The following is a 57671-nucleotide window of genomic DNA, read 5'->3' as shown; positions in this document are numbered from 1 at the left end:
GCCGGATAATCCTAAAAAATTGAAGGTTCAAGGGAACGAGCAATTATTACATCTTGCGGTTACAAATATTATTCAGAATGGGTGTAAATATTCTAATTTTCAGCAGGTAAAAGTTTCACTAGGAGCTTCTGATACAGATGTTTATATCATCATAAAAGACAATGGAATCGGAATCCCTCAAGAAGAAATGAATAAGATCTATGATCCGTTTTTCAGAGCTTCAAATACAAAAAACTACGAAGGTTACGGAATTGGACTTCCTTTAGCCCGAAACATTGTGAGAATGCATAGCGGCGAGTTAATTGTCAGTTCTCATGAAAACCAGGGAACGACTGTTCAAATTCGTTTTCCAAATTTCTACAGTACTCAGCAGGATATTATTTAATATTCCAAACGTTGGTTAAACGCAAAGGCGCAAAGTTTATTAAACTAATGTTTATTAAGGCGCTAGAAAATAAAAGATTTTCAGCAAGATTTATGGGATCAATTTTTTCGGAGAAAAAATCCTTGCGCCTTAAAAACGGTTTTACGAATTCATTTTGCGCCTTTGCGTTTAACCAATTTCGCTTATGTTAACGCGCCTTAACAATTTTCTAATCTCATTCTAATCTCTTTAATCACATTTTAATTCCGTTCCAAAGAGCTTCTAATTTGGTCAGTATAGTTTTGTAGTATCAAAAAAGATAAACACGAAACTAAATCTTAAAGATATGACCAAAACAATTTTAATTGCCACAGATTACTCTCTTGAGTCTTTGAATATATTGAAAAAAGTACTGAAAGAGAAAGATGCCAGAGAAGAAGAAATTCAATACAATATTTTGTTGGTGTCAGGTTATGAGATGGGAGATTCTATCAGAGATCTTCTGTTCACGACCAAGAGTACAATCTTTAATAAAATAAGGCCGCAGGAATTTGTTGACGCTTTCGGGATCATCAAAAACAAATATCCTCATCTCATTAATAAAATTGTCTGTGACATTTTCACGGGAAGTTTTCAAAGGACTTTCAATAATTATGTGAATGCAGAAAATATTGAGGAAGCTTATTATTCTCCGGCTATAAAAAGCAAAGGAAAAGGGAAATTCGACATCGCTCCTTACATCAAAAAATGCAAAGATCTGCAGACTCAGGAAATAAGAATTGAGACTGCTGAAAGACTTCCGGAAAGAGGAAGACTTGCTGAGATCTTTGTGGAGGTCTAAAAAAACAATACAACACTCTAAAATTTAAATCATGTTAAGAAATTATAGTAACAGCAGGACATTGGGAGACAACATCAGGTTGGGGACGCTGACTGCCTTCACGGCGGGGACTATAAATATAGCATCTCTATTAATATTTCTCTCTTTCACCTCAAACGTAACAGGACATTACGCCATTTTAGCGGCAGAAATAAGCAAAGGAAACTGGGCGCAGGTTGCCGTCGTAGGAGGCTGGATCTTCCTGTTCTTCTTCGGTGGATTTGTATCCAATTTTATTGTCATTAATTTCAATAAAAAAAGTAAATATTTTGCGCATTCAATGCCGATTGTATTAGAAATACTGTGTCTATTGTTTGTGGGAATTTACGGTCAGTTTTTCTATCGAAGAACATTAGAAGAAACGGAATTTTTGGTGTCATTAATGCTTTTTGCAACCGGTTTGCAGAATGGTTTAACGGCCAGTATATCAAACTTTTCCGTAAAAACAACCCACCTTACCGGAACAACAACCGATTTGGGAATACTTTTCTCGATGTTTACCCAGAAAAAGTTTAGGAAAAACGGAGAATTGATCGCAAGAGCAAAGTTATTAACGAGCATTATGTTTGCTTATGTCTTGGGAGCGGTTTTCTCGGGATTAACCTATTATTATCTTGAATTTAGGGTATTTTATGTGATCAGCGTGTGTCTTTTGGTGGTGATTGGATATGATATGTATAAAATTCATATCAGACACTTTAAAACACAATATCGATATAGTAAAATCTTTAAAAAACCGAACCTTGTGGCTTATTTATATGACAAGATCCACGGAATTCCGGAAATAAAAGAAAAAAGACAGGAAAAAAGAAAATTGGTATTTGAGGATTAAATTCAACAAATATCAAGTATATCAGTATTAATTTTGTGTAAACTAGCTGTGAATCAATCCTCTATTTGTGTAATGCAATTAGAGGATTGTATTTTAAGAAAACCTTTATTAATCGCGGATGTTGCTCTGGTGGATTTACGGCAAGATTGTTGATTTGTTGATAATTAAATTGTAATTCACGGTTTTAATGTTTTTATTACCGTTTTCATTGACTATTTTTGTAAGTCGATTTAACGTTTTATGTCAGATATTATTCAACTTTTACCGGATCATGTAGCCAACCAAATTGCGGCAGGGGAAGTGGTGCAGAGACCTGCGTCCATAGTGAAAGAACTTTTGGAGAATGCTATAGATGCAGATGCTAGCAAAATTGAGCTTATCATCAGAGATGCCGGAAAAAATCTGATACAGGTTGTAGACGATGGAAAAGGAATGTCTGAGACCGATGCAAGAATGGCTTTCGAAAGACATGCCACCTCGAAGATCAAAGGAACCGAAGATATATTTAAAATTGCAACAAAAGGTTTTCGTGGTGAAGCGTTGGCTTCCATCGCGGCGGTTTCTCAGGTTGAGTTAAAGACTAAACAGAGAGAAGCGGGAATCGGAACTAATATTTACATTGAAGGCGGAGTTTTCCAATTTCAGGATCCTGCGCAAACTGCTGAAGGTTCTAATTTTTTAGTTAAAAATCTTTTCTACAACGTTCCTGCAAGAAGAAAATTTCTTAAAAATAATAATATTGAATTTCGCCATGTGATCGATGAATTCCAGCGTGTGGCTTTGGCTCATGAAAACCTGGAGTTTTCTTTATTTCATGATGATGATCCTGTTTTTAGATTAAGAAAAGGAAGTCAGATGCAGCGTATTGTTGATATTTTTGGACGAAAACTTCAACCGCAGCTTATTCCAATCAAAGAAGATATTATTTGGTGTAAACTTCACGGATTTGTTGCAAAACCTGAAGGTGCCAAAAAAACAAGAGGTGAGCAGTTTCTTTTTGTGAACGGAAGATATTTTAAAAGTCCATATTTCAATAAAGCGGTTCAGGAAGCGTTCGAAGGATTGCTTTTACCGGGATATATTCCTACGTTTTTTCTTTTCTTAGATCTTGATCCTGAAAAAATCGATGTTAATATTCATCCGCAGAAAACAGAAGTTAAATTCGAGGACGAGCATCTTATTTTTGCTTTGCTTCGATCAACCATAAAAAGATCTTTAGGGATTTATAACGTTGCTCCGAGTCTGGATTTTGAAAAAGATCCACAGCTGGATCAGATGATGCAAAAAGCATTTCCAAGCAAGGCAAACAGTATCAATGTTAAAATGCCGGAGATTGTTGTAGATAAGGATTACAATCCGTTTTTGGAGGAAAGAGTAGTAAAACAGGCCGAAATTCAGAATTTGGCGGAAATGTATCACCAAAATATTGCGGCAGAACCTTCAAAAATTAATTTGTTTGAAGATGAAGATTTTGATGAAGATCTAATGAGACTTCCGAATGGATATTGGCTCTTCAACAAGGGCGACAGAACGCTGATGCTGGACATGGGAAGAATGCACAGATTATTGGTTTCAGAAGGCAATAAGCCTGTAAGAAAGGGAACTACAAACGGTCATGCTCTTCTTTTCTCTCTGGAATATCATATGAATGAGACGGAGAAGAATAAATATAAATCAATTAAAAAATTCCTTCCCGAACTTGGCTTTGATACCAAGGTTGCTCACGAAAATGTATTGAGAATTGATGCCGTTCCTGAAGGATTGAAAGAAACACAGGTCATGAAATTCCTTGAAGATCTGTTTGATATTTTAGAATACAAAACGGAAGACGAATTTTTACATTTCTATAATAATCAATGGAATAAAATGCAGTCTAAATCCAGATTTGATTTTATATATAAAAAAGATGCGGAACAATTAATAAAAGACTTCACAGCACTTGGTTTCCCTGAGTTTTTACCCAATGGGAAAAGATGTTTTTATGAAGTTCCGTTCAACGATTTTAAGAATAAATTTTAAAGAACATGTTTAATAATATACCTCCAATTACACGAAATATTATCATTATAAATATTATAGTATTTATTATTTCATATTTCATGCCTCAGTTAGATTATTTTCTTTCAGCATTTTACCCTTTTTCTCCAAATTTTAAAACATGGCAAATTATTACGCATATGTTTATGCATGGAAGTATTATGCATATTTTATTTAATATGTTAACCTTATATAGTTTTGGGCCCATATTAGAACAAAGTCTAGGTGAAAAAAAATATTTGATTCTTTATTTTGTAAGTGGAATAGGTGCTTTTGTTTTATTTAATCTTTGGAACTTTTATGAAGTACAACAAATTAGTACTGAGCTAGCTAATGCTAATATAAATATATCAGAAATTTATGCAAAATCTAATTTGAGTCAATTTAATTTTAATCCTGCTCCATACTTAAATAATGAAGAAGCTTTAAATTTATATTATACATTAACTAGCCCTATGGTTGGTGCATCTGGAGCAATTTTCGGAGTGATAGCCGCTTTTGCAACACTATATCCGGATTCAAAAATCATGATCATGTTTATTCCGGTTCCGGTTAAAGTAAAGTATATTTTACCAGTAATCCTTGTCGTTTCAGTCTTTTTAGGTATTTCCGGAAACGTAGGAGGCATTGCTCACTTTGCACACGTCGGAGGAGCTTTGGTAGGATTTTTGTTAGCATGGATCTGGAAAAAACATTTATACAGATTCAATTAAATTTCTTTTGTGAAAATTCTTCGTCTCATATTTTTAATACTGCATGTCGGGATATTCCTTCTTTTATTGGGAATGTTGCTGAATGCATATGTTCCGCCAAAGATATTTCCTTGGTTTAATTTGTTGTCATTAGGATTCCCAATTTTAATGATTGCTTATGTTTTGTTGATCTTTTTCTGGATTTTCAGTTGGAAGAAAAGAGCTTTCGTTTTTATGTTATTAGGATTGATTTTCACAAATCCGGTAAAAAGATGGGTGAATTTTTCTTCCGATAAAAAAGAAATTGCTAATCTCAAAATCCTTACTTTCAATGCAAAAGGAGGGTTGAATGGAATGAAAAATATTGATGATTATGTAAATTCTTCCAACGCAGATTTAGTTTTTTTACAAGAAAAGGGAGGAAAAGAATATCATTTTAATGGTTTAAAAAACACAAGCGGAAATTATATTGTTTCCGTGTTTACAAAATATAAAGTTATTGATCAGAAGGAACTTATTAAAAGTGATTATTTTGATAACAATGCCTACGCAACGCAAACAGATATTGAAATAAAGGGGAAAGTATATCGGTTTATCAATGTTTATCTTCAACCATTTAAGTTTGAGAAAGCAATGATAAAACTTAATGGAGACAGTGATGAAGATGAAGAAAAACTGAAAAATGTTGTAAAAAGATTAATTCCGACCTTTAAAATGCACCAGAATCAGGTTGCAGATATTAAAAAAGGAATCGAAAATTCTCCTTATCCTGTAATTCTGTTGGGAGATCTTAATTCTGTTCCCAATTCTTACGAATATTATCATCTTTCAGAAGGCTTACAAGATGCTTTTATGGAGGTTGGAAAGGGAAGCGGAACAAGCTTTCACGATTATAAATTTCCATTAAGAATTGATTATATTTTCACCTCAAAATCAATACAGCCAATTACTTACAAAGTTGACCGTTCGGTAAAAATTTCAGACCATTATCCGGTCGTGGCAACATTTAAATTAGACTAGTTTTATCATAAAATAAGTTAAAAAAGTTAACGTGGTAGGGTTTTTGCTTAAAAAAAGTGTACCCAAGACCGTTATTCCATGAAGCCGAGCCAGATCCTGTTGTTTTTACATATCGTTGTCATTGTTTTACTGCTTTCCACACTAGGAAATGCATGGATTCCGCCCAACCTGTTTGGTAACCTTAATCTGCTTTCTTTGGGTTTTCCTTATTTAATATTTATACATATTTTATTGACGCTGGTTTGGGTTATTAAAAGAAAAAAAATCGCTATTGCTTTTGTTTTAAGCACATTTATTTTTTACAATCCAATCAGAAGATGGGTGAATTTTACCCCTAAAAATGAAAATTCAAAATCAATCAGAGATATTAAAGTATTGACTTTCAATGTAAAATATGGTGATTTTGGTTGGGATAAAGTGAAAAAATATATTTCAGATCAGGATGCAGATATAATTTTGGTTCAGGAAAGAGATACGAAGACAGCTTTGAGAGATGATTTAATCAAATATCCTTCTGTAATTTTAAAAACCAAACACAAAATCGTAAGACAGGAAAATCTTGTTGAAGAAAAAGACCGCGGAAATTCTTTCTACGCAGATATTGACATTAACGGAAAGATTATCAGAGTTGTAAATGTTTATTTGGAACCTTTCAGACTACACAAATCGATGCTTTCATTTGATGGATTTGGTAAAGAAGGCGGAAAGATAAGTACTCTTCTTTCTCACATGATTCCTACTTTTAAAGCACACGAAGATCAAATCAGAAGAATCAGAAAAGCGGTAGATTTATCACCTTATCCTGTGATTTTAGCGGGAGATTTTAACTCTGTCCCCAATTCTTATGAATATTATAATCTAGGAAAAGATCTTCAAGATGCATTTTTATCTGCCGGAAGTGGGAGTTCTTCAAGTTTTTATGATTATAAAGTGCCTTTGAGAATTGATTATATTTTCAGTTCAAAATCAATTATTCCTTTAAGCTATAAAGTGGATAATTCTGTGAAATTATCGGATCACTATCCTGTAATTGCAGAATTTCTGCTAAATTAGTTCCATGAAAAATTTAGTTTTTGCAATCCTTACTTTTCTTGTTTTTTTGAGTTCCTGTTCTAAGCAGGAACCGGCTAATTTTGATACTAATCAGGAAGTAAAAGTGCATTATGATACGGTTGCTGTAGATTCTTTTTCTGCGGGAGCAACTTCTGTAGATATTGTCCGCCAGATAAGAATGTCTTCTCAAAAGTATCAGGATTCTGTGAAAGAAGCGATAAAACTTCAGGCTGAAGAAAAGAGAATTAAGGACGAATTAGACAAAGAAAATAAAAAGAAGCAGTACGAAGAAAAGAAGAAAACCGATGAAGAGAAGAAAAAAAATGCTGCAGAAACTCCTTCAACTCCAAAAAAAACTGAATAAAAATAGTTAAATTTTAAAACTCATTAAAAAATATAAAGCAATGAAAAAACAAATTTTAGCAGCATTAATGATTTCAACTCTTGTTGTATCATGTACAAAATCAACTACAAAATCAGAAACAACTGAAAATCCTGATGGATCTGTAACAACAACTACAACAACTGTAAGCCAAAATGGAGTTGATGTGATTGATACTGCAAAAATCGCCGAAGCTAAAGATAACGCGAAAGCTAAAGTAGATGAAGCTGGAGATAAGATAGATGATGCCGCTCAAAAAGCAAAAGAGAAAATTGATGCTACTGCGGATAAAGCTAAAAGTGATCTTCACAAGGCTGGACAGGACATTAAAACTGAAGCCAATAAAGTAGGTAAAGATGCAAAAGAAGCCGCTGCAAAAGGAGCTTCGAAAGTGGAAGATGCCGCCAAGAAATTAAAAGAAGACTTAAACAAATAATAAAATTAAAACCGCAGATTGTTCTGCGGTTTTTTTATTTATTCAACTCCAATAAAGGATCGATGTATTCTCTGTCGTTGCTTAATCTTGGGACTTTATTTTGTCCCCCCAATTTTCCTTTGGATTCCAGCCAACAATAAAATAGGTTTGGTTTGGCAATATGTACGATTGGTCTTTTCAGTGTTAAATTATTATACCTTTTGGCTTCATAATCTGAATTGACGGTTTTCAAATGCTGATCAAAACAGTCGATGAAATGGTCTAAATTGCTCGGTTTTTCACTGAACTCAAAGATCCACTCATGAGCGCCACCTTCATTTTCTTTCATGAAAACTGGGGCTCCTGTGAAGTCGGTGATACTTGCACCTGTAGTTTGGCAGGCTTTAGAAATTGCCGATTCTACATTGGTGATCATTAATTCTTCCCCAAAAGCATTAATATAATGTTTCGTTCTTCCCGTAATTTTAATTCTGAAAGGATTAATTGAAGTGAAAACAACCGTATCTCCAATTAAATATCTCCATAAACCGCCGTTGGTCGTAATCACCATAGCATAGTTTTTACCAACTTCAACATCTTCTAAGCTTACAACCTTTGGGTTCGAAAAATGAAACTCATCCATCGGGATAAACTCATAGAAAATTCCATAATCTAACATTAGCAGCATTTCGTCACTGTCAGGTCTGTCCTGAATTCCGAAGAAGCCCTCAGAGGCGTTGTAAATTTCGTAGTAATTGATTTTCTTTCCAATGATCTGCTGGAACTGCTCTTTGTAAGGTTTAAAGCTAATTCCGCCGTGGAAAAATACTTCCAGATTCGGCCATAATTCTGAAATATTCTTAACCTCAGTTTCATTTAAAACTCTCTGCAAAAGAACCATCATCCAACTTGGAACACCCAAAATACTTCCTACATCTTCATTTTTAACCTCAGAAGTGATCGCTTTAAGCTTGCTTTCCCATTCGCCCATCAATGAAACCTTTTTACTTGGAGTCGTGGTAATTTCTACCCAAAAAGGAAGATTATCAATTAAAATAGCTGATAAATCGCCGAATTTTGTATTAAAATCAGCGTATAATTCTGAACTTCCGCCTAAACGCAAATTTTTATTGGTAAAAAGTTGATTTTCAGGATGATTGTTGGCGTAAATAGAAACCATATCTTTTCCTGCTTTCATGTGGCAGTATTCTAAACTCTCGGCAGAAATAGGAATATATTTGCTTTTCGCGTTTGTTGTACCCGAAGATTTCGCAAAATGTTTGATGTAGCCCGGCCAACTTACATCTTTATGACCTTGCCTTGCTCTTTCAATATAAGGTTCAAAATCTTCATAGGTAACGATCGGAACTTTATTTTTAAAGTCCTGATAACTCGAAATGGAATTGAAGCCATATTTTTTACCGTACTCAGTGTCCTCAGAATGAAACAATTGAGAGAATAAAATCCCTTTCTGTGTTTCAATAGGATGATCCATAAAATTCTGTATCTGGTCTATCCTTTGGCGGATGAACCAGTTGACCACAGTATTGAAGAGTGCTTTCGTTGCCATTTCCAAATATAACGATATTTGACTTTTCTAAGAATATTTTAACGCGATAAATAAAAAAACCGCTACAAATTTTGTAACGGTTTAGTATTTAGATTTATTGTTTCTTAGCAATACTCGTCATAAGCAGCCTGAAGGTTCGCTGCAATAGCTCCTGCAGGATTTCCTTCAATATGATGTCTTTCTAGCATGTGAACCAATTCTCCGTCCTTGAAAAGAGCTACGCATGGTGAGCTTGGAGGGAATGGTGCCAAATGCTTTCTAGCTTCTGATACAGCTTCAGTATCGAAACCTGCGAAAACAGTCGTTAAATGATCAGGTTTTTTATCTCCTGTTAAAGAATATACAACTCCCGGTCTTGCTGCTCCTGCTGCACATCCGCAAACAGAATTGATCACCAATAGAGTAGTTCCTGATTGTTTTAATGCTTCTTCAACCTGTGTAGGTGTTGCTAAGTCTTGGAAACCTTTATCTGTAAGTTCTGCCTTCATAGGCATTACTAAATCTGTTGGATACATATTTTTGTTTTTTAATCTATGCAAAGTTAAACAATTCTTTACTTTTCTTCAATATATAAAAACTATCAAGATGTTTGTAAAATAGAATTAACAATCTATTAATAATTTAATAATATTCGTAAATTAATGAAATAAAATTATGAATAATCAGAAATAAGTGTTAAATTTGAAATGATTCTGAAAACAATAACCATGAAAAGAAACATTTACATTTTTCCCTCAATTTAATGAAATATTCAATTTTCTTTTAGAATCATAAAAATATTGAATATCTCAAGATAAAAATGAAGCCCGAAACTGGAAATGTTTCGGGCTTCTTAATCAAATCGATATGCAAAGGTTGAATATCCTTATAAAATGGGTTGATGGTTTTTAGTTGTTTGTTGATCGTAAAAAAAACTAACAACTAACAGCAATCAACCGACAACTATGAAAGTAACTTTTTTGCCATCTCGGAAATACTCTTTCCATCAGATCTTCCGGCAAATGTTTTTGAAGCAACTCCCATTACTTTTCCTAAATCTTTGATAGATTCGGCTCCGGCTTCTGAGATAATTTTCTTCATTTCAGCTTCCAGTTCTTCTGCAGAAAGCTGTTGAGGTAAGAATTTCTCAATAACTTTCATCTGAGCATCTTCTACTTCAGCTAAGTCATTCCTGCCCTGCGCAGAAAACTGTTCGTAAGAATCCTTACGTTGTTTGATCATTCTCTGTAAAATAGCAATTTCCTGGTCTTCTGAAACTTCAGCACCTCTAGCTTCTGTTTTTAGAAGTAGGATCTGAGATTTCACAGCACGAAGAGAATCCAGAGCTACTCTGTCTTTTGCTCTCATTGCTGTTTTTATTGCTTCGCTAATTATAATTTCTAAACTCATGGTTTTGGCTTTAAGCTCTAGGCAATAAGCAGTAAGCATTGATGCTCGAATTGATAAGCCTATAGCTTACTGCTTATCGCTTACAGCAATTAATCTACATCTTTATTTAAAAATCTGTTTTCTCTTACTTGCATAGAACCGTTGTTTTCAGATAAATACGTGTTGATATTTTGATCTGAAGCATTGGTTCCGTCAATAGAAATATTTTTTCTCTTGAAAGCAGGAACAGATTCGAATTCACTTGCGCTATCAAAGCTTTGGTAACGAGAATTGAATTCTTTTAATTTATTTCTTCTTTCTACAACTCTTTCCTGATCTGCAGTTTTGTTCACGAATGTGAATTCACTTTCAGCAGGTTTTGGAGTTTCGATCTCTATTTTATTTTCATAAGAAGGTCTTTCTTCGGTTTTAATTTCTTCCTTTGGCTGGTAGAAACTTTCCACTTTTGGAGCTTCTTCTGTGATTTGAGTTATCGTATTCGTTGGAGTGCTAAACTCTGCTTTTGGCTGTCCGAAATCAGTTTTAGGCTCATTGATAGGCTCGTTTACGAAGAAACTGAACTCAACAGGTTTTTCTTCAGAATAGGAATTCGTAGAAATATTTGTTCTAGGGTCTTCTTTTTTTTCTTCTGTTTCGAATGAGAAAGACTGAATCTCCAGGTCATTAGGATCATTATCTTCATCAAAAGCGAACAGACTGTAGCCATCCTGCTCTTCATCATCATTTCTCCAAGTTTGAATCGGGCTGTCTAATGTATCTTCCTCTCTATCAGAGAATTTTATTTCAGTTTTAACCTCTTCATCCTCGATAATCATTTTTTTTTCAGTAGAGACCGACTTGAACTGTGGAGTATCATGGTCTTCGTCATCCAATCTGAAAAGATTTTTTCCTCCAAAATCATATCCATGCTCAGGAGCAACCTCTCTTTCTTCTCTTGTTTTGAAAGGAGAAGTTTTATTTGAATCTAATTTATCGTTTAGACTAATTCTGATTTTTTCAGTTGGTCCAGCGAATTTTTTATCGTCATTAGAAAAACCTGTAGCGATAACAAGAACGCTTACTGCATCTCCTAATTCTTCATCAGCACCCACCCCGAAAATGATATCAGCAGTATGTCCTGCTTCTTTCTGGATATGATCCATGATGATTCCGATTTCGTCCATTGTAACCTCTTCTTTACCGCTTCTGATCAACAATAGTACATTTTTAGCACCTGTAATTTTATTGTCATTCAATAATGGAGAATCCAATGCTTTTCTTACTGCTTCGTCAGCTTTATTTTCACCTGAAGCTGTACCTGTAGACATCAAAGCCGTACCAGAGTTTTGAAGCACAGATTTAGCATCTCTAAAGTCAATGTTTACATCAAAGTAACCTGTAATAACCTCTGCCATACCTTTTGCTGCATTGGTTAAAACTTCATCGGCTTTGGAGAATCCTTGTTTGAATCCAAGGTTACCAAACTGCTGTCTTAGTTTATCGTTATTGATTACAATTAATGAATCAACATTGTTTCTTAGTTTATCAAGACCTAATTCAGCCTGCTCCAGTCTTCTTTTACCTTCAAAACTGAAAGGAACGGTAACGATACCGACAGTTAAGATTCCCATATCTTTAGCAACCTTAGCAATAACAGGAGCTGCACCAGTTCCGGTTCCACCGCCCATTCCGGCAGTAATGAAAACCATTTTGGTGTTTTGTCCCATGGCAGCTTTAATCTCTTCAATGCTTTCAATTGCTGATTTCTCACCAACTTCAGGATCGGCACCTGCGCCAAGCCCTTCTGTGATGGTAGTTCCCAACTGAACTTTGTTTGAAACCGGGTTATTATCTAAAGTCTGAGCATCTGTATTACAAATCACGAAATCGACCCCGTGAATTCCTTTCTCGTACATGTGTTTCAGTGCGTTGTTTCCACCGCCACCAACACCAATTACCTTTATGATTGATGAATTTCCTTTTGGCAAATCAAATGAAAATCCTTGTGTACCTATATTTTCCATAATATCTGTATTTACTATTCTACTTCTTCAAAGAATTTTTTTACTTTTTCCATAAGCGACTGCCCGAAAGTTAATCTTGCCGCTCTTTTATTTTCCTGTTGTTGAGTCATAACTTCTTGTTCCTGAACCGGAGCCGTCTGCTGAGTAACTGCATTATTTTCAGCTACTGTTGCTGCAGTTTCCTGCTGAGGCTTTTCCTGAACGAGTTCTTCTTCTATTATGACAGGTTTTTTATCCCTAATTTTTAAACTTTCCATTAATAAACCAATAGAAGTTGCAAATTCAGGACCTTTTAAATATTGATTTTTATCATTAGCAATATACTCATTTGCAAAACCAATTCTACTATCAAAACCTGTTGTATAATTAGCTAATTGACGAAGATGTTTCAAATTTGATCCACCACCTGTCAAAACAATCCCTGCAATCAGTTTTTTCTTCTGTTCAAATGCTCCGTAAGCCTTTAATTCAGTATTTACCATTTCAAGAATTTCTTCAACTCTTGCATTGATAATCTGAGCTAAAGTCTTCAGTGAAATTTCTTTATCGGGTCTTCCATGAAGTCCTGGAATAGTAACAAACGTGCTGTCTTTCTCCAATTCGGGAACTGCAGAACCGAATTTTACCTTCAGTTGCTCTGCATGTTTCTCGATGATTGAACAGCCTTCTTTAATATCTTCCGTAATAATCCCGCCACCGTAAGGAATTACGCATGTATGACGGATGATATTATCTTTAAATATTGCTATATCTGTAGTACCACCACCAATATCAACGATGGCAACACCTGCTTCTTTCTCTTCTTTTGTAAGTACGGCTTCTGAAGATGCTAAAGGCTCTAATGTAAGAGCTTCCATTTCCAGACCTGCTTCTCTTACGCATCTTGCGATGTTTCGGATGCTGCCCATTTGTCCCACTACAACGTGGAAATTGGCTTCAAGACGCTTTCCGTGCATCCCGACAGGTTCCTGAATTTCACCTTCTGAATCTACTTTATATTCTTGGGGAAGAACATGGATAATTTCTTCTCCGGGAAGCATGACCAGTTTCTTGACCTGATCTTTTAACGCTTCTATGTCGTCATCTGTAATAAATTTGTCGGGATGCTCACGCATAATGTAATCGGAGTGCTGAAGAGAGCGTATATGCTTTCCTGCAATACCTACCGTAACTTTACGGATAGGAACTCCTGCGCTGGATTGTGCTTCTGCCACAGCAGCCTTGATTGAGTTGATGGTTTGCGAAATATTATTCACAATACCTTTATGAACTCCAAGACTTTTGGCCTTACCAACACCGAGAACTTCGATTTTCCCGTGTGCATTCCTCCTTCCGACAATCGCGACTATCTTTGTTGTCCCGATGTCCAGACCTACTGAATACTCTTGATTTTCCATTGTTTTATATCGATTTGATTTTTTTATTCTATTTTAACTTTTGCCTTTGTTTTCGGCTTTGTTGCCGTAGTTTTCTTTTCTGTTTTTTTTGTTTCTTTTGCCTTGGGTTTGGTTACTGCCTTTGGCTTTGTGCTTTCCTTCAGTTTTTTTGAAGTTGAGCTTGGTTTTTTTGTCTCTTTTTTTACTTCTGCTATTTTAAGTTTAGCTTCTGTATTTTTTCCTGCCGTAGTTGCCGGAACTTTTGCCAGTTCTAATTTCCCAACTTTTAGAATACTGTCATTATCTTTAAAATAAGGATTCAAAGTGGTAACAATCTGATTCTGATATTTAATAGAGATCATATTGTACTTTAAAGGATCCTGATAAACAAGATATTTTTCTACAAAAGCCTTAAAACCTTTTACTTTTAGGTCTATATTATCTAAATCTCCTATTTCTACTTTATAATTTCCTTCGCTTGTCAGAAGATTGTAATCTCCGTTATTGTCTTTTGAGATTCCGATGAAATATTTTTTGCTGAAATCATCTTTGTCGATCTTTCCGACTAATTCGGCTAATTTTTCGTATTCGTCTTTTTTCACATTTCCTGTCACCAACATGCAAGGATGTGAATAGGTTCTGGAAATAGGAAATTCAATTCCTCTTTCGTCTACATAAAAGTTTTTTCCATCTTTATTTAATCTGAAAACAGGAACTCTTTGTTTAATATCTAAATTAAGCTTTCCATTGAGGTTTAAGTAGACATTGGCACTATCGACCGCAGGAAGTGAATTGATCTTTTTCTCCAAAGCCGGAATATTAAGATCTCCCACTTTTCTTGATGGATTTTCCTTGTTTACAATTGCTCTAATGTCTTTTTCATCAATGAAATAAACCGGAGTTTTTTCATTCATTTTTACAGAAATCTTATTATCCGTAATCTTCTGACCCCCGAATTTCTTCAACGAGAAACTCAGCAGGAAACCTAGAAGGATCACTGTGATAGCAATTTTTAATATTCTGTATTTATTTTTCATTTTTGTTTTCTGCTTTAGCTTTTAACGCTATGGTCGCAAGGTTTTTTTTATTCTTACTTTTTATTTTTTCGTTCGCAAAGGCGTTTCACTCAGCAAATGATAACTGAAAACACTTTTACTATTTTAGTTTTATACTTGTATATTGCATTTAAACCAAGCTTTTGTTTTTATAATTTGTTTACTGCTCTTTTTACTCCGTCTTTAAATAAGGTAGAATGAAAATTTAAAATCATTCCCAATTTCATTTCTGTAACTCTTAAATAATTAAGAAGCTGAAAAAAATGATATTTATTAATTTCCGGAACTGCTTTTATTTCTATAATTACCTTGTTTTCAATTAATAAATCAGCTCTAAATGCTTTCTCAACTATCAAACCTTCATAATTGATGCTAATATCTTTTTGGCTCTCAATACTAAGCCCACTATTTTTCAATTCGTGAATTAAGCATTGCTCATAAACATTTTCATAGAGCCCAATTCCAAGTTTACGATGCACTTTCATCCCTGCATCAAAAACTATATTTGATATTTCATTTTCTGTCATTTGTGTGTTTTTATTTACTCTAAATGATATTTTCAGTTATCATTTGCTGAGTGAAACGCCTTTGCGAACGAAATTAATATGCTTTCCAAAAAATTTCATTGCGCTCGTTGCGTTAAATTTATTTTAACTAATTTTTTTCCATCCATTCACAAATAGGATCGTACAGCGTATCGATATTTCCTGCGCCTACTGTGAGAAGGATATCAAAATCTTTTTCTTTTATTTTATTGAAAGCATCAGATAAATTTGATACTTCTTTTTTATCTAAAGTCACTTTTTCCAATAACCAGTCTGAAGTTATTCCTTCAAAATTTTCCTGAAGCTCTCTTGCCGGGTAAATATCCAATAAGATTAATTCTTCAGAATCACTTAAGCTTTCTGCAAAACCGTCTGCAAAATCTCTCGTTCTGCTGAATAAATGCGGTTGGAAAACAACCAATAATTTTTTCTCAGGATAAAAAGTTCTGATCGATCCCACCACAGCATTAATTTCTGTTGGATGGTGTGCATAATCATCGATGTAAATTTTACCGTTTTTATAGATATGTTTAGTATATCTTCTTTTAATTCCTTTAAAATTAGCAATTGCTTTCTTTAAAGTGTCGAAATCAATGCCTAAATTATTTAAAATAGCTAATGCAACCGTCGCATTTTCTACATTATGAATCCCCGGAATTTCCCAAACAAAATCTTTTATTGTTTCTGTCGGAGTATGAAAATCAAAAGAGATTTTATCATGATCCATTCGCAGGTTATCTGAGTAATAATCAGCAACTTCGTTCACTGCATAGGTAAGATGAGGTCTTCCTATTTCAATTCCTTTTCTTACAAAAAGCTGTTTGTCATTCGGAACTAAAGCTGCAAATTGTTTAAAACCTTCTTCAATCGTATTTTTATCACCATAAATATCCAAATGATCTGCATCTGTGGAAGTTATCACTGCCCAATCCGGAGAAAGGTTAAGGAAACTTCTGTCATATTCATCTGCTTCAACCACAGAATATTGATTACCGTTGAACAGAAAATTTGATTTAAAATTCTCTGCAATTCCGCCCAGAAAGCAAGAAAAAGGTAAATCCGCTTCTTTACACAAATGCGCAACTAAGCTGGAGGTTGTTGTTTTTCCGTGAGTTCCTGCAACGGCGATGCAATCTGTGTTTTCAGTGATTAAACCTAAAACTTTTGCACGTTTTAAAACTTCAAAACTATTTTGATTAAAATAATCTAAGATCCCCAACGTCTTGATTGCCGGAGTGTAAATTATTAATGTATTTTCTTTTTCAAGAGAATTTATTCTTTCGTCAACAAGATCTTCAAAAACAATATCAATTCCCTCATTCATCAGATTCTGAGTGAGTTTGGTGTTGGTCTTATCATAGCCCAAAACTTTTTTACCTGAAGCATTGAAATAACGTGCCAAAGCACTCATCCCGATACCTCCGATTCCAACGAAGTAAAAATTTTGATATGTTTCTAAATTTTTCATTTTATATTAAAAATTAAAAGATTAAAAAATTAAGGTATTTAGGAATTCGAAATGTTTTAATCTCTGAATTTCTAAATTTTTTAATCTTATCTATTTTATCACTTTAAAGATCTCGTCTACAATCTCTTTTGCTGCATTTGGCTTGGCAAAATATTTCAGATTTTCAGACATTTCTTTTCTTACATTTTCATTTTCGCAGATTTCTGATAATGTCTTCCAGAACTTTTCCTGCATTTCAGAATCTTTTACCATTTTCGCAGCGTTTTTTTCAACCAAATTCAATGCATTTTTTGTTTGATGATCCTCCGCCGCAAATGGGAAAGGAACCAACAAAACAGGTTTCTGTGCTACTGCCAATTCTGAAATGGCAATTGCTCCTGCTCTTGATACAATCACATCTGCTGCAGAATAGGCTGTTTCCATGTCTTTGATGAATTCCTTCAATTGAATGGAAGCTGGAAGTTGGAGGCTGGAAGTTAATTCGCTATAATCCAATTTTCCCGTTTGCCAGATCAATTGATAGCCTTTTTCTTTAAGGCTTTCAAGGTTTTCTTTCCAACCGTTATTTAATGTTCTTGAGCCTAAAGAACCGCCTACAGATAAAATTGTAAGCTTATCTTTATCTAATCCCATTTTTTCTTTTGCCTGAGTTGTTTCCTGCATTCCTGAAATAATATTCTCACGAATCGGATTTCCTAAGAATTTTATTTTTTCTGCGGGAAAACCTTCTACTTTTGGATATGCTGTAAAAACTGCTCTCGCTTTTTTACTTAAAATCTTATTCGTTACGCCTGCATGGGCATTCTGCTCTTGGATAAAGATTGGAATTCCCAATTTACTAGCTTCATACAAAGCTGGTCCGCTTGCAAAACCGCCTGTCCCAACCGCAAAATCTGGAGCAAAGTTTTTAATGATTCTTTTAGATTTAGATAAACTTTTCAAAATTTTGAAAGGCAGACCTAAATTGGATAACATGTTTCCTCTGTCGATTCCGGCGATATCAATTCCTTCAATTTTATAACCAGCTTGAGGAACTTTTTCCATTTCCATTTTTCCGTTGGCTCCAATGAACAAAAATTCTGCATCAGGAAATCTTTTCTTGATCTCATCTGCAATAGCGATGGCCGGGAAGATGTGTCCTCCTGTTCCGCCGCCTGATAATAATATTTTTAACTTTTTGTTCATTTTTAATTTATCGTTTTAATCGAATCAATTAATTTTATTTTAATGTTGATAGGATTTCATCCTACCCTTTGTTAAATCGTCCCGTTGGGACTCTTTAAGCGATATCGTTTATTTCTGCGATGCTTTGTTTTTTGCCCATTCCTTCTTCATCGTAAATCTGAATTCTTGAGCTTATATTTAAAATAATTCCTAACTGCAAATAGGTGACCAACATTGATGTTCCCCCGTAACTGATTAATGGTAAAGGTTGTCCCGTTACCGGAATCAAATTAATTGCAACTGCAATATTTACAGAGAGTTGTATGAAAATCATCACCCCGAGACTGAGGACGAGTAAGGAGCCGAAAAAGGCCGGCATCTTACTGGCTATCATTACAATACGGATCATCATAATTAAATACAAACAAATCAGAAAAGCAGCTCCGATAACTCCATATTCTTCAACAATTACAGCAAAAATAAAGTCGGATGCAGACTGTGGAAGCATTTGCTTTAGTGCACTTTTTCCTGGTCCCATTCCGGTAACTCCACCGTGAACAATGGCTGCTTTTGCCATCATTACCTGATAATTTTTTGCCTTTAAGCTTTCATCATCTACATCTGCTGATTTCGCTTTGCTTGATGTAAATGTTTCAATACGGCTCATCCATGTGTGTACACGGTTTCCGCCAATTAAATTTGTATTTAAAGCAATCAGTAAAAAGAAAACAATGGCTACAAATGATGAGGAAATGAATCCTGCAATGTATTTCCAGTGCAATTGCCCTATAACCAAAACAACTACGGAAACCATTAAGATCATTAATGCCGTAGAACCGTTATCTTTCGCAACCAACACGAAAACCAATAAAATAGGCCCAAAAATGTACATAATGTTCTCAATCGGAAGCCTTTCTCGTGTAATTTTCTTGGTTAAATATCTACACAAATAAATAATCAACATTAAAAAAGCAAACGAAGACGGTTGGAATGAGATTGGTGTTCCCGGAATTTTTAACCATCTGGAAGCACTCGCTCCGTCGATTGTTTGTCCAGTAAACATCGTGACAACCAATAAGATAATCATTAAACCGAGTAAAATACTGCTGAGTTTTCCGATGTATTCATATTTAATTGTTCCTACAACTCTCATAATTGCCAGACCAAGAAGTACGAAGAACATATGTTTCATAACGTGACCTGTTGTGGTTCCATTATTAACTATATATTCCAGATTCGAACTTGCAGAATATACAGGGAAAATAGAGAAAATGGAGATCACAAGAATGACCATCCAAAGTACTTTATCGCCCTTCAGGAATTCAAATCTGCTATCTTCTGTGTCTTGTTCGTTCATAATGGTTGCTTTTAGCTGTTGGCTATTAGCTGTTTGCTTTTAAAACCTGCTCTTTAAACTGACGACCTCTGTCTTCATAGCTTTTGAATAAATCAAAACTTGCGCAACATGGAGACAGTAAAACCGTATCGCCATTTTTAGCTAAAGATTTTGAAATTTTCACGGCATCTTCCATACTTGAAGTGTCATAAATATATTCTTTCTTGTCTTTAAAGAAATCTATAATTTTTTGATTATCAATTCCTAAGCAGACAATTGCTTTTACTTTTCTTTTAACTAATTCCTCAATTTCTGAGTAATCATTTCCTTTATCTTGTCCACCAACGATCCAAATAGTTGGGTTTTTCATGCTTTCCAACGCGTAATATGTTGCGTTGACGTTAGTTGCCTTGCTGTCGTTGATGAATTTTACGCCATCAATTTCAGTTACTAACTCTAATCTGTGTTCAACTGCCTGGAAAGTCATTAGTGAATTTCTAATACTTTCATTATTGATTTCCAGTATTTTACCAGCAATTGAAGCGGCTAAGCTGTTGGCTACGTTGTGGTTCCCCAACAAATACAATTCATCAAGTTTCATTGAGAAATTATCTTTCAATTTTACTTTTATCTGATCATTGTCTACAAAACCTCCTTCAGACAAGCTTTCTTTTGTTGAAAAAGGGATCATTTTCGCTTTTATCTCTAATTTTTCAAGAATGTTTTTGCTCATTTCGTCATCTTTGTTGTAGATGAAAAAATTATCATTCTCCTGATTTTCAGCTATTCTGAACTTTGCCAATGCATATTCTTCATAGTTGTAGTTGTATTGATCCAAATGATCTTTAGATAAATTCAACAATAAAGAAATATAAGGTCTAAAGTTTTGAATATCATCTAATTGGAAAGAACTAACCTCCAACACATAATATTCATGATTTTCATCGGCAACCTGCTTTGCAAAGCTGTATCCAATGTTTCCTCCTAAACCTACATTTAATCCGTCATTTTTCAGGATATAATAGATTAGAGAAGTTGTTGTTGTTTTTCCGTTGCTTCCTGTGATCGCGATGATTTTAGCATTGGTAAACTCCGCAGCAAATTCAATTTCAGAAGAAAGTCTGATTCCTTTCAAATGAATTTTATTGATGATCTCTGCTTTTTTCGGAATTCCCGGGCTTTTTACGATCCAGTCTGCATTTAATATTCTTTCTTCGTCGTGGTCTCCTTCTTCAAACTCGATTTCATTCTCTGTTAGAAACTGTTTGTAGTTGTCCTTAATGACTCCTTTGTCTGAAAGAAACACTTCCAAACCCTTCTTTTTAGCCAAATAAGCAGCTCCACATCCGCTTTCTCCTCCTCCTAAAACAACTATTTTCATTCTTTTTTGCTTTATGCAGTAGGCCGGAAGCTTTAAGTTTACTACTTATTGCTTACAGCTTACAGCTGATTTTATCTCATTTTCAATGTGATAAGACATACAATTGCCAACATAACACCGATGATTATCATTCTGTTCACGATTTTACTTTCGTGAAAACCTTCTTTCTGATAATGGTGATGTAACGGTGACATCTTAAATAATCTATTGTTTTGAGCATATTCCAGCCCGTATTTTCTTTTTCTAAATTTGAAAACAACTACCTGTAGCATCACAGATATGTTTTCTATTAAAAAGATCCCGCACAACACAGGAATCATTAATTCTTTTCTTAAAATGATCGCTAAAACAGCAATAGCTCCACCCAGCATCAAACTTCCTGTATCACCCATAAAAACCTGAGCGGGATAGGTATTGTACCAGAAAAATCCGATCACGGCTCCTACCATGGCGACCACAAAAATGGTGGTTTCACCCATGTTGGGGAGGAACATGATGTTGAGGTAATCCGCAAAAATAATGTTCCCGGAAACGTAGGTAAAAAACGCTAATGCGAGTAGTATGACTGTACTTGTGCCCGCTGCGAGACCATCAATTCCATCCGTAATATTGGCTCCGTTTGAAACGGCGGTTACAATGAAAATTACGATTGGGATGAAAACGATCCATGCCCATTCGTGAGCGTCTTTGTCATTCATCCAAAATAGCATTCCGCTGTAGTCGAACTCATTATTTTTAGCAAAAGGAACTGTAGAAACAGTGATTTTTTCTGTAGGCATAAAATTCTGCTCTACATTATTTCTGTTCACGACTTTTGCATCTGCATATTTTCTTTTAACGGTAATATCAGGATGGAAATACATTGTAACTCCGACAATTAACCCTAATCCGACCTGTCCTACAATCTTGAATTTCCCACTTAAACCATCTTTATTTTTCTTAACCTTTTTTAAATAATCATCTAAGAAACCAATTGCGCCCATCCAAACCACAGAAACAATTAAAAGGACAATATAGACATTGGTAATTCTTGTGAATAATAACACAGGAATCAACGTTGCCAAAATGATGATAAGACCTCCCATTGTAGGAGTTCCTTCTTTTTGTTTCTGTCCGTCTAATCCCAAATCACGAACCAATTCGCCCATCTGTTTTGCTCTCAGATAGTTGATGATTCTTTTTCCGTAAACAAGAGCTATCGTTAAGGACAATAGAACGGCCATTCCGGCACGGAAAGAAATGTATTTTAACATTCCAAGTCCCGGGATGTGAATTCCATGGTTGGTAAGATATTCGTATAGATAGTATAACATTTTCTATTTAATTTAAATATTAAGAAATTAAGGTATTTAGAAATTCGTAATGTCTTAATCTCTAAATTTTTTAATTTAATTTTTACTTACTCATTAACTTCCAGAGCTCAATAATTACTTCTTTGTCATCAAAATGATGTCTTACACCATTTATCTCTTGATATGTTTCGTGACCTTTTCCGGCTACTAAAACAATATCTTTAGGTTCTGAGAACTTAATTGCCATCTTTATAGCTTCTCTTCTATCTGGAATTGAAGTGTATTTGCTGAAGTTTTGAGGTTCAACGCCTGCTTCAATTTCTTTTATAATTGCTGTCGGATCTTCTGTTCTCGGGTTGTCTGAAGTGATGATCGCCAACGTTGATTTTTTGCTGGCAATGTTTCCCATTTCAGGTCTTTTGGAATGATCTCTGTCGCCTCCGCAACCGAAAACTGTGATCAGTCTTTCATTTTTAGTTCTGATATCATTAATGCTGTCCAGAATGTTTTCTAAAGCATCCGGAGTGTGCGCATAATCTACGATGAAGAAAATTCCGCCGTCTGATTTGAAGGTTTCAAATCTTCCAGACACTCTTTTTAATTTACTAATTGCTTGAAGAATTTCGTCTTGCTCAAAACCGAGCTCAGAAGCAATTCCGAAAACCAACAGTAAATTGTAAACATTGAATCTTCCTGTTAATGTTGTCCAGAATTCTTTTCCATTAAAATTCAACAGCATTCCGTTGAAATCAATTTCCAATGATTTTCCGTGGAAATCTGCCATTGTTTTTAAAGCATAAGACTTTTTCGTAGCCTTTGTGTTTTGAAGCATAACCATTCCGTTTTTATCATCAACATTGGTGATCGCAATGGCTGTATCCTGAAGTTCATCAAAAAATCTTTTCTTTGTTTTTAAATACTCATCAAAAGTTTTGTGATAATCTAAATGATCGTGGGTAAGGTTTGTAAATCCTGCCACTTTAAAATGCAGACCTTCAATTCTGTTTTGAGAAATTCCGTGAGAACTTACTTCCATGAAAGCAAATTCGCAACCTTCTTCAACTGCCTGAGCCAAGATTTTATTAATGGTAATAACATCAGGAGTTGTATGTGTTGCCGGAATTATTTTATCTCCAATTCTAATTTCAACTGTTGAAAGTAAAGCTGAATCGTAGCCTAAATTTTTAAATACATCAAAAAGTAGAGTAGAAACAGACGTTTTTCCGTTGGTTCCTGTAACACCAATTAATTTTAATTTTTCAGAAGGATTTCCGTAGAAATTGGAAGCCAAATGACCTAAAGCTTTAGAAGAATCCTTTACTTTAACGTAAGTGATATTTTCATTCAAACTTTCAGGAAACTCTTCGCAAACGATTGTTTTTGCTCCTTTTTCAATTGAAGATGCAATAAATGAATGTCCATCCACAACCGTTCCTCTCATTGCAATGTACAATGAGTTTTCCGTAACCTTTCTGCTGTCGAAAACCAATTCCGAAACCTCACGAGTGTTTTCACCGTGAATTTCTAGGACTGGGATTCTATTTAATAATTCAATTAATTGCATTTTTTTGATGCTTTATATTTTAATTCTTTATGAATAACATTTTCATTGTTGATAGGATTATCATCCTATCCTTTTTTAAATCCCTTTGGGACTCTTTTTTAATTTTGCAGAGACAAATAAATTCTCTGGTTTTTACTAATTGTTGTGCCTTCTAATGGGAACTGTTCTTTAATTCGTCCAACTCCTTTATAATCGACACGATATCCTAAATTTTCCAATTGTGGGATGATGTTTTTACCGATCAATCCGACTACGCTTGGCATTTGTTTATTGTTAACTGCTATTTTCACATTAGGTTCAACCATTTTATTAAGGTTTACCTTTTTGTCTACAAGCATTTCTTTTTCAACGTTTTGAGGTGTTTTTAAGAAGGTTTTTCCTGCAATTTCTTTAAACACTGGTGCGGAAACCGTTCCTCCATAAAATCCTTTTGCTGTATTTGGCTCACTGATCATCACATAACAGGTATATTTCGGATTATCAGCCGGATAGAAGCCTGCGAATGATGCTCGGTACTTCATTGGGCCGGGCAACCAATATTCAAATCTTGCGGTTCCTGTTTTTCCTGCCATTTTTAAGTTTGGAGTAAAGATGCTTCGTCCTGTTCCTTTTTCTACAGCTTTGGTCAATGCACTTGTCATCATTTTAATAGCCTTTTCTGAGGCCATTTTATTCACCATTACTTCAGGTTTTGCATTGTACATTACCTTTCCGTCTTTCATGATTTTGTCAATGAATAGAGGTTTTAGCATTTTACCTCCGTTAGCGACTCCGTTATAAAAAGTTGTCAATTGTAATAAATTGATGTTTGATGAATATCCATAAGCGATTGATGCTAATGTTGCCGCATTCCATCTTTTATTTTCAGGAGTTACGATTTTCGGTTTTGTGATCCCCGGAAGCTCGATGTCCATTTTGTCGAATAATTTCCAACGTTTTAGATGATCCAAGAAAATCTGAGGTTTCTCAGCGTAATATTTCGTGATCAATTTTGCTGTTCCAACGTTGCTTGATTTTGCTAAAACATCACTGATGTCGTAAGTTCCACCACCGTGACCGTCTGAAATTCTTTGTTTTGCATAAACCCAAACTCCATTTCCTACATTTACAGTTGTATTTTCATCAATAAAACCGTCATCCATCGCTGCTAACAATGAAATTGTTTTAAATGTAGACCCCGGTTCAATGTTATCTTTTAGAGCATAATTGTAAGAATCTTCGTAATCTCCATCCTCGGTTCTTCTTAAATTAACCAAAGCGCGAACTTTACCAGTCTGCACTTCCATTACAATTACGGTTCCGTGTTTTGCTTCGAAATTAACAAGTTGTTTCTCCAAAGCAGAGTGCGCAATGTCTTGAATTCTAAGGTCTAAAGTTGTGTAAACATCTTCTCCGTCAACAGGTTCCTGAACTTTCCAGAAGTCAATTGGTTTCCATTGAGAAGAGTTGATCCTTTGCTCTAATCTTTTCCCGTCACTTCCTGTCAGGTATTTTGAAAAAGCGCCTTCAAGACCTGCTTTAAGCTCACCATTATCAATTCCGATAGTTCCGGCACCGATTTCGGAGGTTGCTAATTCTCTTTTATAGTTTCTGTCAACGATGAAACCGCCTTTGTTTTTTCCTTTTTTGAAAATCGGGAAGTTTCTGATTCTATCGTACTCGTCAAAATCAAGACCTTTAACTAAAGCGTAATATTGATTTTTCTTTTTCTTCTGTTCGTCGAATTTTTGTCTGAAATCACCTCTCGATTTTCCAAACATTTTGCTTAAAGAATCCGTTAAAGCTCCAATGTTGTTGCTGTAAATCGTGTCTTTCATCGTTTTGAAATCCAGATAGATATCGTAACGCATTACGGTTGTGGCAAGAATAGACCCGTCGGAGGCAAATAAATTTCCACGGGCAGCTTTTAGAGTTGCTTCGCGGTAATTTTTGTTAATGTAATCGTCTTTAATTTCCTGAACATTGGTATTTTGAAGAATGATGATCCTTGCAATGAACATTACAAATACGCACAAAGCCACCACTGCGAAGAGGTAGCCCCACCTTAAGGTTCTTTTACGTTTGTTGTCGTATTCATTTTGCTTTTGCATCTGTACTATCCAATTTTATTAATAATTTGTGAGGATGGTTTTCCAGTGTCATCAAGGAATCCCGGGCAACTTCTTTCCCTAACTGAGATTCCATTTTTACTTTAATAAGCTTACTTTGTGCGTAAGCGTTTCGAGATTTATATTCTTCTGTTTCTTCTTTTAAGGCGTTGACAATTTTAATCTTCTTATTGACGAGATGATTACTGTAAATCATTGCCATCATTAAGATAAACAACAAGAGAAAATACTTGTAATGTATTTTGATCTCATCACGATTCAGGAAATTACCTTTTATAATATCTATAAAAGTTAATCTCTTCTGAGGGCGATTTGTTGTTGTTCTTTTTGCCACTTTATTTATTAGTAATAGGTAATTAGTAATGTGTAATATTTAAAAATTGCTTATTACCCATTGCTCATTATTTATATTTTTATTCCTGTTCTCATTTTAGCACTTCTTGCTCTTGAGTTTTCTTCAATTTCCTTGTCATCAGGAATAATTGCTTTGCTCTTAACCAATTCGAATGCTTTTTTATAATTTCCGTAAATGTCTCTCTGAGGTTCACCCTCAAACATTCCGTTTTTCAAAAATCTTTTTACCAAACGATCTTCCAGAGAGTGGTAAGAAATTACTACCAATCTTCCATCGGGTCTTAAAACATTGTAAGCCTGAACAAGCATTTCTTTTAAAACTTCCAGTTCTTGGTTTACTTCAATCCTTATCGCTTGGAAAAGCTGTGCATAAAATTTATTGATCTTATGCGGCGGAAGAAAATTGAAAAGCTTTTTCAAATCTTCCGTTGTGTTGATGGTTTTAATTTTTCTATGGTGAACAATGTCTCTAGCTAATTTTCTAGATTCTCTTAATTCGCCATAATAATAAAAAATATTAGCCAACTGCTCTTCTTCGTAATCATTGATTACTCTTTTGGCGTCAAGACCCTGCATTACATTCATCCTCATATCCAAAGGAGCATTGCTTCTTGTGGAAAATCCTCTTTCGGCTTCGTCGAACTGATGAGAAGATACTCCAAGGTCAGCAAGAACCCCATCAACCTGAGACACTCCATACATTAATAAGGAGTTTTCTAAGAATCTGAAATTCTGATTGATCAAAGTAAATCTCGGATCATCAATTGTATTTTTAAGTGCGTCTAAATCTTGGTCAAAACCGTACAGTTTTCCTTTATCGGAAAGTCTGCTCAGTATTTCTTTTGAGTGACCACCGCCACCAAAAGTACAGTCCACGTATGTTCCGTCTGGATTCGTCACCAAATCATCAACACTTTGCTTCAACAAAACGGGGTTATGATACATGTTTAAGTTGTGTTTTTTGTCGCTTTTTTTATTTAGCGGTTATTCTTCATCTAAAGAGCCCATCACGTCTTCGGCAAGGCTGGCAAAATCTTCTTCGTTGGTTGAGATCACTTTTTCGTAAGCGTCTTTGTCCCAAATTTCAAATAATTCTCCGGCGCTGGTAATCACAATATCTTTTTGAAGATTTGCGAAATGCGTCAGGTCTTTTGAAATCTGTAATCTACCGGCATTATCCAATTCTACAGTTTTTACTCCTGCCGTAAACATTCTAATGAAATCAGCATTCTTTTTAATGAATCTGTTTAATTTATTAATCTTGCCCATCAATTTATCCCAAGCATTCATAGGGTAAACTTCCAGGCAAGTTTGGAACACGGATCTTTTGACTACAAACGCCTTGTCATCAAAGTCTTCCATCTGTTTGATCAGAGATGAAGGAACTTTTAAACGGCCTTTGTCGTCAATTTTACACTCATATGTTCCAATGAAATTTTTCATTTGGGACAAATTTATATAATAATTTCCAATATTTCCCACTTTTTCCCACTTTTTGACTTAATGTTAATAAGTTTTATTAAAGATTTAATAATATAGGTTTAAGTTGTTGATATGTCGGGTCTTGAGAATTGTATTATTCAGGCCATAGCAAAGAGATTTTCAAAAAAAGAGTTAAAAAGAGCTTTATTATATTATTTTTATTTTAAATTAGGCATATCAAAATATTTTTGAGGTTTAATTTGTATTTTTGCAAGGCTTTATTAAGGCGTTTTATGATATTTAGTACAAAAAAAGAAAAGAAATATACCTTTGTAGAGGCGGGAGAAGGACATCCATTAGTGCTATTGCACGGTTTAATGGGTGGTTTGAGCAATTTCGATAAGATGGTGAATTTTTTTTCAGAGAGAGGATTTAAGGTCTACGTACCTCAATTGCCGATCTACGATTTACCAGTGCTCAATACTAATCTTACCACATTAGCAAAATATATTATAAAGTTTATAGAGAGCCATATCGAAGGGCCTGTAACTATTGTTGGAAACTCAATGGGAGGTCACATCGGGCTTATATTAACTTTGGCAAGACCGGATTTAGTTAATAATTTGGTTTTAACAGGAAGTTCCGGATTATATGAAAGAACATTCGGAGACAGTTTTCCGAGAAAAAATGACAAATCATATATAAGGAAGAAAACTGAAGAGGTTTTTTATGACCCTGCGGTAGCAACTGAAGATCTTGTAGACGAGGTTTTTGGGGTGGTGAATGATAGAATGAAGGGAATAAAAACCGTAATGCTGGCCAGAAGTGCCATCAAACATAATATGTTGCACGATCTTCCTAAGATTTTGACGCCAACGTGTCTGATTTGGGGGAAACAGGATAATGTAACACCTCCTGAAGTTGCGATCGATATGCATAAATTTATTCCAAATTCAGATCTGTTCTGGATTGATAAATGCGGTCACGCAGCAATGATGGAAAAACCGGATGAGTTCAATGAAATTCTCTACAGCTGGTTAAAAGATAAAGTTTAAAAAAAATAAATTGAACCATTAAGAGCTTTTCTTAATGGTTTATTTTTCTAAAAATATTCGAAATGGTTATTAAGACTGCAGAATTTGTAAAAAGTAGCGGAAAATGGCAGGAATGTCCGGAACCGACAATCCCTGAATATGCTTTTATAGGAAGATCAAATGTTGGGAAATCTTCATTGATCAACGCGATGATGAACAGGAAAGATTTGGCTAAAACTTCCGGAACTCCAGGGAAAACTCAGCTTATTAATCATTTTATCGTCAATGAGAACTGGTATCTTACCGATTTACCGGGGTATGGTTATGCGAAAGTTTCAAAGGTTTTGAGAAGGGATTTTGAGAAGCTGATCAACAATTATATTCTAAACAGAAAAAATCTTGTGAATCTTTTTGTTTTGATAGATTCAAGACACAGCCCACAGAAAATAGATCTTGAGTTTATTGAATGGTGCGGAGAAAGCGGAGTTCCGTTTTCAATTGTTTTCACGAAAGTTGACAAACTGAAACCGAATATTGCCATAAAAAATGTAGAAGATTATAAGGCTGAGCTTTATAAAACGTGGGAAGATCTTCCCGAATTATACGTGACTTCTGCTGAAAAGAAAGAAGGATGTGATGAAATCCTTGATTTTATACAAACAACCAACGACTTTTTAAATAATAATAACGTTAATTTCGATGAGTAATATTATCTGGAAAATTAAAACATTTGAGGAATTTACGGTTCCTGAATTATATGCAGTTTTGAAAGCTAGGATCGATGTTTTTGTCATTGAACAGAATTGTCCTTATGAAGATTTGGATAATTATGATCAAAAAGCAATTCACATTTGGGCAGAAGAAGATGGTGAAGTTTTAGCAAATTGCAGGATTTTCAATAAGGGAATTAAATATGATGAGGCTTCGATCGGCAGAGTTTTAACCACAGAAAAAGCAAGAGGTAAAAGCTTGGGAAAACTGCTGATAAAATATGCCGTTGAAACCATAGAAAACCGTTTTCATACTTCTGAAATCAGGATTTCTGCACAGGATTATCTATTGAAATTCTATGGAGATTTTGGCTTTGAAGATACCGGGAAAAAATATTTGGAAGATGACATTCCACACACGGAAATGTTGAGAAAATAAAGAAAAGCGAAGAAATTAATCTTCGCTTTTTTTGATAATTAAATATATGGAGTGTTTTTAGTTTTTACCCGAAATTGCCTTTAAAATAATAGGTTCAAGATTAGACGGCAGATCTGCTGATTTTATCTGATAATTTTTGATCTTCATTTCTTTGAACCAGTTTTCCCAGTATTCTTTGATGACGTCTGCTTCGAAGGGATTTCCTTTTACGGGATTAATTCCCAGAACAACTACTTCAAGATTTTCAAGATCATCATTTGCTTTTATGAAACCTAAACCTTTATCCTGAATTTTATTTTTAAAATCCGAGGAATTCAGTTTTAATGATTTCACCAATTCAGGGGTCAGATACGATGTTTTTTGACCTTCGGAGAACTTGGAATCTTTGTGATAAATGTATCCATCAGTTAAAATGAAAAGCACATTCCTATGATCATCCTTAATACAGTAATCCTTCACTTTATTTTTGAAAAACTCCCAAATATCGGACCCTACATATTGCTTGTCCTTGATGGCAGACTGATAGATCTGTAAAGGAAGCGAGGAATATCTGGTTTCAACAAGATTAATATTATCCTTGGTGGTATTTTTATCAAACGAAACCTTCAATTGTTTTGTAAGGTCATTCATTTTGGGATCAGACGGTTCAGGATTAAAGAAAACCTGCATCTGATCATTAAGCTGAATTACTTTTTTACCTTTAATATGGTCTAAAAATCCCTTGTCGATCGCTTTGATGTATTCGACATCTCTCTGGAAGTATTCCATTGTTGGATTTGGATTTTTATCGGGATCAATTCTGTCTGAAAGATCAATTAAAATACTGATGTTTATATTCTTTGAATTTGAAGAATTATTTGCTGTCGTCAAGTTTTCAGAAACCTTTTCTTTTGGCTTTCCACACTGAATAAAAAATGCAGAAACAATCAATAAGTATAATATTTTTTTCATAACAGTTTTATAAGATTGACATATAAACAGTGTTCTGGCTATCGGCATTGGCTCCAACTTTCTTGAGGTTTGCATTGTACTTTTCAATACATTCTTCCACCAGCTTTTGAGAATGAATTCTTTCATTGATATTGGTAATCCAGCCCTGCATGTATTCTGAGGCGTACAGTTTGTAATCCTTTGTAGGAATAATTACCCCATCAATGATGTTCTGAAGCTCTTCAATTCTACCTTTTGCTTTGGCTATCAGTTCTTTAATGCTGCCAATGTTGGTTCGGATCTCCTCTTTTTGTTTCTCGAAATCTTCAATTCTTTCCTGATGAACGATAATATCCTTCTGCCTTCTTGTTTGTTCGTGCTTTATCTTGTCTTTTTCTTTATTTTCTTTCATTACAAAGTCGAAAACAAGTCCCCAAATAATGTAAACAATAAATCCCGCGAAAATAATTCCCCAAAACTGATTCTTTGTAAAAGCTATCGAAAGATCGAAAGGCGGGGAGGTAAAGGTTCTGTTGAGTTCATACAGTTTAGATTCAATTTCATATGCTAAAATGGCATCAAAAACGAATGTTATAATGAATAACAGGGCGACTTTAGAATAATTAACAATGCTTTTATTTTCCCCAAACATATGGATCAAGTATCCTAATCCTAAAAATACGAACGGAATTAATGTTACAAAAGCTCCTTCAAGCGGACCTTCATCCCAAGCTTTGTTGAAGGCCTGCGCATCCAAGACACTTTGAATAATATTTCCGTTGGCGTCAAAACTTTTAAAAAAAGCCGAATATGAAGTCGAAATATAAAAAGTAAAGAGATATAAACTTATCGGAATCAAAATAATTAATCCGATCCAGAACTTTGTAGAAGCTCCTTTTGTTGCCTTTACGCTGTAGGCTTCAGGATTTCTTGGAAGATCATTGATTTCAAATTTCAGTTTTTCAATCTTGTCCTGAACGTTTTGAATGTCTGTTCCTACATTGTTCAGCTGATCTTCCTTATTGTCTAAAGAAACGGTAAGTCCTTTGATCTCTGTTTCTTTATTTTTCTGCTCGTTGAGGTAAGGTTCCTTTAATTTTTTCTGTTTTTCAACCAGTTCTTTTTCTTCATTTTGAAATTTAGAATAAATTGCATCAAGACAAATTGACAAAGCGGTATGATTTCCGTTGTTTCTTGAACTGTCTCTATAACCGGATTCGTGATAGGTTCTTTTTCTGTTTTCCTCGGTAGATTCGCTTCCTAACGATTCTGTTTTTGAAAGCTGATCCTGATTTTCCTCGATGGGAACTGGCTTTAAACGAAAAAGATTCTTGAGATTGGATGTCATGGTATTCATGGTTATTAGTGTTTAAGGTCGTTGAGAATATCACTTTTAGTTTTTCCTTCCTTTACGGCTTCGATGAGGTAATCGGCAATGTCTTTTACATTTTCCTCCATAAATCCGAACATTGAAACATACTTTTTTAATGTTGAATATTCATTGGGAGAAACAACACCATCTGCCCAAATCATCACGGTGAGATCGTAGAGATATTCTACCTTTTCTTCAATGGTTTCAGGAATTAATGACTTTGAATTGATGGGATTTAAAAGAATTTCATCAAGATTTTTAGCTGAAATTCCTCTTTCTTCGGCCGATTTGTAAAGCATTTTCAGTTCCAGGGCACTGAAATCATCATCACAGATTGCCATTTGATACAATCTTAAAAAGTGAGCTTTTAGATTTTCTGGTATTTGTACTGTTTCCATAGTGTTTTATTTGATTATTCTGTCTCGTGTTCGTGGAATTTCTTCGTGTTTTGTGTTGATGATTTCAGGCTCTTTTGTTTTCTTTCTCGGAATTAATGTCGAAAAATAATACAAGAACAAAAGCCCGACAATGATGTCAATGATAATCCAAAAAGGCTTTAGATAAAAGTAAATCGGGATAATCGGATTGAAAAGAATGAAAATGAGCGCAAATGCAATAAACCAAAATCTTCTGCTCCTGAATTCATTGAAAATAATGATCAAGGCCATCACAGACACGATTCCCCTTAGGAACGTATAGTACCCGAAAGGCAGATCTATAATGCCGATAAAACAGCAGATAGCGGCTATAATGATGAGGTATTTCATGGTTTTTAGTTTTTTAGTCGGGCTTTTTTAGAGAAATTAATTACAACCTGAGCAGTATGATCTGTCTACATATTCTTTACTGTTTCCAGCCATGTAGTAGCATCCTCCTCTTTCTCCAACATACAATGAATGTCCGTTGTAAGTACAGCCTTTGCTTTGAGAATAAGAAGACCTAGAGCTTCTCGTTTTGCTTTTTCTGCTCTTTTTTCTTGAGCTTTTGCTTTTCTTCGGTTTTTTTGCCGAAAATTCAGTTGTTGTGGTTGTTCCGCTTGTTGATGCTGAAAAGCTTGCAGGTAATAATAGAGCTAAACCTAAAAGGCTTGTAAGTAGTAGTTTTTTCATAGTGATTGTGCTTTAGTTTTTACATCCGTTCTTATCGCAAGTTATTTTGTCATTGGTATTCGTCCAATGATCAGAATGAACAGTTGTGTCGGTACCGCAACCTGTTGTACCTCCTTTTTGTCCTTTATGGACGATTGCTGTTGGTGTGTGTTTTACATTCATAATAAATTTTTTAATTATTTAACACTCCAAAAGTATAACGCTTTAAAAACCAATCCTTACGGGAACCCGTAAAATGAAAAAACCTTTCAAAAAAATTGAAAGGTTTATATAAAAATGATTGAGGAAATAATTAAATAACCCCCAAATCTTTACAAAAAGCAACCAACTGCTCATTGCTCGTGACTTCAAGATCTTCTTTTAGGCTGTTTAATTTTTTCTCGACACTGCTTAAACTGTTAGGTCTCATATTATTATTTTGAAGATAAACAGGTATGTTTTTTTGCAGAACACCTTGTGAAAGGAGGGAAACTAAGGTAAGATCATAAGTTGAAAACTCATAATTATTAAGCTTTTTTACATCCTGTTTAAGGTCTAGGGATAAATAATTTTCGTTAACATAAACGGATGCAATTGCTTTTTTCAGGTCTCTTGAGTCATTTCTTGCTTTACGAACGTACCCGTTGATTTTAGACTCTGTAAAAAGCGAATCAATAATTCCTGATTTGTGTTCTCCTGAAAATACAATTATTTTTAAAGAGGGTTGTATTTCTCTTATTTTCTCAATTAATTCTTTTCCGTCCTTAATGGTTTGTTCACGATGATCTTCCTCGAAAGAAAGATCGGTGATCAGCAAATCGTAAGGAGCATTTTCTCGGATAGATTTTTGAGCTTTTGCTATTGCATCATCACAATAGTAAACATGATCAATATTGGGAATATTAAGATCTTCTAATGTTTTTTGGATAGACAGGCTGCCCATTTCGTGGTCTTCGGCGATTAAAATTTTTTTGAACATTCTTTTCTCTTTTTTTAGGATACAGGAAATGAAATATTAATTTTCAATCCTTTTTCGGTTTTGGTGTCAAAAGTAATTTCTCCGCCGATAGAATCTATACGGGAACCCGTACTCGTGAGCCCATTTTTATAAATTAATTTTCCAGAAACGCCTAAACCATTGTCTGTGTAATGAATTGTGATAAAATTATTTATTCTTTCAAATTTTAAAACAACTCTGTCTGCCTGACTGTGTTTTTTCATATTGACCAAAAGCTCTCTAATAATCTGATAAACCTCTTCCTGAGTTGATGATTTCACATCTTTCCAAATGGTCTCATCATTTCCGGCAACGTAGGTATTTACTGTTTCATTTTTAAAGGTGGCGATAAGCTTTGATATTTTCTTGCTGAAATCTTCCTCACCTTCCTTTGAATCTATTTTTTCATAAGAGATGTCTCTTGATTTTTCATAGACGAATTCCAGCTCATCCAGCATTTCATTTTTATCAATATTTTCCTGATTTTCAATTTTGGTTATTACTTGATAGATACCGTTAGCAACAACGTCGTGTACTTTTTTGGAGAGTTTGAGTTGATTGTTTTTTATTTTTAATTCGTTTTCTTGTTTTAATCTTTTTTGTCTTCTTTTGTACAGGAAAGTACCTCCGATTAATATTAGTACTAAAGAGGAAATACCAATATCTTGTTTGAAACTTTTTGATTTTAATCTTTGATTATCAGCGTTTTTTGCTTCCAAATCATACCTTACGACAGCAAATTGATTTTTATCTCTACTTCTTGCTGTCTGAATGCTGTCGCTAATAAAATCAAATCTTTGAAAATTTTCCAGATAATTTTCAGGATCTAGCCTTATAATTTTTTGTAAAGCAATTATTTGGTCATCAATACTTTTATTTTTGATAGCAGACTGAAGCATTTTTTTTGCAAAATTCAGGGATAGATTTTTATCTCTATTTAAATAATATTCAGATAGGGTTTCAAAACTGGAATTCTTACCCCATTCGTCATTTGTCTTTTCCCGAATTTCCAATGCCTGGAAAAATTCAGGTAAGGGATTATAGTTTTTATCGTCAAGATATTTAGCCTTTGCATAATTGTTTATTGCTCTTGAATAGTTATAATTTCTATCAGTTAAAATTGCTTTTTTTAAATATTCTTTAGCAAGTTTTAAATTTCCTTCACTTATCAAAGCATCACCGATATTATTATAACAGATATATTTATCTTCATCATTATTGGCATATCTTAAGGCTTTTTTATAATAAATATATGCACTGTCAAAAACCTTAAGGTTATTAGATGCAATAGCCATATTATTATAATTTGAAGTTAATGTTTTTGTAACAATAACATCTTTTTCGTCTTTAAGTAATTTATTTGACTCTAATGAAGTCTTGATTGATCCAAAAAAATCACCTTTACTTGTTTGAATTTGTGCCATGTTAGCTAAAGCTCTTGCAGCACCAATTGAGTCTTTATTATCTAAAAAAGAATTCTTTGCTAAATTAAAATTATAAAAAGCCGAATCCGCAATATTTTTTTTATTATACTCTTTCGCTTTTTCAAAAAAGGAGTTGGTGGAAAGTTCTAATTCTTTTGCTTTATTATCTTCTTTACAGGAAAATAAGACCATCAATAAAATAATCAATAGCGTGTATTTCATGAAGTTAGTTTTGGTACAATATAAGAAAAAAGACAGATTATACAATCTGCCTTTTTTAATATTAAGGATTAGTTGGAGTAAATGGAGGAGGTATTTGTCCTGTATTTCCTCCTACTGGCCCTCCGTCTTCTCCGGTTCCTGTAATTGGATCAGTTGGTCCGTTTTGCACTGTTACAGGGTTTCCGTTATTATCGTTACACGTTGTTGTATTTGCGTTGTTATGTGAGAATGCTAAGCCTAATAGCATTAATATAAACTGGATCATGTTTTCAAAAAATTTATTGTTAAAGCATTCGTGTTCTTCCCTGCGAAACAGATCGCAGATAGTTTTACACGGTTAAAATTTCGAAGCGCTTCTTAAATTTTTTGGGAAGTGAACCTTCAAAAACGGAGGAGAAACATCTGCTTCCCAACCCGGAGTTTTCCTCCGTTTTATCTGGTGATTTTGAAATAAGGTTTTTGATTTTCTTTATTTTCTGTCCCTGATTTCTTTTACAAATATCTGATAGAAATATTCGAATCTACAGACAGACGATAGACAGGTAGATAGAGTGTAAATGTTTGATTTTTATGGTAAACCGTAAATTAGTTGTCCGATTTTTGTCTAATTTGGACAGCAAATAACTAATACCTGAAAATTTATGTATGAGAAGAAAAGATTTTTAGTGAAAACCGTGTTTGAAAAAGCCAAAAATGAAATTCCTCGCGGGAATAAAAGTTCTATTGCATCATATCTAAGTTCACTTTTTGAGGAACAATATGGCTTTGAAAGAGAAGAGAGAGCATATGTAAGATATTATAAAAATTTAGTCGAAGAAAATAGAGACTATAACATTGATGACCTTGCTCTGGATTATTTAAGTAAATATATTGGATATGATAACTTTAAAAATTTCTGCATTAGAGTGAACATAGAAAATGATGATTTAAAAACTTTCACATTAAGCTTTAATGATATATCTGAAAAGATTCATCAAATATTTATTACTGTAACTCCAACAGTTTTATTACCTGATTTTGTCAAGAAAAATGGATTGGGTATTTTAGAAATAACTTTTGTTTTACTTCTCGTATCGGGAGGTGTTGTGTTTTCTAATAATAAAAATTCTAAACCTTTAAATTTAATTTCGTGTTGGGGTTCTCCTGCAATTGAGAAACCTTTTATGTATTGGGATGGAGATAGATACTTGGCGACCGACAGTAGTTATCTTGGACCCCAAATTGAAGTTATTCCAATGAATCCAAATATGTTTATATATTTAAAAAAGAATACAAGGCCAGATACGCTTACAATTGATAATTCTAAGGGAAAAGTTTGGTATGATAAAAGTGATAACCATGTCGAATTTTTTACAAGTTTTGGCAAACATCCTGAAAATGGAAAGACTTTAAAAGAAGCAACTGACCACATTATTGCGACTTATGGTGAGCAATAATAATTTCCTTCACAATTATTTAAAATTCAATTAAAGCAATTCACAAAAGAATCTATTACTTTCGTCTTATTTTAAGATGAACAAAGGAATATTTTCACTTTTACTTTTTACGTTTACTCTATTTTCGGCACAGCAAAAATCTGTACAAATTGCATTTCTTTCCGATGTGCATTTTCAGGATTTGTATGGAAGCTTTTCGGATAATAATTTTAAAGGAATTATCAATCCTAAAACAGCAAAACCCACCATTCTAAGAACGATGGATTCGCAATTGCATTCCACGAGAATTTTTAATGAAAACTATTTTGCCTTTCTAAAAGCGTTGGAAGATATTGCAACAAAAGGAATTAAAATAGTCGCCATGCCCGGAGATTTTTCGGATGACGGGCAAGCCTACAACCTGCGTGGTCTTCATAGAATATTAGATCAGTATCATAAAAAGTATGGAATTGATTTTTACCTAACCACAGGAAATCACGATCCTGTTGGCCCGTTTCGGCAGGATGCGGGAAAAGATGATTTTCTCGGTGAAGATGGAACCCCATTAGGAATTTACAGCAAAGAAAATCTTGGAAAAACAAAGAATAGAATCATTACAAAAGACATCGCAGAATCTGGATATTTAGAAATTTTGGATGAATTAAAAGCTTTCGGTTTTTATCCCAAAAAAGAAAATCTGTATTGGAGCACTCCTTTTGATCTGGATACTTATAAAAATTATTCATTCGAAAAAGCTTTACAAAATGCGGATTATTCCCGAAGAATGTATAACGTTGCGAAGGGTTTTTCTGTTCCCGATTTGAGTTATGTTGTTGAACCGGTGAAAGGAATTTGGATGATGGCAATTGATGGAAATACCTATATTCCTAAAAACCTCAACGGAAATCCAAATGATCCTTCTAACTATAATGGAGCAAGCATTGGATATAATAACGTCTTGACCAATAAAAAACATTTGATCAAGTGGGTGAAAAAGATTGCAGATAAAGCAAAATTAAATGGTAAAACCCTGATTGCATTTACGCATTATCCGATGGTTGATTTTAATGACGGAGCAACTCATGAGATTAAAAATTTGCTGGGAGAAAAAAAATGGCAATTAGAAAGAGTTCCGGATGAAGATGTTGCCAAAGCCTTTGCAGAAGCCGGTTTGCGAATACATTTTGCCGGACATATGCACATCAACGATACTGGAATTCGAAAAATCGGAGATAAAATGTTGGTCAATGTTCAGGTTCCGTCATTGGCGGCGTATTTGCCGAGCTATAAAATTCTGACAATTCATTCTCATGAAAAAATGGAAGTACAAACGGAAGTTTTAAATGATGTTCTTCGTTTTGATGAATTATTTCCGTTGTATGAAAAGGAATATGATGCATTAAGTCAAAACAAGAATGCTATACTTTGGAATAAAAACATTTTAAAAACAAAATCCTATCACGACTTCATGCTGTTTCACTTAAAAGAATTAGTGCGTTTGAGAATGATTCCGAATGATTGGCCAAAAAAGTTTATAGAAAAAGCGAAATCTTTAAATGGTGAAGACCTACTTTTATTAGCGCAAAATTCAGGTTCAGAAACAAAGCAAACAGGACTTGATTCAAAATCATTCAAAAAATGGAGTTTTGAAGATTTGTTATTTGATTTATATAAATTTCAATCTGCGGATGAACTGGCTAAAAAAGACATTCCTAAAGAAAGATTGCAACAATATCAAAAGTTGGAAAAGTTATTTGAAACTAATCAATCCCAAGATCCTTTCATCATACAATTAAAATCGGTCTTCAAAATACTTTCTTTATTGTCAAACGGAGATCCTGCAGATCATTTCGAGATAGATTTGCAAAAACAGGAAATAAGGAGGTTGTAGTTTTTTATTTCTCACGGATTTCACGGATTTTTGCGTTTATCTTTGTGTTATTCGTGAAAAAAATTAGTGTTATTTGTGTTTAAAATATTTACTAGAAACAAAAAAGACTGCCCAAAAATCAGACAGTCTCTCCTTTAATATCATTTTAATTATTTTCCGGTCACAGGATTTTTCCTTTCATACGTATTGTTATCAAAGCTGATTTTATAGGTTGACTTAAAAAGCTTACTCGGCTGATAATAATCTGTGGTAATCACCTGCGCGCCACTTTCCTTTGCTTTTTCAAATCTCGAATAATCTTCTTTTCTCGCTTCCATCGTATCGGCGTCGGCTCTTGTTCGAATGATATAGCCTTGTTTTACAAGATCATTAATCTTAGGACTTGGATCATTCATAATTAAAACAGCAGACTCAGGCGTTCCAGGAGAGGAATTGGTGAAAACCATTCTTCCTTTCAAAGAAGGATGTTCTTTCATATAAATATCCCTGTTTTCACTATTGTTATCAAGTACAAAAAGGAATTTTCCTTTGGCATCTTTCACTGTTGGCCAGTTTTTATGTAAAATGGCTTCGTTCAAGGTTTTATAAGAACCGCGAATATCGTCCGGAGTTATAATTTTATTTTTACCTAAATATTTTTTCAATTCATTATCCAGATCATCGAAAAGTTTTGAAGTGTAATGTTCAGGTTCCGTGCCAAATCTGTTGGTTTCTCCATCTTTAGGTTCTAGTGTAATGAATACAGGATCATGATCCGGATGGGCATCTGACCATTTTTTAAGATCTTTCAAGCAATCTTCTAATGTGTAATACCAAGTCTGATAATCAATATCTGTAATGTGGATCATCTTATAGCCTGGTTTTTTCATTTTTCCTTCAGGATCGAAAGGCTGTGTTGTTTTTACAAGGTCTAAAATCTTCGGATGAGCATATTTTCCTCCTTTGCTGTCTGCATACACATCAATTTCTAAATTTCTTAATCCTAAATCTAATTGTTGAGGTATAGGAATGTGTTCATATTGAATTCTGGGAAGAAAATTCATAGAATCTTTCTTAGATAAATAGCTGTAAACCTCTGGAAGAATAGCTTTCTTATAACTATTGTGAGAGCCAATTACCTGAATTTCATTAATTTTTAAATCATTAAGATTCTGAGATTGCGACCAAAATAGATTTAAAGTAGATAGGTACAAGACTATAAAAGCGGTCTTTTTCATTTCGTCAATTTTTGTAATGGCGAAATTAATGACTCTTCTTATCAGACGATTTATATATTATGTTAAGTGTTTTTTAAGATTGTGTGAATGATAAAAAACACAGCTTCGTAAACTACTGATAATGAATATGTTTTTATTTTCTCTTTTTGAGATATTTAAGTTTAATTGATTTTAAGATAACATTATGTTAAAATGATTTCGTGGTATATCATTTTACTTTGTATGCCGAAAATGAAACGAAGATCAAGTTAAAGAAAACCACTGTTGCGGGAACAACAGCGGCTTTTTTACTAAGCAAAGCATCGTTTAATTACAACTTACTTTACTTAATGATATGTACCACAAAATTAATTTTTTTAAATTTAAAAAGCTAATTCCGATCGCATTGATCTTTTTGGTGGCAAACCAAGCTCATGCTGAAGGATTTACAAAAACTCATTCTGTTTCCTTTCGGGTGGATGAAACAATTGCCGGAAATGTCACAGATCAGGATGGTTCAGCGATGGAAGGGGCGAAAGTCACCGTCGTTGAAACAGGAGCTACGGCAACTACCGATGCTTCAGGAAATTTTTCTATTTCCGCTTCTGTAGGACAAACGTTATCTATTTCTTATGATGGATACGAAGTACAAAAAATGAAGATCACTTCTTCATCAGTTTCAATTAAACTTCAATCTAAAAAAGCGGCTACTTCTATTGAGGAGGTTACTTTGGTAGGTTATGGATCTCAGAAAAAATCAGATTTAACGGGAGCTGTAAGTCAATTGAAGGCAGAAAACTTCAAAGAAGGAATGAATATTTCTGTTGATAATTTGATGCAGGGAAAAATTGCCGGTGTTCGTATCGTTCAGTCGAGCGGTGAACCTGGAGCAGGAGTGAATGTTTCGATAAGAGGAATTGGTTCTATCAGAAGTGGTAGTACGCCTTTATTCGTTGTAGACGGTGTTCCTTTGAGTAATGATGCGGTAAGCGCACAAAGTCCGAACGTTGGGTTAGGAAATGCTCAGGCTAAAAACCCGTTGAACTTTTTGAATACTTCAGATATTGAATCAATCACTGTTTTAAAAGATGCCTCTGCAGCGGCTATTTATGGAGCAAGAGGTTCAAACGGTGTTGTTTTGGTAACGACAAAAAGAGGTAAAAAAGGAGAGCCGATGTTTACGTATGATACGTATTTAGGTTTCTCTTCTGTGATTAAAAAATTAGACTTATTAACGGCAGATCAATATAGAGCTGCAGGAGTTGATAAATTGTATGACCACGGTGGAAACACAGACTGGCAGGATGAAATCTACAGAAGTGCAGTTTCTCAGAATCATTCGGTGTCATTCTCAAAATCTACGGAAACAGGGAATTATTTTGCATCACTTTCCCACATGGATCAGGATGGTATCGTGCTGAACAGTGGTTTTAAAAGAACAACCGCTCGTTTGAATGCCGAAGAATCTTTCTTTGACAATAAAAGATTAAAAGTTAAACTAAATCTTACGGCGAGTGACATTCAAGAAACCGGAATTCCGAACGGAGCCAATGCAGGTTCTGATGGTCAGGTAATTATCCACGCTTTGATGGCGAATCCTACACGTTCTGTTTACGATCAAAACGGAAATTACACCAATTTCAACATGAATGCTCACTACAATCCATTGTATTTATTGAGTGTTTATACTGATAAAACAAATACTTTCAGAGTATTAGGAAATACGGAAGCAACGTTGAGAATCTTACCGGGGTTGAATTATAAATTCAATTTAGGTATCGACAAAACGATGTCGGAAAGGAACACAACAATGTATCCGAACATCACCGACAGAACTCCAAAAGGAATGTATGTTCAGGCAAATCTAGACTCTTATAATGTGCTTTTGGAACATTATTTAACGTACGATCTTAGCTTAAATAAACATAATTTCAGCTTATTAGGAGGTTTCTCTTATCAAAAATTTAAGTCATCAGGAACTTATTTCGGGGTTAGAAATATTGCTAATCAGGGAGCAGGAGTTGCCCCGGAAATTAATCCTGGATATTCTGGAGAGACATTCATTCCGGGAGCGGGATATAATCAGTCAAACGAATTACAGTCTTATTTTGGAAGGGTAAATTACAATTTTGATAAAAAATACTTATTAACGGTTTCCTTAAGAGCCGATGGTTCTACACGCTTCGGAAGTAACAATAAATATGGCTACTTCCCTTCAGCTGCAGTTGGTTGGACGATCTCAAATGAAAATTTCCTGAAAGATTCTCAAATTGTTAATGAATTAAAATTAAGAGGAAGCTGGGGACAGACAGGTAATCAGGAAGTTCCGAACAAAATTACTCAGGATAGTTATTCGTTAGCTCAGGATGGAGGATATTATTTATATGATAATTTAAATCTAATCAATGGAGTTAAGATCGCAAGAACATTAAACCCGGATCTGAAATGGGAAGTGGTGGAACAAATAAATATCGGAACAGATTTCAGCTTATGGAAAAACAAATTGTACGGATCTTTAGAGTATTACAACAAAACGACAAAAGATCCAATTCTTAATATTCCTTCAAGAGTATTGAGTCCAACAACTTTGGTTTGGAAAAATGTTGATGCACAGATTGTTAATAAGGGTTTTGAGTTTACTTTAGGTTCAGAAATTATTAAAAATGAGAATTTCACATGGAATCTTGATGTAAACGGAGCAACGGTAAATAATGAAGTTAAAAACCTTCCGGTTACGGCAATTTATTCAGGTGAAGTTTCAGGGCCCGGACTTTCAGGAGTTACGGCAAATATCTATAAAAACGGATATGAAGCAGGATCTTTCTTTATGTTGAATTATCAGGGTGTTGATGCCAGCGGAAAATACATCTATGAAGATATTAACGGAGACGGGAGGATCGATCAGAAAGACAGAAAAATTTTCGAAGGAGCTATTCCGAATTTCACTTTCGGGATCAATTCTTACATGAAATATAAAAAGTTTGATTTTGCATTTTCATTCATCGGTCAGACGGGTGGTTACTTATTGAACAATACAGCATTGGATTTAAATATCAACAACTTAGCATCAGACAGAAACGTTTTGAAAGAATTTTATGATTCAGGCGCGAGCTTCACAAATCAGCCGCAATTATCGTCATTATATCTTGAAAAATCAGACTTTATTCGTTTGAATAACGTAAGACTGGGATATACTTTCGATATGCATCAACTGAAGTTTTTGAAAAGCATTAATCTTTACGTAAGTGCGCAGAATTTATTAACGATTACCAACTATTCAGGTTACGATCCTCTTGTTGACACCAACAAACAGGTTGGAGGAAACCAATCTCTGGGAATTGACTACACTACGTATCCATCTGCGAAAACTTTCATTTTGGGAGCAACTGTTAAATTTTAATTTAAGCTAAAAAGAATTATGAAATCTAATTTTTTACATATTAATAAAATCGTTTTATCTGTTTTTGTATTGGCCTTAATGGGATGTACAAATCTTGACGAGCAAGTGGTAGATGAGGTATTGGGCTCTGAAAATCTTGCAGACCCCGAAAGTGCAATTGCTGCAGCTTACGGACAGCTTGGTGACGGAACTTTTGTAGACCATGGAAGTGTTTTTGCATTACAGGAATATTCTACCGATGAAGCCTTATTGGCAACAAGAGGAAGCGACTGGGGAGACGGCGGAAAGTGGAGAGCCATGCACGAATTTACATGGGATGCCAGCAATGATGTCGTAAAAACGACTTGGGATCAATTAACTTCCGGGATTACAAAATCTTTAACGGCAATTAAAAGTATCAACAAAAGTAGCGTAAGCAATAAGACCTTATTTTTAGCAGAAGCAAAAGGATTGTTGGCTTATTATACTTACAACACTTTAGATTTATTCGGACAAGCTCCGTACAGAGATCCAAGCGATTTAAATGCACCGATTGAGATCAGAAAAGCAGATACTTATATCGATGCTTTAATTACAGAAGTAGAAGGTCTTATTCCTAATTTGGCTGATATTAAAACTCAGAATACACACGCTGGAAGATTCACAAAACAGGCGGCTTATGCTTTATTGGCAGATATGTATCTGAACAGAGCAGTTCTTAAAAATAAAACAGCAGGTAGTTTTAATTTTATAGAACAGGCTGTGAATGGTGGAGGAACAGATATGGATAAAGTAATTCAGTATTCTAATTTATTGATCAATGGAGGTCAATTCAGCTTAGAATCTAATTATTTCCACAATTTTGATATTAATAATGATACAAGTAAAGAAATGATCTTCACGATTGTTCAGAAGAAAAACTCGAACAGAAATGCGGATAATGACTTGGCTTATATGTCAATGGAAAGAATCCAGAAACCTTCTCCTGATAACAGAGGAACCAATGCATCTTGTATCACACCAGAATTCTATTATTCTTGGAACGGAAATCATGATGATCCCCGTTTTCAAAGAAGCTACCAGTATGAAGATGGAACTTGGTTCAGAAATGATGGAACTGATGTAAGCGTACCTTCAACAAGTAAAGTAGAAGGAACAGGGAAACCTTGGTTCCATTTCAACAGAGGATTGCAGGTTGGGCAGCAATATGGTCCAAAACTTCTTGCCAACGGAAGCTTTGATATGACAGCAGATGGAAGAATTAAAGTTTATAAATTATTCACAGAAAAAAACACGACACTTGCTGCAGATTTTACACCTGAACTAAATTTTGACAATCCTTCAGAAGCTGTCTTTACTCAGTCTCAGATCAACAGAGGGGTAAGGAATTTCAAGTTTGAATTTGATCCGGGTTATGGAAATAATGGGACAAGTGGAATGGATGTACCTTTGTATAGACTAGGAACAATTTATATGATGAGAGCAGAAGCCTATTTCAGAGGTGGAAATATTGCAAGTGCTTTAGCTGATGTTAATATTTTAAGAACAGGCAGAACCCGTGATGCCTTAAACGGTAATGCTCCCGGAGTTGCGCTTACTTCATTAGATGCTAATACGCTGTTTAAAGAATCCGGATACGAACTATACTGGGAAATGTACAGAAGAAAAGCGATGATAAGATTCGGGAAGTTTGATCTTCCGGGAACTGCAAAACCAGCTTCTCAACCTTACAGAAGGGTTTTCCCGATTCCTCAGGCAACGCTTGACGCATCGAATGACCTTTCACAAAATCCTGGATATTAATAGTCTTCAATAAAAAAAAATTGTACAAAAAAAGCGAAGGGAATCAATCTCTTCGCTTTTTTTATTCTCATCTTTATCAATAGGAACGGGCTTTAGCCCGTTTAACAGAAAAGGCAAATCATCTGGCTTTAGCCAAAACTTAAAATTACTCTGCATTCAACATTCCCAATTCTCCGAAATGTTTTTTGAATTTCTGGATTTTAGGACCTACAACCGCACTGCAATATGGTTGAGTCGGATTTTCATTATAATATCCTTGGTGATATTGTTCTGCTGACCAGAATTTTTCGAATTTTGTTACTTCTGTAACATAAGTTCCTGACCATCTTCCTGAGGCTTCAGAAGCTTTGATGGCTTCTTCGGCTTTTGCTTTTTCAGCATCGTCTTTATAATAAATTACAGAGCGGTATTGCGTTCCGATGTCATTTCCTTGTCTGTTTAATTGAGTAGGATCATGAAGAAAGAAAAATACATCCATTAATTGCTCGTAAGAAATGATTTTAGGATCATAAGTGATTTGTACCACTTCTGCATGACCAGTTTCTCCTGTGCAAACTTCTTCATAGGTCGGATTATCTTTATGACCTCCGGAATATCCTGAAAGTGCAGATTCAACGCCTTTAAGCATGTTGAAACAGCTTTCTACGCACCAGAAACATCCGCCTCCGAAAGTAATTGTATCTAAATTATTGTTATCCATTTTAGGTTGATTATTGTATTAAAAAAACTAATCAAAAGTAAGAAAAAGTTTTTCATTTTAGGTTGAAAAGAGGGGTTTAAACACAAATTACACTAATAGATTTCACAAATAACCACAAGAAAAATATAAAGTAAACATCTGTGTAAATCCGTGAGATCTGTGGCAGGTTTTTTAAACGCAAAGTTTAATTTTTATAATGTTTTACTTTAGGGAGCGAAGAAGAATCAACAAGTTGATTGGATTAAGCGCAAGTCCAAGCTTCGCGAAGCAAATTTATTTGCCTTTGCTAACTAAATCGAAAGTTTAAATAATTAAATCTTTGCGTTAAAACTTTAAACACAAATAATAAAGTGCAAACATTTTTGAAAATCCGTATAATCTGTGGGAGGTTTTTAAACACTAATAACACTAATTTTTTCACAAATAAACACAATGATAAAACATAATCATCTGTGTAAATCTGTGAAATCCGTGGTATAAAAAACAAATAAAAACAAAAAAAGCATCCAAAAAGGATGCTCAATTATATTTAAAATGTTTTTTAATTACTTTTCCCAAACCAAAGCACTTGCTCCTAAAATAGCAGCATCAGCTTCGTCTAGCTCACTGAAAACCAATTTCACTTTATTTCTAAAAATAGGAAGAAGATTTCTTTCCATATGAAGTTTAGCAGGCTTTAAGATAAAATCTCCAGCTTTAATAACTCCTCCAAATAAAAGGATAGCTTCCGGTGAAGAGAACATGACAAAATTTGCCAATGCTTCTCCTAATTTCTGTCCTGTATATCTGAAAACCTCAATAGAAATTGGGTCACCTTTCAAAGCACATTCGTGTACCGTTTTTGAGTTGATCGATTCTTCAGGAAACTGACTTAGCATAGATTCCGGGAATTCTGCTCTCATCTTTTTTGCTGTGATTGCGATTCCTGTTGCAGAAGCGTATGCTTCTAAGCTTCCTTCAGATCCGGTGCTCCAGTGTTTTCTTCCGCCTGGTTTTACGATCGTGTGTCCAAGTTCACCTGCGAATCCATCATGCCCGTAAATCAATTTACCACTTGAAACGATTCCGCTTCCTACGCCTGTTCCCAATGTGATCATGATAAAGTCTTTCATTCCGCGAGCCGCTCCGAAAAGCATTTCACCAAAAGCTGCAGCATTAGCATCATTAGTTATTGTTGTTGGCAAACCGAACTTAGCTGTCATCATTTCACCAAATGGGATCACGCCTTTCCAGGGTAAATTGGGAGCCTGTTCTATTGTTCCGGTATAGTAATTTCCGTTGGGAGCGCCTACGCCAATTCCGTCAAAGTTTTTCTCTTTTCCGTAGCTATTGATCAGCGGATGCACTTTTTCGTACAAAGCATCTATGAATTCTTCAACCGTCGCATATGCGTCAGTGCTTAGATTGCCTTTTTCAAGAACTTCACCTCTGTGGTTTACAACACCGAATTTGGTAGTTGTACCTCCAATATCAATTCCTAGGGCAACGTGTTTTGATAAATCTATTAATGACATTTCTATTCTTATAAATTCTAAAGGGTTAAAATTATAAAAAAGATTGTATTAATGAATTATTAACGAAACATTTATTGAAAAAAGTTTTTAAGCAGTTTTTACCGTTTTCTTTTTTCTTCTTCCCCACCAAACAAGGAAGCCAGTAACTGGTAATGAGGCACATATCAAGCTTACAATGAATGCAATAATCTTTGTAGGAAGTCCTAAAATAGACCCAACATGAATATCATAATTGGCTCCAACGGTTTTTTCACCAAAATTTTTGTCTTTCATGTCGTGAGTATGAAGCAGTTCACCTGAATTTTCATCAAAAATTAGACTGCTGCTTTTATGATAAGAATAAGACAAATGTTTTACATAAACCTCGAAATTCGGATGTTCGTGATCATCCATGTGCGGATGTCCAAGATCGAGTGCGAATCCGTAAGAATCGGGATATTTTGCTCTAACTGTGTTGCTGATCTTGTCTAATGTACCCTCTGTTCTTAATTCAACCGGAGCTTTTGTTTTGATATGAGAGAAATCCGGATATTTTGTTTCACCTCCTGAGAAGATCACATAAATCGTCGCCTGAACGACAAAAAAAGCATAAAATAATCCTGTAATTGAGAAAATTAAGGCAAAAATTGAGGCGTAAAAGCCTAAGATATTATGAAGATCGTAGTTTTTTCTTTTCCAGCTTTTGATATTCTTCCATTTGAATGAGAAGCGTTGCTTTCTCGCTGCTTTGTTTTTAGGCCACCATAAAATGATTCCTGATATAAGCATAATCACGAAGATGATGACAGGAATTCCCACAACATACGTTCCCCAATCCTGCTTCAACAAATAACTCCAGTGAATCATTTTTACAATCTGGAAAAAACCGTTTTTCTCGTCGTAGGTTCTTAGAACTTTTCCGTCGTAAGGATTGACGTAAGCGACTTTATAGATAGGGAATTCATCAAAATAATTCCACGCATCGGTATTGTGTTCGTACCAATAGAATTGATAAGACATTTTTTTGTCGATAGGAATATTTACCCAGTGAATGGGATATTTTTCTTTTACCTGAGCATCCACAGATTTTTCCAACACTCGGATCGGAAGAATTTGTTTTTGATCGATATTTTTTTCATTATGATAGATGACATCTTTTCTGGTAATGTTCTCAACCTCATCTTTAAAAACGTACAAAGCGCCGGTAATGGAAATGATGAAGATCAAAAATCCAATACCTAAACCAAACCACAAATGTAGTTTTCCTGTCCATTTTTTGAATATGCTTGACTTCTTTTTGTGATGTTTCTTCTTCATAATTTCTTAAAGTTCGACAAAGATAAGTTTTTAATTTTTATTTAGAATGTTTATAATTAACAAGCTTTTAATGGAAAATATTTTTCTTTAAAGGCAAGGTTATACAAAGTTTTCTTCTAAATTTATTTCCATAAAGTTTGTCATTCTGTAAGAATCTACGCACGAATCTTTACAGACTATTTTCTAATACTATGCTTAGATCCTTACAGGATGACAAATATTGTGAATATTCCAAATGTTTAAATTAATGACTGCATACTAGCCCCGATTGCAACGACATCCTTTTTCTGAAATGGCTTTGAAAAAAAAGCGCTGGCGAAAAAGATATAGTGGAAAGCGGGAAAAAGCTTCAATTAAAATTTATACTCCACCATAAAGGTTCCTCTTAATCCTAGCGAATTAGTAAAGTCTGCGTCTCTTGCTGCCCACCAGGCAATTGCAGGCTGATAGGTTTTGTTGAAAAGGTTTTCAATACCTAAAGAAACTTTCCAATTTTGGTTAACTTCATAGCTTGATTTTAGGTTAAAAACGGTGTATTCAGGAACTTTTCCTTCTCCGTAGGCGTATAAGCCTTTGGCATTAGGCTCGAATCTGTTTTGCGCAAAAGCATGTAACATATCCAATCCGACAGATAAAGACTGAATCGGTCTTACCTGAACATACGCTAAAACTTTCGGCGCAGAAATTCTGCTGTTGTTGATTTTGGCTGAATAATCCCCGTCATCTTTTATAGAGGTAATTCCTTCCATCCAACTGTAGCTTCCTCCGAAATTGATCCATTTTGTAGGAGTGAAATGTAAAAATCCTTCTACACCATACACAACTTCCGGTGATCTTTGTATCGTTAAAGCTCTGTCTGGACTTTGAATAAACGTAGCTCCTAATTTTGAAGTACTTACATATGAAGTGATCTCATAATTGACCCATTTTGCAATCTGTCCAGTCGCTCCAAATTCATAGTTGTTGACAATGATTGGCTTTGTTTCAAGGTTTTGGATGGTTCCTTCAGTTGAGGTTCTTAAAATTCTTCCTAATTCATTGATAGAGTAGGCCTGAGAAAAGCTTCCAAAAAGATTAACCATCGGATTGATGTTGTAACGAACTCCAATATTTCCAACTAAGGCGTTGTATTTTAGGTCTCCACCTGTTACAAAAATACTTTTTGTGAAAGTTCCGTCACTTTTAACAGTAGAAAGCGTGTTGAAATCACCAACTTTTACGGCAATGTTTTCATATCGTAAACCTCCTTTTATGGTTAATTTTTTCATTAAATCAACTTTAACCAAAAGGAAAGGAGCGATGTTGGTCATATTCATATCTGGAGTCCAATAACGGCCGTCTTCCAATTTTTGAACGGTTTGATCATTCAAGACATCTAAACCGTAGATAATTTCACCCTGAGAATTTTTACCACTCCATAATTGAGTATCGAAATTGGCTCTGGCACCTGTCTTTTTTGAAATAACATTCGATTGTCCGCCATTCAGGAAAGTATCGCTGTATCCGTAAACGGTTCTGAAATCCTGTAAATAAAGGTTTACATTTAATGAAGTTCCTTTCCACAGGTTTTTGTTATCATAACTTAATTTGAAATTATGATTTCTTGGTGTTCCTTGTGGAGTTGTTTCCAGATTCTTTCCTTCTCCTTCTCCGATGGTTGGGGTAACGCCGTATTTTCCTGTTTTTAAGCCTAGATTTAAATCAGATTTGGCAGCATAGCCGATGTAGGAAGCTTCAACTCTTTGATTATCATTAATAGCGTAACCTAACTTCAACATTCCGTTGTAGTTGTTCATTTTGGCTGTGCTGTACGTCGGACTCAGATTTACTCCATCTGCGTCTTTCATATAACCTGTTTTTTCATAAGCCAATGAAACCACATAATCAAACTTGCTGATCTTTCCCGATAAAAGCTGACTTGCTCTGTAGCCTAATGTCCCACCATATTGCTGGCCGGTAATTCCAAACTGTGAAATTCCGGATATTTTTTTGTCTGATTTGCTTCTTCTTGTAATATAATTGATAATTCCCCCGTCTGCACCGTTTCCGTAGATGGACGAAGCGCCTTTAATCACCTCAATTCTTTCGATAACTGAAGGGTCGATTGATCTTAAATCTCTCGCCCCATTTCGAAGTGGAGTAGACTGTGGGATACCGTCAATTAAAACCAAAACTTGGCGCCCGCGAAGTGTTTGTCCTGTATTGGAGGTCTGTCCTGAACTTGTTGCCAAACTCGGAACCGTATATTGTAGAATGCTTGTAATATCTGAATTAACAGTCAATTGCGATTGAACCTGTTTTTCACCGACAACAGTTATAGAACTTGGTATTTCTTTAATATTTTCTCTCTTTCTGGATGCCGTTAACACAACTTCATCTACATCTTTTGTATTGATGCTGTCTTTTACTTGTCCAAATGCTGAAATAGTAGCCAAACAAGCTACAGATAGAGTTAATTTTTTCATTATAGTGTCTTAATTCCTTTTTTCTTTTGTTTCCCGAGCCATACTAAAAACCCTGTGACAGGCAATGATGTACAGATAAGTCCTGTGATAAACCAAATAATTTTTCCGAATAATCCAAAGTATAATCCTGTATGGATATCATAGTTGGCATTGGCGTATTTTTCTGCGTTGTTTAATTGTTGATGAGGTTTATTGGTCAATAATTTTCCTGAATATTTATCAAAAACCAATTGATTTCTGATGGCAAATTTTCCGTCTTCACCATATACCGAAACCGGAATGTTTTTTAAATCTTTTCCTTTTTTATTTTTTCCGTTTAATGGAATTCTGAAACTTGATGAGGATGAATATAATTTTCTTGTTTCCTCTGCAGTAAGGTCAAAAACAGCATTATTTTTTGCTAAAAGTGAGTCGGGAGATTTGATTTCTTTTTCTTTGGGAAGATCAATTGAGCCTGATAATGTAATATTAAAAACATTTTTTACCCAAGGATAAGCGAAATAAATTCCTGATAAGCTTAGTATTAAAGCAATAAACGAAGCATAAAATCCTAAGATATTATGAAGGTCGTAGTTTTTGCGTTTCCATGTTTTTACGTTTTTCCAATCGAAAGAGAAACGTCCTTTTCTCATTTTTTTATTCTGCGGCCACCAAAGGATGATTCCTGTGATGAGCATAATGATGAATAGAACGACAGGAATTCCAATTACATATTTCCCCCAATCTGAATTTAACAGCAAACTCCAATGAATTGCCTTTAAAATAGGGAAGAGGTCATATTTTTCATTATAAATTCCAAGAATCTCGCCTGTGTATTGATTAACGTAAATTAATTTGTTGATTTTTACTTCATCAAAATAATTCCACGCTTTTTTATCCTTTTCATAATACAAAAATTCATAAGATTTGTTTTTATCTAAAGGAATTTCAACGGAACTGATAGGATACTTTTCATTAAGTTCTAAAGCAACTTTTTTACGAAGAATTTCAATTGACAAAGGTTGCTGAGAAATTGTTTCAGCTTTTACAAAAATGGCATCTTTTCTAAGCTGATTTTGAATTTCATCCTTGAAAATATACATCGTTCCCGTCAAAGAAACAATGAACACAATGAGACCAACGGACAAACCAAACCACAAATGCAGTTTGGCAGACCATTTTTTTGTTGAAGAAACCTTCTTCTTATGATGATGTTTTTTCTTCATATCAAAAAGTTAACCTTTTGAGGGGTTAACTTTTGTTTATTTAAAATTTGTATCCTATTGAAAGTCTGAAGTTTCTAGGTGCTTCTGCTTGATAGTAGTAATAATTTGCGTAAGGTGAACCTGAGTATAAGTATCTGTTGAATACATTAAATACATTTAAACCAACTCTGAATTTAGAATTTTCCCAAGATGCACCAGCGTCAAATTTCACATAGTCATTCATCTGTTGAGTGTTTGTTCCTCCCCAGTCCCAGCTACTTCTGTCGCCAAGATAAGTTCCTCCGAAACTTAATCCGAATCCTTCTAATATTCCATCAGTGAACGTATAATTTAACCAAGCATTTGCTGTATGTTTAGCGTATCCTGGAACTCTTTTTCCTTCAGGGTTGTTTTGTGGGTCATTAGATTCTATAATCTTATTTTCTGTAAATGCGTAGTTGAAGATAGCATTAAATCCTTTTGTAATTTCACCTTTTAAATCAAATTCTACTCCTTGAACTCTTGTTTTTCCAAGTAAAATTGAAAATTGTTCAAGTGGGCTATTTGCAGGGTCATTTACCGTAGAATTGTTCTTGATGATGTTATATGCAGATAAAGTTGTATTCCATTTTCCACCAAACCAGTCTTTCTTTACCCCAACTTCCATGTTATTTCCTGTAATTGGTTTCACTGTACTTCCATCTCTGAATATTGCAGCTTGTGGTACAAATGCTTGATCATATAAACCATATACTGACATGCTTTCATCAATAGAATAGCTAATACCAATACGAGGAGTTATTTTATCAGCTTCAGATTTGGTCCCGTAATTATTTTCTTTTACGGTTGTGTAACGTGCTGCAAGAGTAAGTCTTAATTTATCATCTAAAAAGCCTATTTCATCTTGTAAATACAATCCAGTATAGTTCTGCTCGATAGTACTTCCTGCTCCAGCTCTAACTGAAAGAGGTTTGGTTGTTCCATCAAAAGGAAGGTAGTTTTTTGTATTATTGGGACCGTAATAATTTCCTGTACCATTAATATCGTAGTTATTAGTATTTAGATTATACCAATAGTTATGATCAGCAGCTTGAGTATAATCATCATTCTCATTATATTTATCAAGGTTATATCCTTGAGACCAGTCTGCCATGTACTTTTTGCTTCCCAAATCTAGTCCTGCTAAGATTTTATGAGAAACTGAACCTGTTTTTACAAAACCATTTAAGAAAACTTGTCCGAATTTCATCGTGTTATCCGCTTCCCAATATCCAAGGCGGCGAATCATATAGTTTCCTTCAAAACTGCTTGGCCAAAGATTGCTTCCCATCGTATATTCATTCACATACGTTAATTGAGAAGTTAATTTCCAGTTTTGGTTAAAGTTATGTTGTAGATTTATATTTACCGTGTTGTTATCTACTTTTGTAGGATCAATACCTGGATCTGTAGCTGTATATCCAACAGGTTTTGTTGCATATCCATCAAAACTGAATACATAGGCAGAACCTACTTCAGACATTTTTGCCTTTTGGTAGATGTATTCTGCAGTTAAAGTTGTTTTATCAGAAAGTTTAACTTTTAATGAAGGATTGATAATATATCTGTCATTGAATTCATAGTCTCTAAAACTATTTTTGTTTTGAGCCATTAAATTCAATCTGAAAGCTACTTTATCAGTAATTTTAGTATCGATGTCAGCTTCTCCTCTGTACATATTGAAACTTCCAAGAGTTACTCTTGCAGATCCGTTTAAAGATTGTCCCGTTGGCTTTTTAGTTACGATATTATAAATACCGCTTGGCTCTCCGTTTGACATTAAGAATCCTGATGGTCCTTTAATGAATTCTATATGATCAACAAACGACATATCTTCACTTAGAGGTCCCCAGTTTGAAGTTACATTTACTCCGTTCATGAAAGCTGCTGCTCTGGATCCTCTCATGTTTACTCTTGTATACATGTCTCCCCAGTGCTCTAATCTTTGTGCTCCGGCAACATTACGAAGAACACCATCGCTCAAAGTTGTTACCTGCTGGTCTTCTAGCGCTCTGTTTGTAATGATTGAAATATTTTGTGGAATTTTTATCAACGCTTCATCTAAACGCATTGAAGATGAACCTTCTTTTTCTACATATTTCTTGTAATATTTCCCATTTACAATTACTTCTTCAATATCATTAGACTTGATAGAATCTTTTTCCTGCGCAAAAGTCAACATAGACCCCAACAGTGAGGCACAGATCAGTACATTTTTCATGAAAGTCAAATTTTCTGCAAATATATTGTTTTTAATTATTCTAAATAAATTATCAAGTTGATATTTATCATACGAATGTTATCCACTGAATAACAAAAAACCGCTCCAAGCAGTGCTGGAGCGGTTTCTATTCTATAATTAATTATTTCTTAAGCAGGAATTTCTCCTTTGTATAAGAATGAAATAATTTCTTTGTTTAATTTATCAATCATTTCGCTGAATAAGTGGAAAGATTCCTGTTTGTAAATTACAAGTGGATCTTTTTGCTCATAAACAGCTCCCTGAGAAGATTTTCTTAGATCATCCATCTCACGAAGGTGAAGCTTCCAGTTTTCATCGATAATTGATAAAGTGATATTCTTTTCAAAATCGTTGATCAAACTTTCACATTGAGTATCGTGAGCTTCTTTAAGATCAGCTACAATAGTCATTGTTTTGTGTCCGTCTGTGAAAGGAACCTGAATCATTTTAAACATTGAACCTTGATTTTGATACACATTCTCAATAATAGGGAATGATTTCTCTTTCAATAAGTTCAGCTTCATTGCATAATCTTCCTGAGCAGCTTTGAATAAAATATTCGTTAATTCCGGAACTTGTTTGTTACCAAAATCACTTTCAGAAACAGGAGAAGCCATTGTGAAATGTTTGATTACTTCAAATTCAAAATCTTTATAGCTTCCGTTTGCTTTTCCTTTTGCAACGATAGAGTTAGAAACATCGAAAATCATGTTAGTGATATCGTATTTCAAGTGATCTCCGAACAAAGCATTCTTTCTTCTCTTGTAGATTACGTCACGTTGTTTGTTCATAACGTCATCATATTCAAGAAGTCTCTTTCTTGTTCCGAAGTTATTTTCCTCTACTTTTTTCTGCGCTCTTTCGATAGATTTGCTGATCATTGAATGTTGAATAACTTCACCATCTTTATGACCCATTCTGTCCATCATTTTAGCGATTCTTTCAGAACCGAATAAACGCATCAAGTTATCTTCAAGAGATACATAAAACTGAGAACTTCCCGGATCTCCCTGACGTCCCGCTCTACCTCTTAACTGTCTGTCAACACGTCTAGAATCGTGTCTTTCAGTACCGATAATTGCTAAACCTCCAGCTTCTTTTACTTCTTTCGTAAGTTTGATATCCGTACCACGACCTGCCATGTTGGTTGCAATTGTTACAACTCCCGGCTGTCCTGCTCCAGCAACGATTTCTGCTTCCTTCTTGTGAAGTTTCGCATTCAATACCTGGTGCGGGATTTTTCTTAATTGAAGGGCTTTTGAAAGCAACTGAGAGATTTCAACAGACGTTGTACCAACCAATACAGGTCTTCTTGCTGCCGTTAATTTTTCAATTTCTTCAATTACCGCGTTATATTTTTCTCTGTTAGTTTTGAAAACTAAATCTTGTTTATCGTCTCTTAAAATAGAACGGTTTGTAGGAATTACCACAACATCTAATTTGTAGATTTCCCAAAGCTCGCCTGCTTCAGTTTCAGCAGTACCCGTCATTCCCGTAAGTTTGTTGTACATACGGAAGTAGTTTTGAAGCGTTACAGTTGCAAAAGTTTGCGTTGCCGCTTCAATTTTCACGTTTTCTTTAGCTTCGATCGCTTGGTGTAGACCGTCTGAATAACGACGACCTTCCATGATACGACCTGTTTGCTCGTCAACGATTTTTACTTCACCATCAATTACTACATACTCATCATCTTTTTCGAATAATGTATATGCTTTCAATAACTGACTCATTGTGTGAACACGCTCAGATTTTTCAGCAAAATCAGAGAATAGTTTTTCTTTAGCCTCGAATTCTTCTTCTTTAGTTAAATTTTTAGCTTCAACTTCAGCAATTTCAGTTCCGATATCCGGAAGAACGAAGAAGTTTTGATCAGAATTTCCTTGAGACATGTATTCAACACCTTTGTCTGTAAGATCAACCTGATTGTTTTTCTCCTCAATCACGAAATAAAGATCTTTATCTACGATCGGCATATCACGGTTGTTATCCTGCATGTACTGAGCTTCTACTTTTTGAAGCAATGCTCTGTTTCCGCTTTCAGATAAGAACTTGATTAATTGTCTGTTTTTAGGTAAACCTCTGTAAGATTGAAGTAGTTTAAATCCTCCTTCTTTAGTATTTCCTGCAGCGATTAATTTTTTAGCTTCATTAAAAATTGCAGAAACGGTTTTCTTTTGAACTTCAACAATTCTGTCGATAGAAGGTTTAAGAACATCAAACTCCTGTCTGTCTCCCTGAGGAACCGGACCAGAAATAATCAATGGTGTTCTTGCATCATCTACCAAAACAGAGTCAACCTCATCTACGATAGCAAAGTTTAATTCTCTTTGTACCAATTCTGAAGGTGAAGTTACCATGTTATCTCTCAAATAATCGAAACCGAATTCGTTATTTGTTCCATAAGTAATATCTGAATTGTATGCTTTTCTTCTTCCATCTGAGTTCGGTTGGTGATTATCGATACAATCGATATTCATTCCGTGGAACTGATACAATGGACCCATCCAAGCGGAGTCTCTTTTTGCAAGATAGTCATTCACCGTTACAACGTGAACCCCTCTTTCAGGAAGTGCATTTAAGTAAATAGGTAATGTTCCTACCAAAGTTTTACCTTCACCGGTAGCCATTT

At 34.7% G+C, this 57671-nt stretch carries 50 protein-coding genes (2 of these 50 only partly in view); 16 read left to right on the top strand and 34 right to left on the bottom strand.

Features of this window, described 5'->3' with window-relative positions:
* The 9 genes from AC1Q7L_RS07490 to AC1Q7L_RS07450 form a co-directional block, all read left to right on the top strand.
* On the top strand, window positions 1-385 hold the 3' portion of the coding sequence (locus AC1Q7L_RS07490) for a sensor histidine kinase (protein ID WP_492304922.1). Its footprint begins 1019 nt before the window's first position; only the last 385 of its 1404 coding nucleotides appear in the window; its start codon lies off the left edge, out of view; its stop codon occupies window positions 383-385.
* Window positions 386-710: 325 nt separating this feature from the next.
* A complete protein-coding gene (locus tag AC1Q7L_RS07485) occupies window positions 711-1205 on the top strand; it encodes a hypothetical protein (protein WP_410691848.1) in 495 nt (164 codons plus the stop codon).
* A gap of 31 nt (window positions 1206-1236) precedes the next feature.
* Complete coding sequence (locus AC1Q7L_RS07480; protein WP_492304921.1) at window positions 1237-2076, top strand: YoaK family protein; 840 nt, start codon at window positions 1237-1239, stop codon at window positions 2074-2076.
* A gap of 240 nt (window positions 2077-2316) precedes the next feature.
* Window positions 2317-4095 carry a DNA mismatch repair endonuclease MutL gene (mutL, locus tag AC1Q7L_RS07475; protein WP_410691850.1) on the top strand — a complete coding sequence of 593 codons (1779 nt, stop codon included), beginning with the start codon at window positions 2317-2319 and terminating at the stop codon, window positions 4093-4095.
* Window positions 4096-4100: 5 nt separating this feature from the next.
* The gene (locus AC1Q7L_RS07470) at window positions 4101-4826 is read left to right on the top strand and encodes a rhomboid family intramembrane serine protease (protein ID WP_492304920.1); all 726 of its coding nucleotides are present in this window, start codon (window positions 4101-4103) and stop codon (window positions 4824-4826) included.
* Between the two features lie 9 nt (window positions 4827-4835).
* On the top strand, window positions 4836-5825 hold the full coding sequence (locus tag AC1Q7L_RS07465; protein ID WP_492304919.1) for an endonuclease/exonuclease/phosphatase family protein: 990 nt from the start codon (window positions 4836-4838) through the stop codon (window positions 5823-5825).
* Between the two features lie 78 nt (window positions 5826-5903).
* Window positions 5904-6878: an endonuclease/exonuclease/phosphatase family protein gene (locus tag AC1Q7L_RS07460; protein ID WP_492304918.1), complete on the top strand. Its 975-nt coding sequence runs from the start codon at window positions 5904-5906 to the stop codon at window positions 6876-6878.
* Window positions 6879-6882: 4 nt separating this feature from the next.
* Window positions 6883-7242, top strand: coding sequence for a hypothetical protein (locus tag AC1Q7L_RS07455; protein ID WP_492304917.1), 360 nt, complete (start codon window positions 6883-6885; stop codon window positions 7240-7242).
* A gap of 40 nt (window positions 7243-7282) precedes the next feature.
* Window positions 7283-7696 (top strand): hypothetical protein, encoded by a 414-nt coding sequence (locus AC1Q7L_RS07450; RefSeq protein ID WP_492304916.1) that lies wholly within the window; start codon window positions 7283-7285, stop codon window positions 7694-7696.
* Between the two features lie 34 nt (window positions 7697-7730).
* Here AC1Q7L_RS07450 and AC1Q7L_RS07445 read toward each other — a convergent pair whose 3' ends face one another.
* The 17 genes from AC1Q7L_RS07445 to mraZ form a co-directional block, all read right to left on the bottom strand.
* Window positions 7731-9245 carry a GH3 auxin-responsive promoter family protein gene (locus AC1Q7L_RS07445; protein WP_066754138.1) on the bottom strand — a complete coding sequence of 505 codons (1515 nt, stop codon included), beginning with the start codon at window positions 9243-9245 and terminating at the stop codon, window positions 7731-7733.
* Between the two features lie 104 nt (window positions 9246-9349).
* Window positions 9350-9760: a BrxA/BrxB family bacilliredoxin gene (locus AC1Q7L_RS07440; protein ID WP_066754145.1), complete on the bottom strand. Its 411-nt coding sequence runs from the start codon at window positions 9758-9760 to the stop codon at window positions 9350-9352.
* Between the two features lie 427 nt (window positions 9761-10187).
* Entirely contained in the window at window positions 10188-10634 is a 447-nt protein-coding gene (locus tag AC1Q7L_RS07435; RefSeq protein ID WP_066759607.1) for a GatB/YqeY domain-containing protein, read from the bottom strand.
* 89 nt (window positions 10635-10723) lie between these two features.
* Window positions 10724-12637, bottom strand: a complete 1914-nt coding sequence (gene ftsZ, locus AC1Q7L_RS07430; protein ID WP_492304915.1) for a cell division protein FtsZ — start codon at window positions 12635-12637, stop codon at window positions 10724-10726.
* 14 nt (window positions 12638-12651) lie between these two features.
* Entirely contained in the window at window positions 12652-14034 is a 1383-nt protein-coding gene (ftsA, locus tag AC1Q7L_RS07425) for a cell division protein FtsA (protein WP_492304914.1), read from the bottom strand.
* A gap of 23 nt (window positions 14035-14057) precedes the next feature.
* On the bottom strand, window positions 14058-15050 hold the full coding sequence (locus AC1Q7L_RS07420; RefSeq protein WP_492304913.1) for a cell division protein FtsQ/DivIB: 993 nt from the start codon (window positions 15048-15050) through the stop codon (window positions 14058-14060).
* Window positions 15051-15217: 167 nt separating this feature from the next.
* Window positions 15218-15595, bottom strand: coding sequence for a GxxExxY protein (locus AC1Q7L_RS07415; RefSeq protein WP_492304912.1), 378 nt, complete (start codon window positions 15593-15595; stop codon window positions 15218-15220).
* Between the two features lie 127 nt (window positions 15596-15722).
* Window positions 15723-17081, bottom strand: coding sequence for a UDP-N-acetylmuramate--L-alanine ligase (gene murC / locus AC1Q7L_RS07410; RefSeq protein WP_492304911.1), 1359 nt, complete (start codon window positions 17079-17081; stop codon window positions 15723-15725).
* A gap of 90 nt (window positions 17082-17171) precedes the next feature.
* Window positions 17172-18266, bottom strand: coding sequence for an undecaprenyldiphospho-muramoylpentapeptide beta-N-acetylglucosaminyltransferase (gene murG / locus AC1Q7L_RS07405; protein WP_492304910.1), 1095 nt, complete (start codon window positions 18264-18266; stop codon window positions 17172-17174).
* 94 nt (window positions 18267-18360) lie between these two features.
* A complete protein-coding gene (locus tag AC1Q7L_RS07400) occupies window positions 18361-19602 on the bottom strand; it encodes an FtsW/RodA/SpoVE family cell cycle protein (protein ID WP_410691861.1) in 1242 nt (413 codons plus the stop codon).
* 25 nt (window positions 19603-19627) lie between these two features.
* Window positions 19628-20962: a UDP-N-acetylmuramoyl-L-alanine--D-glutamate ligase gene (murD, locus tag AC1Q7L_RS07395; protein ID WP_492304909.1), complete on the bottom strand. Its 1335-nt coding sequence runs from the start codon at window positions 20960-20962 to the stop codon at window positions 19628-19630.
* 71 nt (window positions 20963-21033) lie between these two features.
* The gene (gene mraY, locus AC1Q7L_RS07390; RefSeq protein ID WP_410691862.1) at window positions 21034-22275 is read right to left on the bottom strand and encodes a phospho-N-acetylmuramoyl-pentapeptide-transferase; all 1242 of its coding nucleotides are present in this window, start codon (window positions 22273-22275) and stop codon (window positions 21034-21036) included.
* Between the two features lie 82 nt (window positions 22276-22357).
* Window positions 22358-23818: a UDP-N-acetylmuramoyl-L-alanyl-D-glutamate--2,6-diaminopimelate ligase gene (locus tag AC1Q7L_RS07385; protein ID WP_492304908.1), complete on the bottom strand. Its 1461-nt coding sequence runs from the start codon at window positions 23816-23818 to the stop codon at window positions 22358-22360.
* Window positions 23819-23916: 98 nt separating this feature from the next.
* Window positions 23917-25908 carry a penicillin-binding transpeptidase domain-containing protein gene (locus AC1Q7L_RS07380; RefSeq protein WP_492304907.1) on the bottom strand — a complete coding sequence of 664 codons (1992 nt, stop codon included), beginning with the start codon at window positions 25906-25908 and terminating at the stop codon, window positions 23917-23919.
* Window positions 25892-26260, bottom strand: coding sequence for an FtsL-like putative cell division protein (locus tag AC1Q7L_RS07375; RefSeq protein ID WP_492304906.1), 369 nt, complete (start codon window positions 26258-26260; stop codon window positions 25892-25894). The genes AC1Q7L_RS07380 and AC1Q7L_RS07375 overlap by 17 nt, the downstream gene beginning before the upstream one ends.
* A gap of 71 nt (window positions 26261-26331) precedes the next feature.
* Entirely contained in the window at window positions 26332-27225 is an 894-nt protein-coding gene (rsmH, locus tag AC1Q7L_RS07370) for a 16S rRNA (cytosine(1402)-N(4))-methyltransferase RsmH (protein WP_410691866.1), read from the bottom strand.
* A gap of 39 nt (window positions 27226-27264) precedes the next feature.
* Window positions 27265-27723 carry a division/cell wall cluster transcriptional repressor MraZ gene (gene mraZ / locus AC1Q7L_RS07365; RefSeq protein WP_066754174.1) on the bottom strand — a complete coding sequence of 153 codons (459 nt, stop codon included), beginning with the start codon at window positions 27721-27723 and terminating at the stop codon, window positions 27265-27267.
* Window positions 27724-27995: 272 nt separating this feature from the next.
* Here mraZ and AC1Q7L_RS07360 point away from each other — a divergent pair, with 272 nt between their 5' ends.
* From AC1Q7L_RS07360 to AC1Q7L_RS07350, 3 genes are all read left to right on the top strand, one after another.
* Window positions 27996-28757 (top strand): alpha/beta fold hydrolase, encoded by a 762-nt coding sequence (locus AC1Q7L_RS07360; RefSeq protein ID WP_066754176.1) that lies wholly within the window; start codon window positions 27996-27998, stop codon window positions 28755-28757.
* 62 nt (window positions 28758-28819) lie between these two features.
* Window positions 28820-29443 carry a ribosome biogenesis GTP-binding protein YihA/YsxC gene (yihA, locus tag AC1Q7L_RS07355; protein ID WP_066754178.1) on the top strand — a complete coding sequence of 208 codons (624 nt, stop codon included), beginning with the start codon at window positions 28820-28822 and terminating at the stop codon, window positions 29441-29443.
* Window positions 29436-29885, top strand: coding sequence for a GNAT family N-acetyltransferase (locus AC1Q7L_RS07350; protein WP_492304905.1), 450 nt, complete (start codon window positions 29436-29438; stop codon window positions 29883-29885). Before yihA ends, AC1Q7L_RS07350 begins: the two co-directional genes overlap by 8 nt.
* Window positions 29886-29942: 57 nt before the next feature.
* Here the strand turns inward: AC1Q7L_RS07350 and AC1Q7L_RS07345 are convergent, their stop codons facing one another.
* The 9 genes from AC1Q7L_RS07345 to AC1Q7L_RS07305 form a co-directional block, all read right to left on the bottom strand.
* On the bottom strand, window positions 29943-30836 hold the full coding sequence (locus AC1Q7L_RS07345; protein ID WP_492304904.1) for a hypothetical protein: 894 nt from the start codon (window positions 30834-30836) through the stop codon (window positions 29943-29945).
* Between the two features lie 7 nt (window positions 30837-30843).
* The gene (locus AC1Q7L_RS07340) at window positions 30844-32172 is read right to left on the bottom strand and encodes a beta-carotene 15,15'-monooxygenase (RefSeq protein ID WP_492304903.1); all 1329 of its coding nucleotides are present in this window, start codon (window positions 32170-32172) and stop codon (window positions 30844-30846) included.
* Window positions 32173-32177: 5 nt separating this feature from the next.
* On the bottom strand, window positions 32178-32585 hold the full coding sequence (locus tag AC1Q7L_RS07335; protein WP_410691870.1) for a hypothetical protein: 408 nt from the start codon (window positions 32583-32585) through the stop codon (window positions 32178-32180).
* 6 nt (window positions 32586-32591) lie between these two features.
* A complete protein-coding gene (locus AC1Q7L_RS07330; RefSeq protein WP_410691871.1) occupies window positions 32592-32954 on the bottom strand; it encodes a DUF6804 family protein in 363 nt (120 codons plus the stop codon).
* 36 nt (window positions 32955-32990) lie between these two features.
* Entirely contained in the window at window positions 32991-33296 is a 306-nt protein-coding gene (locus tag AC1Q7L_RS07325) for a hypothetical protein (RefSeq protein ID WP_492304902.1), read from the bottom strand.
* A gap of 12 nt (window positions 33297-33308) precedes the next feature.
* On the bottom strand, window positions 33309-33458 hold the full coding sequence (locus AC1Q7L_RS07320; protein WP_410691873.1) for a hypothetical protein: 150 nt from the start codon (window positions 33456-33458) through the stop codon (window positions 33309-33311).
* Between the two features lie 130 nt (window positions 33459-33588).
* Window positions 33589-34254 (bottom strand): response regulator, encoded by a 666-nt coding sequence (locus AC1Q7L_RS07315; RefSeq protein WP_492304901.1) that lies wholly within the window; start codon window positions 34252-34254, stop codon window positions 33589-33591.
* Window positions 34255-34268: 14 nt separating this feature from the next.
* On the bottom strand, window positions 34269-35918 hold the full coding sequence (locus tag AC1Q7L_RS07310) for a tetratricopeptide repeat-containing sensor histidine kinase (RefSeq protein WP_492304900.1): 1650 nt from the start codon (window positions 35916-35918) through the stop codon (window positions 34269-34271).
* A 61-nt stretch (window positions 35919-35979) separates the two neighbouring features.
* The gene (locus AC1Q7L_RS07305) at window positions 35980-36183 is read right to left on the bottom strand and encodes a hypothetical protein (RefSeq protein ID WP_492304899.1); all 204 of its coding nucleotides are present in this window, start codon (window positions 36181-36183) and stop codon (window positions 35980-35982) included.
* Window positions 36184-36559: 376 nt separating this feature from the next.
* Here AC1Q7L_RS07305 and AC1Q7L_RS07300 point away from each other — a divergent pair, with 376 nt between their 5' ends.
* On the top strand, window positions 36560-37354 hold the full coding sequence (locus AC1Q7L_RS07300; protein ID WP_492304898.1) for a hypothetical protein: 795 nt from the start codon (window positions 36560-36562) through the stop codon (window positions 37352-37354).
* Between the two features lie 76 nt (window positions 37355-37430).
* Window positions 37431-39224 (top strand): metallophosphoesterase, encoded by a 1794-nt coding sequence (locus tag AC1Q7L_RS07295; RefSeq protein WP_492304897.1) that lies wholly within the window; start codon window positions 37431-37433, stop codon window positions 39222-39224.
* Between the two features lie 149 nt (window positions 39225-39373).
* Here the strand turns inward: AC1Q7L_RS07295 and AC1Q7L_RS07290 are convergent, their stop codons facing one another.
* Window positions 39374-40441 carry a phosphatidylinositol-specific phospholipase C1-like protein gene (locus AC1Q7L_RS07290; protein ID WP_492304896.1) on the bottom strand — a complete coding sequence of 356 codons (1068 nt, stop codon included), beginning with the start codon at window positions 40439-40441 and terminating at the stop codon, window positions 39374-39376.
* Between the two features lie 334 nt (window positions 40442-40775).
* Here AC1Q7L_RS07290 and AC1Q7L_RS07285 point away from each other — a divergent pair, with 334 nt between their 5' ends.
* Window positions 40776-43820, top strand: coding sequence for a SusC/RagA family TonB-linked outer membrane protein (locus tag AC1Q7L_RS07285; protein ID WP_492304895.1), 3045 nt, complete (start codon window positions 40776-40778; stop codon window positions 43818-43820).
* A gap of 18 nt (window positions 43821-43838) precedes the next feature.
* Entirely contained in the window at window positions 43839-45602 is a 1764-nt protein-coding gene (locus AC1Q7L_RS07280) for a RagB/SusD family nutrient uptake outer membrane protein (RefSeq protein WP_492304894.1), read from the top strand.
* A 145-nt stretch (window positions 45603-45747) separates the two neighbouring features.
* Here the strand turns inward: AC1Q7L_RS07280 and msrA are convergent, their stop codons facing one another.
* The 7 genes from msrA to secA form a co-directional block, all read right to left on the bottom strand.
* Complete coding sequence (gene msrA, locus AC1Q7L_RS07275; RefSeq protein ID WP_492304893.1) at window positions 45748-46302, bottom strand: peptide-methionine (S)-S-oxide reductase MsrA; 555 nt, start codon at window positions 46300-46302, stop codon at window positions 45748-45750.
* Window positions 46303-46847: 545 nt separating this feature from the next.
* Window positions 46848-47816, bottom strand: a complete 969-nt coding sequence (locus AC1Q7L_RS07270; protein ID WP_492304892.1) for an ROK family protein — start codon at window positions 47814-47816, stop codon at window positions 46848-46850.
* A gap of 87 nt (window positions 47817-47903) precedes the next feature.
* Window positions 47904-49112, bottom strand: a complete 1209-nt coding sequence (locus AC1Q7L_RS07265; RefSeq protein ID WP_492304891.1) for a PepSY-associated TM helix domain-containing protein — start codon at window positions 49110-49112, stop codon at window positions 47904-47906.
* Between the two features lie 353 nt (window positions 49113-49465).
* Window positions 49466-51577, bottom strand: a complete 2112-nt coding sequence (locus AC1Q7L_RS07260; protein WP_492304890.1) for a TonB-dependent receptor — start codon at window positions 51575-51577, stop codon at window positions 49466-49468.
* Complete coding sequence (locus AC1Q7L_RS07255) at window positions 51577-52782, bottom strand: PepSY-associated TM helix domain-containing protein (RefSeq protein WP_492304889.1); 1206 nt, start codon at window positions 52780-52782, stop codon at window positions 51577-51579. Before AC1Q7L_RS07255 ends, AC1Q7L_RS07260 begins: the two co-directional genes overlap by 1 nt.
* 40 nt (window positions 52783-52822) lie before the next feature.
* Window positions 52823-55021 carry a TonB-dependent siderophore receptor gene (locus AC1Q7L_RS07250; protein WP_066754196.1) on the bottom strand — a complete coding sequence of 733 codons (2199 nt, stop codon included), beginning with the start codon at window positions 55019-55021 and terminating at the stop codon, window positions 52823-52825.
* A gap of 149 nt (window positions 55022-55170) precedes the next feature.
* Window positions 55171-57671 carry the 3' portion of a preprotein translocase subunit SecA gene (secA, locus tag AC1Q7L_RS07245; protein WP_492304888.1) on the bottom strand. 571 nt of this gene lie beyond the right edge of the window, so only the last 2501 of its 3072 coding nucleotides appear in the window; the start codon falls outside the window, past its right edge; the stop codon is at window positions 55171-55173.

This window comes from Chryseobacterium sp. GW823-FHT05E08 (genome assembly GCF_058795655.1).
The sequence above is the reverse complement of the archived record's forward strand: the minus strand, read 5'-3'. Positions and strand labels throughout refer to the sequence as shown.

What these genes read in the sequence shown, in the direction of transcription:
- AC1Q7L_RS07485 (WP_410691848.1), top strand. Translation starts at nt 711, where the DNA reads ATGACCAAAACAATTTTAATTGCCACAGATTACTCTCTTGAGTCTTTG.
- AC1Q7L_RS07480 (WP_492304921.1), top strand. Translation starts at nt 1,237, where the DNA reads ATGTTAAGAAATTATAGTAACAGCAGGACATTGGGAGACAACATCAGG.
- mutL (WP_410691850.1), top strand. Translation starts at nt 2,317, where the DNA reads ATGTCAGATATTATTCAACTTTTACCGGATCATGTAGCCAACCAAATT.
- AC1Q7L_RS07470 (WP_492304920.1), top strand. Translation starts at nt 4,101, where the DNA reads ATGTTTAATAATATACCTCCAATTACACGAAATATTATCATTATAAAT.
- AC1Q7L_RS07460 (WP_492304918.1), top strand. Translation starts at nt 5,904, where the DNA reads ATGAAGCCGAGCCAGATCCTGTTGTTTTTACATATCGTTGTCATTGTT.
- AC1Q7L_RS07455 (WP_492304917.1), top strand. Translation starts at nt 6,883, where the DNA reads ATGAAAAATTTAGTTTTTGCAATCCTTACTTTTCTTGTTTTTTTGAGT.
- AC1Q7L_RS07450 (WP_492304916.1), top strand. Translation starts at nt 7,283, where the DNA reads ATGAAAAAACAAATTTTAGCAGCATTAATGATTTCAACTCTTGTTGTA.
- AC1Q7L_RS07445 (WP_066754138.1), bottom strand. Translation starts at nt 9,245, where the DNA reads ATGGCAACGAAAGCACTCTTCAATACTGTGGTCAACTGGTTCATCCGC.
- AC1Q7L_RS07440 (WP_066754145.1), bottom strand. Translation starts at nt 9,760, where the DNA reads ATGTATCCAACAGATTTAGTAATGCCTATGAAGGCAGAACTTACAGAT.
- AC1Q7L_RS07435 (WP_066759607.1), bottom strand. Translation starts at nt 10,634, where the DNA reads ATGAGTTTAGAAATTATAATTAGCGAAGCAATAAAAACAGCAATGAGA.
- ftsZ (WP_492304915.1), bottom strand. Translation starts at nt 12,637, where the DNA reads ATGGAAAATATAGGTACACAAGGATTTTCATTTGATTTGCCAAAAGGA.
- ftsA (WP_492304914.1), bottom strand. Translation starts at nt 14,034, where the DNA reads ATGGAAAATCAAGAGTATTCAGTAGGTCTGGACATCGGGACAACAAAG.
- AC1Q7L_RS07420 (WP_492304913.1), bottom strand. Translation starts at nt 15,050, where the DNA reads ATGAAAAATAAATACAGAATATTAAAAATTGCTATCACAGTGATCCTT.
- AC1Q7L_RS07415 (WP_492304912.1), bottom strand. Translation starts at nt 15,595, where the DNA reads ATGACAGAAAATGAAATATCAAATATAGTTTTTGATGCAGGGATGAAA.
- murC (WP_492304911.1), bottom strand. Translation starts at nt 17,081, where the DNA reads ATGAAAAATTTAGAAACATATCAAAATTTTTACTTCGTTGGAATCGGA.
- murG (WP_492304910.1), bottom strand. Translation starts at nt 18,266, where the DNA reads ATGAACAAAAAGTTAAAAATATTATTATCAGGCGGCGGAACAGGAGGA.
- AC1Q7L_RS07400 (WP_410691861.1), bottom strand. Translation starts at nt 19,602, where the DNA reads ATGAACGAACAAGACACAGAAGATAGCAGATTTGAATTCCTGAAGGGC.
- murD (WP_492304909.1), bottom strand. Translation starts at nt 20,962, where the DNA reads ATGAAAATAGTTGTTTTAGGAGGAGGAGAAAGCGGATGTGGAGCTGCT.
- mraY (WP_410691862.1), bottom strand. Translation starts at nt 22,275, where the DNA reads ATGTTATACTATCTATACGAATATCTTACCAACCATGGAATTCACATC.
- AC1Q7L_RS07385 (WP_492304908.1), bottom strand. Translation starts at nt 23,818, where the DNA reads ATGCAATTAATTGAATTATTAAATAGAATCCCAGTCCTAGAAATTCAC.
- AC1Q7L_RS07380 (WP_492304907.1), bottom strand. Translation starts at nt 25,908, where the DNA reads ATGCAAAAGCAAAATGAATACGACAACAAACGTAAAAGAACCTTAAGG.
- rsmH (WP_410691866.1), bottom strand. Translation starts at nt 27,225, where the DNA reads ATGTATCATAACCCCGTTTTGTTGAAGCAAAGTGTTGATGATTTGGTG.
- mraZ (WP_066754174.1), bottom strand. Translation starts at nt 27,723, where the DNA reads ATGAAAAATTTCATTGGAACATATGAGTGTAAAATTGACGACAAAGGC.
- AC1Q7L_RS07360 (WP_066754176.1), top strand. Translation starts at nt 27,996, where the DNA reads ATGATATTTAGTACAAAAAAAGAAAAGAAATATACCTTTGTAGAGGCG.
- yihA (WP_066754178.1), top strand. Translation starts at nt 28,820, where the DNA reads ATGGTTATTAAGACTGCAGAATTTGTAAAAAGTAGCGGAAAATGGCAG.
- AC1Q7L_RS07350 (WP_492304905.1), top strand. Translation starts at nt 29,436, where the DNA reads ATGAGTAATATTATCTGGAAAATTAAAACATTTGAGGAATTTACGGTT.
- AC1Q7L_RS07345 (WP_492304904.1), bottom strand. Translation starts at nt 30,836, where the DNA reads ATGAAAAAAATATTATACTTATTGATTGTTTCTGCATTTTTTATTCAG.
- AC1Q7L_RS07340 (WP_492304903.1), bottom strand. Translation starts at nt 32,172, where the DNA reads ATGAATACCATGACATCCAATCTCAAGAATCTTTTTCGTTTAAAGCCA.
- AC1Q7L_RS07335 (WP_410691870.1), bottom strand. Translation starts at nt 32,585, where the DNA reads ATGGAAACAGTACAAATACCAGAAAATCTAAAAGCTCACTTTTTAAGA.
- AC1Q7L_RS07330 (WP_410691871.1), bottom strand. Translation starts at nt 32,954, where the DNA reads ATGAAATACCTCATCATTATAGCCGCTATCTGCTGTTTTATCGGCATT.
- AC1Q7L_RS07325 (WP_492304902.1), bottom strand. Translation starts at nt 33,296, where the DNA reads ATGAAAAAACTACTACTTACAAGCCTTTTAGGTTTAGCTCTATTATTA.
- AC1Q7L_RS07320 (WP_410691873.1), bottom strand. Translation starts at nt 33,458, where the DNA reads ATGAATGTAAAACACACACCAACAGCAATCGTCCATAAAGGACAAAAA.
- AC1Q7L_RS07315 (WP_492304901.1), bottom strand. Translation starts at nt 34,254, where the DNA reads ATGTTCAAAAAAATTTTAATCGCCGAAGACCACGAAATGGGCAGCCTG.
- AC1Q7L_RS07310 (WP_492304900.1), bottom strand. Translation starts at nt 35,918, where the DNA reads ATGAAATACACGCTATTGATTATTTTATTGATGGTCTTATTTTCCTGT.
- AC1Q7L_RS07305 (WP_492304899.1), bottom strand. Translation starts at nt 36,183, where the DNA reads ATGATCCAGTTTATATTAATGCTATTAGGCTTAGCATTCTCACATAAC.
- AC1Q7L_RS07300 (WP_492304898.1), top strand. Translation starts at nt 36,560, where the DNA reads ATGTATGAGAAGAAAAGATTTTTAGTGAAAACCGTGTTTGAAAAAGCC.
- AC1Q7L_RS07295 (WP_492304897.1), top strand. Translation starts at nt 37,431, where the DNA reads ATGAACAAAGGAATATTTTCACTTTTACTTTTTACGTTTACTCTATTT.
- AC1Q7L_RS07290 (WP_492304896.1), bottom strand. Translation starts at nt 40,441, where the DNA reads ATGAAAAAGACCGCTTTTATAGTCTTGTACCTATCTACTTTAAATCTA.
- AC1Q7L_RS07285 (WP_492304895.1), top strand. Translation starts at nt 40,776, where the DNA reads ATGTACCACAAAATTAATTTTTTTAAATTTAAAAAGCTAATTCCGATC.
- AC1Q7L_RS07280 (WP_492304894.1), top strand. Translation starts at nt 43,839, where the DNA reads ATGAAATCTAATTTTTTACATATTAATAAAATCGTTTTATCTGTTTTT.
- msrA (WP_492304893.1), bottom strand. Translation starts at nt 46,302, where the DNA reads ATGGATAACAATAATTTAGATACAATTACTTTCGGAGGCGGATGTTTC.
- AC1Q7L_RS07270 (WP_492304892.1), bottom strand. Translation starts at nt 47,816, where the DNA reads ATGTCATTAATAGATTTATCAAAACACGTTGCCCTAGGAATTGATATT.
- AC1Q7L_RS07265 (WP_492304891.1), bottom strand. Translation starts at nt 49,112, where the DNA reads ATGAAGAAGAAACATCACAAAAAGAAGTCAAGCATATTCAAAAAATGG.
- AC1Q7L_RS07260 (WP_492304890.1), bottom strand. Translation starts at nt 51,577, where the DNA reads ATGAAAAAATTAACTCTATCTGTAGCTTGTTTGGCTACTATTTCAGCA.
- AC1Q7L_RS07255 (WP_492304889.1), bottom strand. Translation starts at nt 52,782, where the DNA reads ATGAAGAAAAAACATCATCATAAGAAGAAGGTTTCTTCAACAAAAAAA.
- AC1Q7L_RS07250 (WP_066754196.1), bottom strand. Translation starts at nt 55,021, where the DNA reads ATGAAAAATGTACTGATCTGTGCCTCACTGTTGGGGTCTATGTTGACT.